65 protein-coding genes (2 of these 65 cut by a window edge) are annotated in these 56,648 nt (G+C 44.4%); 10 read left to right on the top strand and 55 right to left on the bottom strand.

What is annotated here, in order from left to right; translation table 11 throughout:
* Window positions 1-338 carry the beginning of an ABC transporter substrate-binding protein gene (locus G4407_RS06330; protein WP_173688187.1) on the bottom strand. 1,279 nt of this gene lie to the left of the window's left edge, so only the first 338 of its 1,617 coding nucleotides appear in the window; it begins with the start codon at window positions 336-338; its stop codon lies beyond the left edge, outside the window.
* A 324-nt stretch (window positions 339-662) separates the two neighbouring features.
* Here G4407_RS06330 and G4407_RS06325 point away from each other — a divergent pair, with 324 nt between their 5' ends.
* The gene (locus G4407_RS06325; RefSeq protein WP_173688186.1) at window positions 663-1,544 is read left to right on the top strand and encodes an AraC family transcriptional regulator; all 882 of its coding nucleotides are present in this window, start codon (window positions 663-665) and stop codon (window positions 1,542-1,544) included.
* A gap of 138 nt (window positions 1,545-1,682) precedes the next feature.
* Here the strand turns inward: G4407_RS06325 and G4407_RS06320 are convergent, their stop codons facing one another.
* The 18 genes from G4407_RS06320 to G4407_RS06230 form a co-directional block, all read right to left on the bottom strand.
* On the bottom strand, window positions 1,683-4,004 hold the full coding sequence (locus G4407_RS06320) for a C40 family peptidase (protein WP_173688185.1): 2,322 nt from the start codon (window positions 4,002-4,004) through the stop codon (window positions 1,683-1,685).
* Between the two features lie 452 nt (window positions 4,005-4,456).
* A complete protein-coding gene (locus tag G4407_RS06315) occupies window positions 4,457-7,057 on the bottom strand; it encodes a C40 family peptidase (RefSeq protein WP_243259108.1) in 2,601 nt (866 codons plus the stop codon).
* Window positions 7,058-7,587: 530 nt separating this feature from the next.
* On the bottom strand, window positions 7,588-8,313 hold the full coding sequence (locus G4407_RS06305; protein WP_420314997.1) for an RpnC/YadD family protein: 726 nt from the start codon (window positions 8,311-8,313) through the stop codon (window positions 7,588-7,590).
* 100 nt (window positions 8,314-8,413) lie between these two features.
* A complete protein-coding gene (locus G4407_RS06300; protein ID WP_173688183.1) occupies window positions 8,414-8,713 on the bottom strand; it encodes a hypothetical protein in 300 nt (99 codons plus the stop codon).
* 228 nt (window positions 8,714-8,941) lie between these two features.
* Window positions 8,942-10,225 (bottom strand): bifunctional phosphoribosyl-AMP cyclohydrolase/phosphoribosyl-ATP diphosphatase HisIE, encoded by a 1,284-nt coding sequence (gene hisIE, locus G4407_RS06295; RefSeq protein ID WP_173688182.1) that lies wholly within the window; start codon window positions 10,223-10,225, stop codon window positions 8,942-8,944.
* Between the two features lie 22 nt (window positions 10,226-10,247).
* Window positions 10,248-10,838, bottom strand: coding sequence for an imidazoleglycerol-phosphate dehydratase HisB (hisB, locus tag G4407_RS06290; protein WP_022220612.1), 591 nt, complete (start codon window positions 10,836-10,838; stop codon window positions 10,248-10,250).
* A 3-nt stretch (window positions 10,839-10,841) separates the two neighbouring features.
* On the bottom strand, window positions 10,842-12,140 hold the full coding sequence (gene hisD / locus G4407_RS06285) for a histidinol dehydrogenase (protein ID WP_173688181.1): 1,299 nt from the start codon (window positions 12,138-12,140) through the stop codon (window positions 10,842-10,844).
* Between the two features lie 5 nt (window positions 12,141-12,145).
* A complete protein-coding gene (gene hisG / locus G4407_RS06280) occupies window positions 12,146-12,802 on the bottom strand; it encodes an ATP phosphoribosyltransferase (protein ID WP_173688180.1) in 657 nt (218 codons plus the stop codon).
* A gap of 10 nt (window positions 12,803-12,812) precedes the next feature.
* A complete protein-coding gene (hisZ, locus tag G4407_RS06275) occupies window positions 12,813-14,051 on the bottom strand; it encodes an ATP phosphoribosyltransferase regulatory subunit (protein ID WP_173688179.1) in 1,239 nt (412 codons plus the stop codon).
* Window positions 14,052-14,197: 146 nt separating this feature from the next.
* Window positions 14,198-14,737 (bottom strand): Holliday junction resolvase RecU, encoded by a 540-nt coding sequence (locus G4407_RS06270; protein WP_173688178.1) that lies wholly within the window; start codon window positions 14,735-14,737, stop codon window positions 14,198-14,200.
* Window positions 14,710-15,735 (bottom strand): RluA family pseudouridine synthase, encoded by a 1,026-nt coding sequence (locus G4407_RS06265; protein ID WP_173688177.1) that lies wholly within the window; start codon window positions 15,733-15,735, stop codon window positions 14,710-14,712. Before G4407_RS06265 ends, G4407_RS06270 begins: the two co-directional genes overlap by 28 nt.
* A 21-nt stretch (window positions 15,736-15,756) precedes the next feature.
* Entirely contained in the window at window positions 15,757-16,332 is a 576-nt protein-coding gene (locus G4407_RS06260) for a hypothetical protein (RefSeq protein WP_008370567.1), read from the bottom strand.
* Between the two features lie 12 nt (window positions 16,333-16,344).
* Window positions 16,345-17,124: an SDR family NAD(P)-dependent oxidoreductase gene (locus G4407_RS06255; protein WP_173688176.1), complete on the bottom strand. Its 780-nt coding sequence runs from the start codon at window positions 17,122-17,124 to the stop codon at window positions 16,345-16,347.
* A gap of 24 nt (window positions 17,125-17,148) precedes the next feature.
* Window positions 17,149-19,080 carry a YgiQ family radical SAM protein gene (locus G4407_RS06250; protein WP_173688175.1) on the bottom strand — a complete coding sequence of 644 codons (1,932 nt, stop codon included), beginning with the start codon at window positions 19,078-19,080 and terminating at the stop codon, window positions 17,149-17,151.
* Window positions 19,080-19,748 carry an HAD family hydrolase gene (locus tag G4407_RS06245; protein ID WP_173688174.1) on the bottom strand — a complete coding sequence of 223 codons (669 nt, stop codon included), beginning with the start codon at window positions 19,746-19,748 and terminating at the stop codon, window positions 19,080-19,082. The genes G4407_RS06250 and G4407_RS06245 overlap by 1 nt, the downstream gene beginning before the upstream one ends.
* Window positions 19,742-20,446 (bottom strand): pseudouridine synthase, encoded by a 705-nt coding sequence (locus G4407_RS06240; RefSeq protein ID WP_173688173.1) that lies wholly within the window; start codon window positions 20,444-20,446, stop codon window positions 19,742-19,744. The genes G4407_RS06245 and G4407_RS06240 overlap by 7 nt, the downstream gene beginning before the upstream one ends.
* Entirely contained in the window at window positions 20,443-21,828 is a 1,386-nt protein-coding gene (locus G4407_RS06235; RefSeq protein WP_173688200.1) for an RsmF rRNA methyltransferase first C-terminal domain-containing protein, read from the bottom strand. Before G4407_RS06235 ends, G4407_RS06240 begins: the two co-directional genes overlap by 4 nt.
* 38 nt (window positions 21,829-21,866) lie before the next feature.
* Window positions 21,867-22,685 (bottom strand): M23 family metallopeptidase, encoded by an 819-nt coding sequence (locus G4407_RS06230; protein WP_179963112.1) that lies wholly within the window; start codon window positions 22,683-22,685, stop codon window positions 21,867-21,869.
* Window positions 22,686-22,804: 119 nt separating this feature from the next.
* Between G4407_RS06230 and G4407_RS06225 the strand changes: the two genes are divergently transcribed.
* On the top strand, window positions 22,805-23,743 hold the full coding sequence (locus G4407_RS06225) for a nucleoside recognition domain-containing protein (RefSeq protein ID WP_173688172.1): 939 nt from the start codon (window positions 22,805-22,807) through the stop codon (window positions 23,741-23,743).
* A 5-nt stretch (window positions 23,744-23,748) separates the two neighbouring features.
* Here the strand turns inward: G4407_RS06225 and G4407_RS06220 are convergent, their stop codons facing one another.
* The 18 genes from G4407_RS06220 to G4407_RS06135 all read right to left on the bottom strand — a co-directional run bounded on the left by G4407_RS06220 (window position 23,749) and on the right by G4407_RS06135 (window position 35,872).
* Window positions 23,749-24,360, bottom strand: coding sequence for an ATP synthase subunit B family protein (locus G4407_RS06220; RefSeq protein ID WP_173688171.1), 612 nt, complete (start codon window positions 24,358-24,360; stop codon window positions 23,749-23,751).
* Window positions 24,357-24,869, bottom strand: coding sequence for a pantetheine-phosphate adenylyltransferase (coaD, locus tag G4407_RS06215; protein ID WP_173688170.1), 513 nt, complete (start codon window positions 24,867-24,869; stop codon window positions 24,357-24,359). The genes G4407_RS06220 and coaD overlap by 4 nt, the downstream gene beginning before the upstream one ends.
* A gap of 4 nt (window positions 24,870-24,873) precedes the next feature.
* On the bottom strand, window positions 24,874-25,482 hold the full coding sequence (rsmD, locus tag G4407_RS06210; protein ID WP_173688169.1) for a 16S rRNA (guanine(966)-N(2))-methyltransferase RsmD: 609 nt from the start codon (window positions 25,480-25,482) through the stop codon (window positions 24,874-24,876).
* Window positions 25,483-25,603: 121 nt separating this feature from the next.
* On the bottom strand, window positions 25,604-26,503 hold the full coding sequence (locus tag G4407_RS06205) for a mechanosensitive ion channel family protein (RefSeq protein WP_173688168.1): 900 nt from the start codon (window positions 26,501-26,503) through the stop codon (window positions 25,604-25,606).
* Window positions 26,504-26,506: 3 nt separating this feature from the next.
* Window positions 26,507-27,364: a peptidoglycan editing factor PgeF gene (pgeF, locus tag G4407_RS06200; RefSeq protein WP_173688167.1), complete on the bottom strand. Its 858-nt coding sequence runs from the start codon at window positions 27,362-27,364 to the stop codon at window positions 26,507-26,509.
* Between the two features lie 63 nt (window positions 27,365-27,427).
* Window positions 27,428-27,805: a YraN family protein gene (locus tag G4407_RS06195; protein WP_173688166.1), complete on the bottom strand. Its 378-nt coding sequence runs from the start codon at window positions 27,803-27,805 to the stop codon at window positions 27,428-27,430.
* A 41-nt stretch (window positions 27,806-27,846) separates the two neighbouring features.
* On the bottom strand, window positions 27,847-28,608 hold the full coding sequence (locus tag G4407_RS06190) for a ribonuclease HII (RefSeq protein WP_173688165.1): 762 nt from the start codon (window positions 28,606-28,608) through the stop codon (window positions 27,847-27,849).
* Window positions 28,601-29,176 (bottom strand): signal peptidase I, encoded by a 576-nt coding sequence (gene lepB, locus G4407_RS06185; protein WP_173688164.1) that lies wholly within the window; start codon window positions 29,174-29,176, stop codon window positions 28,601-28,603. Before lepB (G4407_RS06185) ends, G4407_RS06190 begins: the two co-directional genes overlap by 8 nt.
* A complete protein-coding gene (ylqF, locus tag G4407_RS06180) occupies window positions 29,169-30,026 on the bottom strand; it encodes a ribosome biogenesis GTPase YlqF (RefSeq protein WP_173688163.1) in 858 nt (285 codons plus the stop codon). The genes lepB (G4407_RS06185) and ylqF overlap by 8 nt, the downstream gene beginning before the upstream one ends.
* A gap of 14 nt (window positions 30,027-30,040) precedes the next feature.
* Window positions 30,041-30,634, bottom strand: a complete 594-nt coding sequence (gene lepB / locus G4407_RS06175; protein WP_173688162.1) for a signal peptidase I — start codon at window positions 30,632-30,634, stop codon at window positions 30,041-30,043.
* A 68-nt stretch (window positions 30,635-30,702) separates the two neighbouring features.
* On the bottom strand, window positions 30,703-31,050 hold the full coding sequence (gene rplS, locus G4407_RS06170; RefSeq protein ID WP_008370594.1) for a 50S ribosomal protein L19: 348 nt from the start codon (window positions 31,048-31,050) through the stop codon (window positions 30,703-30,705).
* Window positions 31,051-31,149: 99 nt separating this feature from the next.
* On the bottom strand, window positions 31,150-31,920 hold the full coding sequence (gene trmD, locus G4407_RS06165) for a tRNA (guanosine(37)-N1)-methyltransferase TrmD (protein ID WP_173688161.1): 771 nt from the start codon (window positions 31,918-31,920) through the stop codon (window positions 31,150-31,152).
* Between the two features lie 24 nt (window positions 31,921-31,944).
* Complete coding sequence (gene rimM, locus G4407_RS06160) at window positions 31,945-32,457, bottom strand: ribosome maturation factor RimM (RefSeq protein ID WP_173688160.1); 513 nt, start codon at window positions 32,455-32,457, stop codon at window positions 31,945-31,947.
* 181 nt (window positions 32,458-32,638) lie between these two features.
* The gene (locus G4407_RS06155; RefSeq protein WP_008370600.1) at window positions 32,639-32,869 is read right to left on the bottom strand and encodes a KH domain-containing protein; all 231 of its coding nucleotides are present in this window, start codon (window positions 32,867-32,869) and stop codon (window positions 32,639-32,641) included.
* Between the two features lie 23 nt (window positions 32,870-32,892).
* Entirely contained in the window at window positions 32,893-33,138 is a 246-nt protein-coding gene (gene rpsP / locus G4407_RS06150; protein WP_022220623.1) for a 30S ribosomal protein S16, read from the bottom strand.
* A gap of 79 nt (window positions 33,139-33,217) precedes the next feature.
* Window positions 33,218-34,582, bottom strand: a complete 1,365-nt coding sequence (gene ffh / locus G4407_RS06145; RefSeq protein WP_173688159.1) for a signal recognition particle protein — start codon at window positions 34,580-34,582, stop codon at window positions 33,218-33,220.
* Between the two features lies 1 nt (window position 34,583).
* Window positions 34,584-34,928: a YlxM family DNA-binding protein gene (gene ylxM, locus G4407_RS06140; RefSeq protein ID WP_173688158.1), complete on the bottom strand. Its 345-nt coding sequence runs from the start codon at window positions 34,926-34,928 to the stop codon at window positions 34,584-34,586.
* Complete coding sequence (locus tag G4407_RS06135) at window positions 34,928-35,872, bottom strand: S8 family peptidase (protein ID WP_173688157.1); 945 nt, start codon at window positions 35,870-35,872, stop codon at window positions 34,928-34,930. The genes ylxM and G4407_RS06135 overlap by 1 nt, the downstream gene beginning before the upstream one ends.
* Window positions 35,873-36,008: 136 nt before the next feature.
* Here G4407_RS06135 and G4407_RS06130 point away from each other — a divergent pair, with 136 nt between their 5' ends.
* On the top strand, window positions 36,009-36,299 hold the full coding sequence (locus tag G4407_RS06130; RefSeq protein WP_173688156.1) for a chorion class high-cysteine HCB protein 13: 291 nt from the start codon (window positions 36,009-36,011) through the stop codon (window positions 36,297-36,299).
* Window positions 36,300-36,365: 66 nt separating this feature from the next.
* On the opposite strand, the gene G4407_RS16715 is transcribed toward G4407_RS06130, so the two are convergent.
* Together G4407_RS16715 and G4407_RS06125 are read right to left on the bottom strand one after the other, a co-directional pair.
* Complete coding sequence (locus G4407_RS16715; protein ID WP_274597644.1) at window positions 36,366-36,497, bottom strand: hypothetical protein; 132 nt, start codon at window positions 36,495-36,497, stop codon at window positions 36,366-36,368.
* Window positions 36,498-36,534: 37 nt separating this feature from the next.
* Window positions 36,535-36,771 carry a hypothetical protein gene (locus G4407_RS06125; protein WP_173688155.1) on the bottom strand — a complete coding sequence of 79 codons (237 nt, stop codon included), beginning with the start codon at window positions 36,769-36,771 and terminating at the stop codon, window positions 36,535-36,537.
* Window positions 36,772-36,899: 128 nt separating this feature from the next.
* Between G4407_RS06125 and G4407_RS06120 the strand changes: the two genes are divergently transcribed.
* The 3 genes from G4407_RS06120 to G4407_RS06110 all read left to right on the top strand — a co-directional run bounded on the left by G4407_RS06120 (window position 36,900) and on the right by G4407_RS06110 (window position 38,176).
* Window positions 36,900-37,049 carry a hypothetical protein gene (locus G4407_RS06120; protein WP_173688154.1) on the top strand — a complete coding sequence of 50 codons (150 nt, stop codon included), beginning with the start codon at window positions 36,900-36,902 and terminating at the stop codon, window positions 37,047-37,049.
* A 26-nt stretch (window positions 37,050-37,075) separates the two neighbouring features.
* Complete coding sequence (locus tag G4407_RS06115) at window positions 37,076-37,378, top strand: hypothetical protein (RefSeq protein ID WP_173688153.1); 303 nt, start codon at window positions 37,076-37,078, stop codon at window positions 37,376-37,378.
* Between the two features lie 63 nt (window positions 37,379-37,441).
* Window positions 37,442-38,176 (top strand): tRNA pseudouridine synthase A, encoded by a 735-nt coding sequence (locus G4407_RS06110; protein WP_173688152.1) that lies wholly within the window; start codon window positions 37,442-37,444, stop codon window positions 38,174-38,176.
* 1 nt (window position 38,177) lies between these two features.
* Here G4407_RS06110 and G4407_RS06105 read toward each other — a convergent pair whose 3' ends face one another.
* Both G4407_RS06105 and G4407_RS06100 read right to left on the bottom strand, forming a co-directional pair.
* Window positions 38,178-38,582 (bottom strand): secondary thiamine-phosphate synthase enzyme YjbQ, encoded by a 405-nt coding sequence (locus G4407_RS06105; protein ID WP_173688151.1) that lies wholly within the window; start codon window positions 38,580-38,582, stop codon window positions 38,178-38,180.
* Window positions 38,583-38,594: 12 nt separating this feature from the next.
* Window positions 38,595-39,452 carry a patatin-like phospholipase family protein gene (locus G4407_RS06100; protein WP_173688150.1) on the bottom strand — a complete coding sequence of 286 codons (858 nt, stop codon included), beginning with the start codon at window positions 39,450-39,452 and terminating at the stop codon, window positions 38,595-38,597.
* Between the two features lie 177 nt (window positions 39,453-39,629).
* Here G4407_RS06100 and G4407_RS06095 point away from each other — a divergent pair, with 177 nt between their 5' ends.
* Window positions 39,630-41,270 (top strand): ABC-F family ATP-binding cassette domain-containing protein, encoded by a 1,641-nt coding sequence (locus G4407_RS06095; protein ID WP_022220629.1) that lies wholly within the window; start codon window positions 39,630-39,632, stop codon window positions 41,268-41,270.
* Between the two features lie 143 nt (window positions 41,271-41,413).
* Here G4407_RS06095 and galT read toward each other — a convergent pair whose 3' ends face one another.
* Window positions 41,414-42,904, bottom strand: coding sequence for a UDP-glucose--hexose-1-phosphate uridylyltransferase (gene galT, locus G4407_RS06090; RefSeq protein ID WP_173688149.1), 1,491 nt, complete (start codon window positions 42,902-42,904; stop codon window positions 41,414-41,416).
* Between the two features lie 144 nt (window positions 42,905-43,048).
* Window positions 43,049-44,332, bottom strand: a complete 1,284-nt coding sequence (locus G4407_RS06085) for a galactokinase (protein ID WP_022220631.1) — start codon at window positions 44,330-44,332, stop codon at window positions 43,049-43,051.
* A gap of 208 nt (window positions 44,333-44,540) precedes the next feature.
* On the opposite strand from G4407_RS06085, the gene G4407_RS06080 reads away from it, so the two are divergent.
* Window positions 44,541-45,542, top strand: coding sequence for a LacI family DNA-binding transcriptional regulator (locus G4407_RS06080; RefSeq protein ID WP_173688148.1), 1,002 nt, complete (start codon window positions 44,541-44,543; stop codon window positions 45,540-45,542).
* Between the two features lie 156 nt (window positions 45,543-45,698).
* On the opposite strand, the gene G4407_RS06075 is transcribed toward G4407_RS06080, so the two are convergent.
* The gene (locus tag G4407_RS06075; protein ID WP_173688147.1) at window positions 45,699-46,331 is read right to left on the bottom strand and encodes a histidine phosphatase family protein; all 633 of its coding nucleotides are present in this window, start codon (window positions 46,329-46,331) and stop codon (window positions 45,699-45,701) included.
* Between the two features lie 397 nt (window positions 46,332-46,728).
* Between G4407_RS06075 and G4407_RS06070 the strand changes: the two genes are divergently transcribed.
* Window positions 46,729-47,208 carry an S-ribosylhomocysteine lyase gene (locus tag G4407_RS06070; RefSeq protein WP_008370792.1) on the top strand — a complete coding sequence of 160 codons (480 nt, stop codon included), beginning with the start codon at window positions 46,729-46,731 and terminating at the stop codon, window positions 47,206-47,208.
* 134 nt (window positions 47,209-47,342) lie between these two features.
* Here G4407_RS06070 and G4407_RS06065 read toward each other — a convergent pair whose 3' ends face one another.
* The 10 genes from G4407_RS06065 to G4407_RS06020 form a co-directional block, all read right to left on the bottom strand.
* Window positions 47,343-47,900: a 5-formyltetrahydrofolate cyclo-ligase gene (locus G4407_RS06065; RefSeq protein WP_173688146.1), complete on the bottom strand. Its 558-nt coding sequence runs from the start codon at window positions 47,898-47,900 to the stop codon at window positions 47,343-47,345.
* Window positions 47,878-48,099, bottom strand: coding sequence for a DUF896 domain-containing protein (locus G4407_RS06060; protein ID WP_173688145.1), 222 nt, complete (start codon window positions 48,097-48,099; stop codon window positions 47,878-47,880). Before G4407_RS06060 ends, G4407_RS06065 begins: the two co-directional genes overlap by 23 nt.
* 52 nt (window positions 48,100-48,151) lie before the next feature.
* Complete coding sequence (locus G4407_RS06055; protein WP_173688144.1) at window positions 48,152-48,514, bottom strand: hypothetical protein; 363 nt, start codon at window positions 48,512-48,514, stop codon at window positions 48,152-48,154.
* Window positions 48,515-48,610: 96 nt separating this feature from the next.
* Complete coding sequence (locus G4407_RS06050; protein ID WP_173688143.1) at window positions 48,611-50,281, bottom strand: putative polysaccharide biosynthesis protein; 1,671 nt, start codon at window positions 50,279-50,281, stop codon at window positions 48,611-48,613.
* 23 nt (window positions 50,282-50,304) lie between these two features.
* Window positions 50,305-50,799 carry an rRNA maturation RNase YbeY gene (ybeY, locus tag G4407_RS06045; RefSeq protein WP_008370797.1) on the bottom strand — a complete coding sequence of 165 codons (495 nt, stop codon included), beginning with the start codon at window positions 50,797-50,799 and terminating at the stop codon, window positions 50,305-50,307.
* Window positions 50,796-51,803, bottom strand: a complete 1,008-nt coding sequence (locus G4407_RS06040) for a PhoH family protein (protein ID WP_173688142.1) — start codon at window positions 51,801-51,803, stop codon at window positions 50,796-50,798. The genes ybeY and G4407_RS06040 overlap by 4 nt, the downstream gene beginning before the upstream one ends.
* A 3-nt stretch (window positions 51,804-51,806) precedes the next feature.
* Window positions 51,807-53,066 carry a sporulation protein YqfD gene (locus tag G4407_RS06035; RefSeq protein WP_173688141.1) on the bottom strand — a complete coding sequence of 420 codons (1,260 nt, stop codon included), beginning with the start codon at window positions 53,064-53,066 and terminating at the stop codon, window positions 51,807-51,809.
* A 6-nt stretch (window positions 53,067-53,072) separates the two neighbouring features.
* Window positions 53,073-53,315: a sporulation protein YqfC gene (yqfC, locus tag G4407_RS06030; RefSeq protein ID WP_022219963.1), complete on the bottom strand. Its 243-nt coding sequence runs from the start codon at window positions 53,313-53,315 to the stop codon at window positions 53,073-53,075.
* Window positions 53,316-53,415: 100 nt separating this feature from the next.
* Window positions 53,416-54,261: a hypothetical protein gene (locus G4407_RS06025; RefSeq protein ID WP_173688140.1), complete on the bottom strand. Its 846-nt coding sequence runs from the start codon at window positions 54,259-54,261 to the stop codon at window positions 53,416-53,418.
* A 188-nt stretch (window positions 54,262-54,449) separates the two neighbouring features.
* Entirely contained in the window at window positions 54,450-54,665 is a 216-nt protein-coding gene (locus tag G4407_RS06020) for a ferrous iron transport protein A (protein ID WP_173688139.1), read from the bottom strand.
* A gap of 390 nt (window positions 54,666-55,055) precedes the next feature.
* Here G4407_RS06020 and G4407_RS06015 point away from each other — a divergent pair, with 390 nt between their 5' ends.
* Window positions 55,056-56,474, top strand: coding sequence for an aspartate ammonia-lyase (locus G4407_RS06015; RefSeq protein WP_173688138.1), 1,419 nt, complete (start codon window positions 55,056-55,058; stop codon window positions 56,472-56,474).
* Window positions 56,475-56,537: 63 nt separating this feature from the next.
* Here the strand turns inward: G4407_RS06015 and G4407_RS06010 are convergent, their stop codons facing one another.
* Window positions 56,538-56,648 carry the 3' portion of an MBL fold metallo-hydrolase gene (locus tag G4407_RS06010; RefSeq protein ID WP_173688137.1) on the bottom strand. The gene runs 726 nt beyond the window's last position, so the window shows 111 of its 837 coding nt (coding positions 727-837); its start codon lies beyond the right edge, outside the window; it ends in the stop codon at window positions 56,538-56,540.

Raw genomic sequence — 56,648 nt, 5'->3', positions numbered from 1 at the left:
TTAATATGAAGTGTGTAGGTAAGACCATCTTCTGAAATGTCAAGCTTATCAGCCAGATAATATTCCAGACCGTCTTTTGTCTCAGCGAATAAAGGTTCATAGATTGGGCGGATTGCACTTACCAGGTCATCACTGCTCTGTGCACTTGGCTGAAGTGAATTTGGCATGTATCCCATTGCTACTGTAAATGTTGAATCACCGCTCTTCTTTGTTGTCTCTGTTTTGCTTTCTTCTGTTTTCGCGCTGCTGTCTTTGCTGTCAGAACTTCCACCACATCCGGCAAGCATACCGACTGCTAAAATTCCTGCACACAGTAATGCGAGTGCTCTTCTTTTCATTTTCCTTTTTCCTCCATTGTATTTTCCTTGAGTTGTTCTGTCTGTATATCCCCCCGTTAACAACTCTTCAAAAATACTACCAAAATGTTTTTTTCTTTGCAAATAGCTTTTTTCTATCAATTTTTATGCTTATTGCTATTATTTATCAATAATTCCAGAAAACGTTGATTTTTCGTTATTTTTGTAACTTTTAACAATTTATTGTTTTTATCTATAGCAAAAAACATAACTTTTTTACAATTTCTTTTACCTTTTTTGCAATGTGTATTGTATAATGATTACAAAAGATTTGTTAAATTATTATTCATCATGAAAGGTTTATAAATGAAAAAATTATATGAGCAAAACCCTGAAATGCATCTGTCCGGCAAACGCCAGCCGCGCCATGTAAAATGCACGCACCACAAAGGATATCTGATGGAAGATCTTTCCATGATCAAAAGCGGATTTTATGAAATCAGCTTTTGCAAAAGCGGAGATTTTCTGTTCCGCATCGGTCAGAAACGGCATTTTATTACAAATGGCGATATTCTGGTTATTCCACCGGATATTCCACACTACTTCACCTCCAGTGATCTCGTTGTAAACTATTATGATTTTATCACTGTATGGCTGGAAAAATCATATATTTCCAATCTGAAAAGCCAGCTTCCGGCCCTTGGGGAATCTGTTTTCAATATTGACACACCTCATCTTCTGCATACTACCAATAAGCTATGTAATTTTGAGGAAGAATTTGAAACCTTTTACAGGGAATATGCTTCTTATGGGGAGCTTTCCGAAACTTATGCCTGTGGTGCATCCACCTGTCTTCTGGTAAAAATCATCAATTATGCCCTGAAATATTCCAATGAATTTATTGAGATTGAATCCGATCAGACCAATCAGATCGTCCGCTATCTGGATCAGCATTTTCTGAAAGAAATCGGCGTGGAAGATCTGGCGCGTACTTTCCACATGAGCAAGAGCAGTCTGAACAAATTTTTTCAGAAACAACTGAATACGACCTGTCATCAGTATATTTTAAAGAAACGGCTGGCACTTGCGGTCTCGCTGATCCGGCAGGATGTTCCGCTTAAAACAGTTGCTGTCCAGTCCGGTTTTGGAGACTATTCTTCATTTTTTCGTGCTTTTAAGAAAATGTATCATATTTCTCCGACCGAATGTCAGGCAGAGAATGAAAAACTGAAAAAGATCAAACATTAGCCGGGAGAATGACTTGCCTGAATAATGATGACATACAATATTCCAACATTTCCCGGTATACAAAAAACTTCGGATATTCTGGATTTTCGCCAGTGATCCGAAGTTTTTTGGATTAAATATTTCATTTTTTGATTGTCTTTATTTCACCAGATGCACTTCTGCCTTCTTCTCATTCAGCTTCTGTGCAGTCTCATGATCATTGACATAGATACTGATATGCTTTTCTTTACCGGAAGTATCATAATCTTCAGCAGTAAATACATGTCCGTCAATGATCACCTTTGTTCCATACGGAATCTCATCCGGGTCAACCGCAATGGTCTGCCCTTCAACAATCGGAGTTCCGGTTGCTTTGACTTTGCTTGCCTTCGCACGGCAAGTCTCGCAGGAACAATAATAATCAATGGTATACTCTCCGATACTGTCTCCATACTGTTCGGCTGTAGCGTTCTGTTCGTTCACATCCGTGCCTTCCAGATTATAATTATCTTCCAGGATTCTGGTTGCCCAGACAGCTTCCGGAATGTATACCGTTCCAGAAATGATTCCCTGGTCTTCATTTGCAGCTTCGATGGTCTTTCCGTCTCCTGCATACATCACAACATGATGGACATAACCGTCTTTTGCATAGAAAATCAGATCCCCCGGTTGTGCGTCTTCAACCGGAATCTTGGTTCCATACTGGCTCTGATCTTCGGCTACTCTTGGCAGATTATAGCCAAAATTCTTATAAATCTGCTGTACAAATCCGGAACAGTCTGCCCCGTCTGTCAGGCTTGTACCGCCCCATACATAAGGATTGCCAATGAACTGTGCGGCGAAATCCAACATTGCCTGGCGGATCGCATTCCCCGGTGTTCCCGGCTTTACAGAAGCATAGCTATAATAAAGTGCCTGATTATCTTCCGGTACGATCAGTTCTGTAGCTGTCTGGTAAGCACCTTCGCCTGTTGCTTCTACCTGCGCTTTTACTTCATCTCCAGTCTGAACAGCCTCTTTAGGGACAAACCCTCGGACATCCCCGGATTCCACATAGATCCAGTCTTTCCCTGCATCCGCTAGGATATAACACAGATTACCCTGGAACATGGTTCCGATCACACGTGACTGTCCATTTGCCTCTTCCTGGATCGCTACAGTTCCATCCGACTTTGATGCATCTGCCAGTGCGTATTTTTTCGTAGCCAGTGTCTGATTTACGGTTGCACGTACATGGGTAAATGCCTGATTTTCATTTGCCGGAACCGTTTCTTTTGCAAGGGATGCTGTTCCTTCGATCCCAGTGTATGCAGTCTTGGCTTTTTTTGCAGCTTTTTTTGCCTGCTTCTGGTATCCACTCAGCAGTATCTCTGCGGCATCTCCGGTATAAAGCTCGGATTCTTTTACAAATCCTCTGACCTTTCCGGATTCTACATACAGCCATCCATTCTTTTCTTCTTTCAGAATGTAGAGAAGTCCATCCTGTGAAATTTCTCCGACAGAACGTACCTTTTCAGTCAACTGCTGAGATGCAAAGGATGCATTTAAAGTATCATCCTGCAATGCTGCGGCAGCGTCCGAGTTTAAGGATGACTTCTTTCCCGAAGTGTCTGCTGTGTTTTTTAATGTCCCGGCAGAAAATGTATTAAGCTGTACTTTCTTTTCCGTTTTCGTCTTTTTCGCAGAAGATTTCGTCTTTGATTTCTTCGCCTTTACAGAAGTTTCCTTTTGAAACAGTTTTTTAGCATCGGCTGTCGCTTCCTGAATATCATTTTCTGTCCGATCAGTATCAACGGCTCCACTGATATCTTCCGGAATTGCCTCCCGTATGCTGATCTTTGTCTTTGCAAATGCATATTTTCTCGCAACTGTCCAGAAGCGGAAATCTTCTTCGTATTCCGGAAGCCTGACGATCTGCTGTCTCTTGACCAGTTCTTCATTGGTCATCTTGTGTTCGCTATCCTGCGCATTTTTTTCCTGCTCCTGCGCTTTGTTTTCTTCTGAGCCATCTGTCTGGTCTTCCGAAGGCTGCTGTTCATTGTTCACATTGCCATCTGAAGGCTGCTGTGGTGTATCCGGATTAGCCGGTTCTGTCGGTTGCTCCGGCGTAACCGGCACATCCGGGTTAGCCGGGATTACTTCTACTTCATCCCCCGTTATCGGATCAACCTTCCATCCTGTTTTCGCTGCATCACGCAGGCCGGTATCTTCCAGATATCCTGTCTCTTCATTGTATCTGATTTCTTCATTCTGAATCATCTCCAGGACAAGATCCGATACTTCTGTAAGTGTATCACGCCCATCAATGGATTTTGCCTGTAATTTTTCTCCATTTTCTGTTCCATTAGAAGTGCTCTCTGTAAGACCACCCTCTGCCGCCCAAGCTGTTGCCGGAGCACTGAAAGTAAGTCCGAAAACAAGTAATCCTGCTAGAATTTTTGTTCCTGTCATTTTTGCCACTTTTATATTTCTAAATTTCAAAGCCTGTTGCTCCTTCCTGCAAATTCTGTAAAATGCAGTTCTTTTAGTCGAAACGCGACATTTTTATTCTACTACTCTTTGACAAAACCGTCCATATTTCATTAAAAATATTTCTGATAAAATTTTTCAAACTCAGAGAGTAATTTCTTTCGAAAAATGTTCTGGGTAAGAAAGAATGTGCCTCGGCACATTCTCGCGCCGAGCGCGTTGCTGAGCGCCAGTGGCGCTCGTTAAGCAACGACCGAAGCGGAGCGTAGACCGCTTGCGACATTCTTCATCTTCGTGCGAGTGCGCATCTCCGGCACGCAGTGCCTTTTATTTCATAGGAAGTTCCTTCGAAATTTCCTATGAAACAAAAAGAAAATGCCCTGACATATTTTACGTCAGGACATTTCCCTGTTTTTATGGCTTTAGATAAACTCCGGAAGAACAAATTATCCTTCGCTTAATTTTTATTTAACCAGATAAACTTCTGCATTCGTCACGCCAAGAGCAAGTGCTTCTTCATGGCTGTTTACATAGACATCAATGTGGTTTTTCTTGATCGCACCACCACAGTCTTCAGCAGTAAATACATGTCCGCCGATGATGACTTTTGTTCCGTAAGGGATCACACTCGGATCCACCGCAATGGTCTGTCCTTCAATGACCGGAGTTCCGGTTGCTGTGATCCCGTCTGCTTTGTTACAGCAGATTTCACATGCACAGTAATAGGTAATCGTAAAATTGCCAAGATCTGCGCCGTACATCTCTTCTGTCGCATTGACTGTTCCGATTCCGCCACCTGCGACAGTATAATGATCGTCCAGAATCCGGGTTGCCCATACTGCATCTTTGTTATAAACAGTTCCGTAAATGATTCCTGCATCTTCATTTGCAGCTTCGATCGTCTTTCCATCTCCGGCATACATCACAACATGATATACATAACCGTTCTTTGCATAGAAGATCAGGTCTCCCGGCTGTGCGTCTTCTACTGGAATCTTGGTTCCATACTGGCTCTGATCCTCGGCAACACGCGGAAGATCATATCCGTAAGCCTTGTAGATCTGCTGTACAAATCCGGAACAGTCTGCCCCGTTTGTCAGACTGGTTCCGCCCCACACATAAGGATTACCGACAAACTGGGATGCATATTCAATCATTGACTGGCGAATCTCACCACTCGGCGTTCCTTCTTTTGCAGAAGTCAGCGTATAATAAAGAGCCTGATTATCTTCCGGATCCATGTTTTCATCTGCTACCGAATAGGCATCAGCTCCTCTTGTTTTCACCTGTGCTTTGGTTTCAGCATCTGATTTCAAATACTTCTTTTCCGCAAAACCTCTGACATCTCCGGATTCTACATAAACCCAGTCTGAATCTTCATCTGCAAGAATGTAGCAGAGTTCTCCTGCTGTCATTGTTCCGACAACTCTGGAATCCGCATTCTTCTCTTCCTGAATATCCAGGATCCCTCTTTTATCGGTATCTACCTGATCGCTTACCAGTGCCGGTTCTTTATCTGCAACCGTCTGGTTCACCGTCGCACGGAGATAGGTATATGCCTGATTATCTTTTGCATCTACCAGTGCCTGTGCCGTCTTTGCGGTTCCTTCGATTCCGGTATAGTCTTTGTTCTCTTTGGATGCTTTAAACCTTGCCTGTGTCTGATAGACATCCAGAAGTTCCTGCGCCGCATCTTCCATATAAACTTCAGACGCCTTTACAAATCCTCTGACATTACCGGATTCCACATACAGCCAGCCATTGTCCTCTTCTTTCAAAATATAAAGAAGCCCGTCCTGCGAAATCGTTCCGACCGAGCGGACCTTTTCTTCCATCTGCTGTGCTGCCAGATCAGCAGTCACTTTTGCAGCCTGTTCTTCTTTCTGCTTCTGCAGATCCTTCTCAGCCTGTCTTGCTGCTTCGGCTCTTTTTCCAGCTTTCAGATTGGTCTGATTCGGTGCCTCTGTCTTTAATTTCGCTGATGAAAAAATGTTGAGTCCGTTCAGTTTGATCTGCGTAGATTTCTTTATGCTTTTTGCCGTTTTTGTACGTTTCACTTTTTTCGTGTTGTATTTTTGATTCTCTATATCGAATCCGGCTTTCAGCTCTTTTGCATCTTTTTTTGCCGCTTCAAGCTCTGCTTCTTTGGCTTCTTCGGAAGTATCTGCCCTGCCATCTGCATCTTCCGGAATTTCCTCCCGTATATTGATCGCTGTTCTGGCAAATGCATATTTTCTTGCCACAGTCCAGAAACGGAAATCCTCTACCATCTCCGGCTGCTTCACGATCTGCTGACGGCTGATTAGTTCTGAATTACTGACTGCAGTTTTTGATTCGGTCTGACCGGCTGCTTCTTCTGCTTTGCTGATCTCCTGTGTATGGTCGATCTCACTTCCCGGAATCGGATCGGTCTTCGTATCTTTCCTGTCATCGGAAGTATCTGCCTTATCGGTATCCGGTGTCTGAACCGGATCAGTGGAATCGGATTTGCCGGAATCCGGGCTATCCGGACTTTCCGGTTTGTCTGTATCTCCCGGTACATCCGGTGTCTCTGGATTTTCCGGAGTATCTGGTTTTTCTGGAGTCCCTGGATTTTCCGGAGTGTCTGGTTTTTCTGGTGTCTCTGGATTTTCCGGAGTATCCGGTTTTTCTGGAGCCTCTGGAGTGTCTGGATTTTCCGGGGTTCCCGGTGTCTCTGGATTTTCTTCATTTCCAGGGTTGTCCGGCATGGCTGGTGTCTCCGGAACATCCGGTGTCTCTGCCAGGCGTTCGCCTGTCTCCGGATCCACTTTCTGACCAGTCGAGGTATCTTCCAGATAGCCGGTTTCATCATTCAGCCTGACTGCTCCGCTTTCCATCATTCCCCGTACATAATCAGATACACTCACAAATACTTCCGATCCATCTGTCTTTTTTGCCTGCACTGTATTCTCTGCTACAACGGCCGTTTCTCCATCATCGGCAAATACCGCCATTGGCGAACCAAGAGCCATTCCAAATGCCAGAAGACTTGCCAGTGTCTTTGTCCCGATCCTTTTTGCTACAAATTTGTTCCTAAACTTCAATAATTGATCCTCCTCTCGTAAATAGACTATAAGTTGTAAGTTAATTTTTGAAGTTACAAAAAGTCTTCATTGCATTAACAATTACATTAATAAAACACAATAAACATTAAATTTCTATGTTTCATATGTTTTTGATCTAATTATTTTTAATTATATCACAAATTTAACCATATGTGGTGAATTTTTTACCAGAAATATACAATTTCTACATTTATGGTTCCTGTTCATATTACTTTGTCAATATGTTAACTTGTCATGATCTGGATGATCGTCTTATCCGTTTCACGCATTCCCTTCTTTGCATGCTCTCCGATATTGCGGATTGTATTTTCTAAACCTTTTTCTATGAGTCTGTCTTCGCCTTAGAACTGCTTTCCATTTTTCTGCATCTGAAGTCCCAGAAGCCCTGCTTCTAGCTTTGCTGGACACACGGCATAAAAAAAGATAAGCTCTGTTTCAAACTTACCTTTACATCTGTATAAATAACGAAAGGCTCCCACGGGAGCCTTTCGGACTATAGATTCCTGCATTTAATGGCTAGCATTCTTTTTGATGTTTTCAATGATTTCTTCAACGACTGGAATTTCTGTCTCTAACTCATCTGCTATCACGTCTGGGGTTTTGTTTTTGGCTAATTTCTTTTCTATTTGCTCGGTAAGTGTTTTTAATCTGCCTTCTTCAATTCCAGCAATTCTGCCAGCGATCTTTCCTTTTTCAATCCCAGATTCTACCAATTCTTCCAATGCTCTACACATATTAAACTGACCTCCTCCTATTTCCATTTCTGCCGCGTAATTTATCAATTGCTGTGATTCTGTAATCGCTCCGATCACAATTCCAAGCTCACTTGTTATTTCCTTGCTCTTGTAGATACTTGTAATTTTGCCATATTTTTTCTGATAAATCAACCGGCTTAGCTCAAATATTGTCTGGACATCTTTATTTTTGAAATGCAATCCTTCGCTGTCCTTCAACTGTATTAGGTTCATCTTATAATCCGGCACAAGATGTTCCATGTAATCCGGAAGTTCCAACATTTCTTTCAGGCTGACTGCTCCATCCCATTCTTTTTCTCCATAGTAGATACAAAGTGTAATTACTGGGTGCAGTTTTTGTTCCCCGTCAAACAAAACCGCATTGAACAAATCCGCAAAACGGGCGTTGTCTTTCCAGAAATTTTTCAGAACCGCATCCGCTTTTGCTACATTTCTTACTGACATACCTTTTTTCCTCCTTCGTTTTTCTGTGTTTAGTATATAAGTATAAGTTCTGATTTGTTTGAAAACAATCTCGAAGGATCTCGTTTTTTGGGGAATTTCTTCGTCAAGTCATTTATTCTTGTTTTCCTATCTCCTCTTACCAGTTCCCACCCATAATATCCGGCTGATACTCAATCTGTGACACGATCTGCGAGGGCGTATATTTCCAGATCTTCTCCCCTGTATAATCTGCCGCCACAAACATCCCAAAGATTAGAAAACTGATAAACATCCGCGCAAAGAAACTGCTTCCGCCATTTCCTTCTGAAGAATGTTCTCCATATAATCCCCTGTATACATGCTGATATCTTGGATGCACCGCCGGGATGCTGCCTTTTCCCCACTTTTGACGTGACATCCTAAGCAACTCCTCGCGGCGTTCCTGTGATTCGTTCATTCCAATCTCTCCCTTCTATGATAGAACGTCCAATTACAATAAATATGCCTCGACACATTCTACGCCGAACGCAGTCGCTTGCGACATTCTTCTTCTTTGCGCGAGTGCGCATCTTTGGCAGGTAGTTCCTTTCATTTACCAGAAAGTTCTTTCCCAATTTCTGACAAACAAAAAGGACATATACCTCTACCTCAGTATATGTCCCACATCTTTTCACATATGCTATTTTTACCGTTTTGCCATCTCTTCCATGATGTCATCCCAGGTGATCCCGCGTTCTGCCATCAGCACCATCATATGATACAGGAAATCACACATTTCATATTTGACTTCTTCCTGGTTCGGATTCTTCGCCGCAATGATGATCTCGGCAGCCTCTTCTCCAACCTTCTTCAGAATTTTGTCAATACCTTTTTCAAACAGATAGTTCGTGTAAGAGCCTTCCTTTGGATGCTCTTTGCGGTCCATGATCGTATGATACACGCTCTCAAACACTTGCTGCGTATTGATTTCTTCATATTGATCCCCTACGATTGGCTGGAAGAAGCAAGTCGGATTGCCGGTATGACATGCCGCTCCTACCTGATCGACTTTTGCAAGCAGGGTATCTTTGTCACAGTCGATGGTCAGGGATTTGACATACTGAAAATGTCCGGATGTCTCGCCTTTTGTCCAGAGACTCTGTCTGCTCCGGCTGAAATAAGTCATCCGTCCGGTTTTCACCGTTTTTTCAAATGCTTCCTGATTCATGTATGCCACCATCAGCACTTCGGACGTCTTATAATGCTGTGTGACAACCGGAAGCAGTCCGTCGGAATTCAATTTAAATTCGGAAAAATCCATCAGACTCTCAAAGGAAGTCATACGGATCCCTTTCTGGCTGCACTCTTCTTTGAAATCAGCACAATTGATTTCTCTCTGACTCACATACATTCCGGAAAGACCTTTCACGCCCGGGCATTCCAGGATTTTAAAAAGCTCTTCCTTTTCCAGAGTATCCGTCACAACCACACATGGAATATCCGTAATATTTACAACGGAATTCAGATCCAGACGGTGCATAAATACGATCTGGCTGCTGTAAGTCTGGATCAGATGCTGCTGCTTAAATAATGCATCAAAGTCATTCAGTGACACCGCGATTTTCTCTTTTCCAAACCGCTTTGCCACCTCTTCGATCAGTTTCTGTGAATCCGGTTTTGAAAAATTCAGCATGGCACGCTTTGCACCGGTGTAGAGGATTTTCTTCACATCCTCCTGCCGCTTTACATTTCCTCCGGCAACCATCGGGATCCGGATCACGCGATTGATCTTTTTCATCAGTTCAATGGACTCTTCATGATCCTGATCCGTGCTTGACAGGTCAAATACCAGAAGTTCATCCGCCCCGTTATCGCGGTACTCTTTTGCCAGCGCGATCACATCTTCAGATACAACTGTCGGGTCATCAAACCATTTTACCGCCTTCCCTCCAAGGATAAAAATGCAGGGAATCAATCTTTTATAACTCATACGAGAAACTCCTTTTATCTTTTTACAGACTGCCTTTTGTAGACCACACTTCTTTCATCCGTGGTTCTTCGGATACAGCCATATCAAGCGCTTTTCCAAATGCTTTAAATAACGCTTCTGCCATATGATGATTGTTGCCGCCATCCAAGACTTTCAGGTGCAGGTTCATCGCACCGCTATAGGAAACAGCATAGAAAAATTCTTTTACCATCTCCGTATCCAGTTCTCCTAATTTGTCACAGGTAAATGTAGCGTCAAAATTCAGATATGGTCTTCCGGAAAGGTCGATTGCCGAAAGCACCAGCACCTCATCCATTGGAAGCATAAAATGTCCATACCGCTTGATTCCTTTTTTATCTCCCAGTGCTTTTGCAATGGTCTGCCCCAGCACGATTCCGGTATCCTCGATCGTGTGGTGGCTGTCTACCTCCAGATCTCCGGTAACTTTGACAGTCAGATCAAAAAGTCCATGTCTTGCAAAACCGGAAAGCATATGGTCAAAGAAACCGATGCCGGTAGAAATGTCGGTCTTTCCCGTTCCGTCCAGATTCAGTGTCATCTCGATCTGTGTCTCTTTTGTAACACGACTGCAGGATGCAACTCTGCTCTCCATCTTTTAGTCCTCCTCTTCAAAACGTACATGCATCGAATTGGCATGTGCGGTCAGCTGTTCCGCTTTTGCAAAGCTTTCGATATCCTTATGTACCTTCTGCAGTGCTTCTCTTGAATAAGAGATGATGCTGGATTTTTTGATGAAATCGTCTACAGAAAGTGGTGAGAAGAATTTAGCGGTTCCGTTGGTCGGAAGGATATGGTTTGGTCCGGCGAAATAATCGCCCAGCGGCTCGCTTGCATATTCTCCGATAAAGATGGCACCTGCATTGCGAATCTTTGTCATCACTTCAAACGGATTCTTTGTCTGGATCTCCAGATGCTCGGATGCGATCTCATTTGCCACGTCGATCACATCTTCCATAGTATCTGCAAGCAGGATATATCCGTAATTATCCAGAGATTTGGAAATGATATCTGCTCTTGAAAGTTCTTTTAAGAAACCATCTACCTGATCGGATACCTCATGTGCCAGCTTTTCACTTGTCGTAACAAGAATTGCGGAAGCAAGCTCATCATGCTCTGCCTGGGAAAGCAGGTCTGCCGCAACATATCTCGGATTGGCTGTCTCATCTGCCACAACCAGGATTTCACTTGGCCCTGCAATGGAATCAATGCTGACATGACCGTAAACTGCTTTCTTCGCAAGTGCTACATAGATATTTCCAGGTCCTACGATCTTATCGACTTTTGGGATACTCTCTGTTCCGTAAGCAAGAGCTGCAATTGCCTGTGCACCACCGACCTTATAGATCTTATCCACACCGGCTTCTTTGGCTGCAACCAGTGTGTTCGGACTTACTTTTCCATTTTTTCCAGGAGGCGTTACCATAATGATCTCATCCACACCGGCAACCTTTGCCGGCATCACATTCATCAGTACCGAAGACGGATAAACTGCCTTTCCACCCGGCACATACACACCGACTCTGTGAAGCGGAGTGATCTTCTGCCCAAGAATGGTTCCGTCCGGTTTACTGTCAAACCAGCTGTTCTGACGCTGTTTTGCATGATAACTTTCGATATTGTCTTTTGCTTTGCGGATGACTGTAAGAAGTGTATCATCAACCTGCGCATATGCTTCTTCAATTTCTGCTTCTGTGACTTCTATCGTATCGGCAGTAAGCTCTGCCCCGTCAAATTTGGCAGTGTATGCAAAAACTGCCGCATCTTTTTCTTCTTTTACTTTATCTAAGATTTCTTTTACGCTTGCCTCATACTGTCCGTAATTGTTCGGACTTCTTTTCAGCAGATCTTCCAGCAGATTTTTCTTTGTATCGCTGTTCAGCTTTTGTATTCTCATGTGCATTAAGCCTCCCTTTTTAATATACTTCTGAGTTTATAAAGAAGTTCCTTGATCCGGTCATTTTCCAGACGCATGCTGACCGGGTTTACGATCATACGCGCTGATAACGGGCAAACCTCATCGAGAACTACAAGTCCGTTCTCCTTCAAGGTGGATCCGGTTTCCACGATATCCACGATCACCTCTGAAAGACCAATGATCGGTGCAAGTTCAATCGAACCGTTCAATTTGATAATCTCTACCGTCTGGTGTCTGGTATTATAAAAATAATCCTTTGCAATATTCGGATATTTTGTCGCCACGCGGATAAGTTCGTGATTCTCCAGATATTTTTTCGCATCTGCCGGTCCGCATACGCACATCCTGCATTTACCAAAACCAAGATCCAGTACCTCATGTACCTTCTTTCCAGCTTCCAGGATCGTATCTTTTCCGACCACGCCGATGTCAGCCGCACCATATTCTACATAGGTCGGTACATCCGGTCCCTTCGATAAGAAAAATTTGAGTTTTAATTCTTCATTTACAAAAATCAGCTTTCTGGAATCTTTATCTTTCATTTCCTCACAGGTGATCCCCAGTTCTTCCAGAAGCTCCAGTGTCTGTTTTGCGAGCCGCCCCTTACAGAGCGCAAATGTCAAATATCTTGTGTCTTTCATCGTCTCACCCCTACTCTACTATTTTCTCTTCGCCGGTCATCAGGTTCACCATCTGCACATCTCCTTTGCTGCGAAGATACAGCATGCTTCCTGCAAGACTGCGTTTTCCATAATCCACATAGAATTCCAGCGACTTATCCGATGCTTTCTGAAGGATCTGGGTATTCTTGTCCTTCCCTCTGAATTCCATGGCAAGCTGGATCGCATCCTTCAACCGTTCTTTATCATATAAGATCAGGGTACTCTTCTCGCCACTTGAGATCTGGATCCTCTGGCGGGAAAGCGCGCTCATCAGTTCATCTACTACGATTGCAAAACCGATCGCCGGCTCTGCTTTTCCAAACTTTTCAACCAGATGGTCATAACGTCCGCCTTTTACAATGGCATCCCCGGTTCCAAAAGTATATCCCCGGAAGATAATACCGGTATAATATCCGTAAATTCCGCTCATGCTCAGATCAAACGTAATGTACTGCTCCATTTTGTAGACAGATAAGATCGCGTAGATTTTTTCGAGACGACGGATTGCTTTCAGCGCTTTTTTGCTTGGCGCTACCTTTTTCGCCTCTTCCAAGATCTCCACACCGCCGACCATCTCGGAAAGTGCGGAAAATGCTTTTCTTGACACCGGTTTTGCATCGGCCTCTTCTAATAGTTCGTCTGCGCCGAAAAAGTTCCGGTTATTGATCAGCTCACGCAGACGTTCTTCTGTCTCATCATCAATCTCGGATTCCTCGATCAGGCTCTGGAAAAAGTCTACATTTCCTACGCTGATCTGAAATTCTTCCAGTCCGGCATTCTTCAGACAGTCAATGACAAGTGCCAGCATCTCCGCATCAGCGTCTGCCGCATCCAGTCCGATCATCTCCGCACCCATCTGGGTACTTTCCTTTAATCGTCCCTGATAACTGGAATGATTGATAAATGTGTTCCCCACATAGCAAAGCCTTGCCGGGAACTCATCATCCTTAAATAAAGTTGCCGACGCACGCGCGATCTGCGGAGTGATATCCGGTCTTAACACCAGTGTGTTGCCGTCTCTGTCGAAAAATTTATATAATTCCCTTGAAGGAATGGTTCCGATCTCTTTTCTGAATACATCAAAATATTCATACATAGGAGTCTGGATATCATGATATCCATACAAATGCAGAGTCTTATGAAGTCGGTTCTGAAGTGCCAGCTTTTTGGCGCATTCTTCATGATAAATGTCTCGGACCCCTTCGGGTGTATGTAATAACTGCTCCATAGATTGTAACTCCTCTTTTTGTTTATTTGCCACTTTAGTATGCTACCATATTAAAACGTGACCTTGTTGTATTATACGAACTTTGGCGCGGCTTGTCAAGCCTGCATACTCAGAAGTTCTATCCTGTTAATCTCTTTCCCTGCTTCTTATCTCTCTTCCCGCTGCTCCAGATCCTTCTGGAGCAACTCCAGATACGGAACGAACACGCCCTGCCTTAGCTGCATAAAATATTCCTTATCCAATTCTTCAAAGCGTACGCTTTTCCGTCCGCCCTGCTTCATCCGATCCCAGAACACTTCTATTTCTTCAAAACGCATGTAATAAAGCAGGTTTTTTGTACTGTAATAGATAAGAAAAAAGGAAATTCCATCCTGTTTTTCAAAATCCCGCATAAAATTCATCTGGTGTTCATGGATATTGTGCAGTGGAAAGGTATCCATACTGCACTCTTTTGCGTCAAAACATACGGGAATTCCCTGTACTGCTCCAATATAATCGACCGTACTGCGCTGGTCAAAATAAGCCAGCGTGATCTGACGGTGATCTTTGTCCATTCGCACCGGAGTGATCGGTGTCGGGATTTTCTGAATGAGTGCCAGTCCCTGCCGCTGATAGCGTTCATTCGTCCGGTTAATAAAATCCTCCAGGGTTGAACCTCTTAGCCCTCTTGAATTCCAGGTTCCCATTCTAATCCTTCTCCTTTTATGATGGTTGTAAATCCTTCCGGAAGAGGTGCGGTAAGCTCCTTTTCCGATACCTTTGCAAGCGCATCCTCTCTTTTCGGAAACTGCATTTTCCACGCATGTAAAAGCTGATACTTTAACGCATATTTTTTCCGGAAAATAGAATTGACCTTTGGATTACCATACTTGGTATCCCCGATGATCGGATGACCGGTCGAAGACAGATGTGCACGGATCTGATGGGTCCGTCCCGTGATCAGATGCACCTTCAGAATCGTCTGCTGACCATTATCCGCAAGCGGAATATATTCTGTGGCGATCGGCTTTGCCTCGCCTTTTGCTTCTTTCAGAATTTTCACCTGATTTGTCGTCTCATTTTTCAGAAGATATCCTTCAATCTTCTGACGGTCTTTTATTACACCATCCACGATCGTGAGATAATATTTTTTCACGGTCCTGTCTCTTAAAATCTCGCTGAGCTGCTGCAATCCCGCAAGGCTTTTTCCTGCGGTAACCAGACCACTGGTATTCCGGTCCAGGCGGTTACAGACCGATGGACGGAAAGTAGCAAGCTCAGCTGGTTTCAGATCGTCTTTTTCCAGCAGATAAGCGATCATATATTCATTCAGGGAAAGGTCAGACGGTGCTGCTTTCTGGGAAAGCATGCCTGATGGTTTGTTCAGGATCAGAATATCCGAATCCTCATAGATTACCGACAGCCGGATGCTGCTTCCCATTGCCCGTGCAAGATCTGCCGGAAGCTTCTTTTCTGCTCCCGGTGCCCCTGCGAATTTCTGCCAGGTATCATCTGAGAGAAATACTTCAACCTGATCTCCTTTTATCAGTTTTTCATTTCCCTGCGCTTTTTTCCCGTTTAACTTGATGTTCTTTTTCCGCAGCATCTTGTAAACAAAGCTCATCGGCGCTTTACTTAAATATTTCCCAAGAAGCTTGTCCAGACGCTGTCCTGCTTCATTTGCCGAAACGGTTATTTTCTGCATGCTTTTAATTCCTCCTGCCTTTTACAGTGAAATGTCCAGAAGGAGTCCTTTGATCATCTCTTCGTGTTTTCTGGTATCCTGCTGCTCTACAGAAGCAATGTTGTTCATTCCCTCGGCGCGAGTCAGAAATGCTTTGTAATCATGGAAAAGCTTGACCACCACCTTGTCGAACTGGTTCTGCTTCATAATGGATTTGATATGCTTTGCGGCATAGTCCACATCCACTTTTTTCACCGGCACATAGCCACAGATCGTATTGTTGTAAATTGCAACAGCTGCTACCGGCATTGCCTTTTTCTCACTGGTGATCACAAGATCGTATGCAACGGTAAGTTCTTCGGTGACAGCCGAGATTTCAAGCTCAGTTGCCTCATCGATGGAATCATGCGGCATGACCATGATCAGATTGACCAGGATCCGGCTTGCCGGAAGACATCCGAGTACCGCTACCACAGTGAGCAGATTGAGCTTTGTCTTTGTTGTCACATAACCGGCGATCACCAGTGCGGCAACCAGTCCAAAAGAGACAACAGCTTCCAGTATCAATAATCGTTTTCTTCTGCGCAGATAACCTGCATCTCCTTTTTGTATCTTCATCTTGTCTTTCGCTTACTCCTTCGTTATTTTCTCCATCACTGACATGGCTTTTAAGATCATTCCGTGCGGAAGTACTTTGGCAGCAGCTTCTGCTCCTTTCATTGCCGTGCCATATACAGAAACTTCTTTTTTGTATTTGGCATCAATGAGCGCCTGCTTTACAACCTGTACCGGATCTGCCATCACAGCCTCTTTCATGCCACCGGGCAGCTTCCCTGACACTTCAAAAAACGGAGTATCCACAGGTCCCGGGCAGACCGCTGTGACGAAGATTCCTTTTTCCTTCAGTTCAGCTGCAAGACTCCTTGAAAAGCTCAGTACATACGACTTTGTCGCTGCATAAACTGCAAATTTTGCCTGCGGGCAAAAAGCTGCTGCGCTTGCCAGGTTGATGATCCTGGTCCCTTTATGCATCCAGGGCAGACAGGTACAGGTCATCTCGGTCAGTCCCCGGCAGTTCAGGTCGATCATGCGGAGCTGAAGCTTCTTATCTTCCTTTGCAATCTCCTCTACTGTCCCGGTCTTTCCGAATCCTGCCGCATTGACCAGCATACGGATATCAGGATTCTGATTCTCCAGCCGGTTTTTCACCTGCTTGTATACCAGATCCTCTTCCATGTCGCCTGCAAAGATCCGGATATAGGTCTTGTGGCTTTTCTTGATCTCTTCCAGCTTCTTTTCACTGCGGGCGATCACCCAGATTTCATCCAGTTCCCTGTAAAAACGTTCAATCTGTCTGACAAATTCTTTTCCCATGCCGGAGGATGCCCCGGTAACAATCGCAATCTTCATAAGCGGTTCTCCTTTCTCCTGTGACTACTTCCGTTTGTGTACATTACGGATGGATTTCTTTTTCTGCGGTCTTGACGAGGACTCACCTCTGCCATTTCCTGTTCCGCCATGGTTTCTTCCGCTGTATCCATTCTTCTCCTGCATTTTTTCCGAATGCAGCTTTCTCGGACGGATCAGACATTTTTCATCGAATCCTACCAGATCCATACGGTCTGCGATTCGCAGTGCCTCCATGACCAGATCATAATTCTTCGGATTCCGGTACTGGATCAGTGCTCTCTGCATCGCTTTTTCATGCGGATTCTTCGGCACATACACCGGCTTCATCGTCCGCGGATCTACACCGGTATAATACATACAAGTGGAAATCGTAGACGGTGTCGGGTAGAAATCCTGTACCTGCTCCGGCATATAACCAAGATCCCGCAAGTATTCGGCAAGCTTTACCGCTTCTTTCATAGTAGAACCCGGATGGGACGACATCAGATACGGAACCAGATACTGTTTAAGTCCTAACCTTTTATTGATCTCTTCGTATTTGTGGGTAAAACGTTCATAAACTGCATTTTCCGGCTTGCCCATCATCTGCAGAACCGGATCTGCTACATGCTCCGGTGCAACTTTCAACTGACCGCTGACATGATACTGACACAATTCTTTGAAAAACGTGTCATCCGGATCCGCCAGCAGATAGTCAAAACGGATACCGGAACGGATGAATACTTTTTTGACTCCCGGTATCTTTCTGAGATCCCGGAGAATGCTTAAGTATTCTTTATGATCTGCGATCATATTTTTACACGGCTTTGGAAAAAGGCACTGTTTGTTCGTACATGCCCCGTATTTTAACTGTTTCTTACATGCCGGTGCACGGAAGTTCGCGGTCGGTCCGCCCACATCATGAATATATCCTTTGAATTCCGGATCCTCCGGAAATGTCTTTGCTTCAGCGATCAGTGATTCCTTACTTCGTGTCTGAATGATCCTTCCCTGATGGAATGTCAGTGCACAAAAACTGCAGCCTCCAAAACATCCCCTATTGCTGATAAGACTGAATTTGATCTCCCGAATCGCCGGCACTCCACCTGTCGCCTCATAAGATGGATGGTAGGTCCGCATGTAAGGAAGTGCGTAGACATCATCCATCTCCTGCTGGGTCAGCGGTTTTGCCGGAGGGTTCTGTACCACATACAGATGATCCGAATAGGGCTCAACCAGCCTCTTTCCGGAAAATGGATCTGTGTTGCAGTACTGTCTGTAAAAGCTTTTGGCGTACAGAAGCTTATCTTTTTTCATCTCTTCATACGGTTCCAGAATCTCTGCATCATACACACTGTCCAGATTCTTGACCTTGCATACCGTTCCGTCGATATAGGTAATGTCCTTGATATCCAGTCCGGCATCCAATGCCTCTGCAATCTCAATGATCGAGCGTTCGCCCATTCCATAAGAAACCAGGTCTGCACCCGAATCCAGAAGAATGGAACGCTTAAGCTGGTTGGACCAGTAATCGTAATGTGCAAGTCTTCTAAGACTCGCCTCGATACCACCCAGAATGATTGGTGTCTTCTTATATGTCTGACGGATCAGATTGCCGTACACAACTGCTGCATAATCCGGTCTCTTTCCCATCACTCCGCCCGGTGTATAAGAGTCCTGCTGCCGTCTTTTCTTTGATACAGAATAATGGTTGACCATGGAATCCATATTTCCCGCCGACACCATAAATCCAAGCCGCGGCTCTCCAAATTCTGTAATACTTTCTTTATCCTTCCAGTCAGGCTGTGCAATGATCCCCACGCGGAAGCCATGTGCCTCTAAAAGGCGGGTGATGATCGCATGTCCAAAAGACGGGTGGTCTACATAGGCATCTCCGCTTACATAGACAAAGTCTACATGGTCCCACCCCCGCTCTTCCATCTCTTTCCTGCTGATCGGTAAAAATCCATGATTCATTATAATACCTCGTATGTCTGATTGGTAATGTCTTCATAGCTGTGAATAAAATAATCGGCAAACTCCCGCTTTTTCGCATCCTGTGGGCGTGAAAACCAGTCGTCTACCGCGCACACACGCATTCCTGCATTTTTCCCGGCAAGGATTCCCATCGGAACATCTTCAAATACCAGACAGGCGGAAGGCTCTGCACCGAGCTGCTCGGCTGCCTTCAGATAAACATCCGGTGCCGGTTTTCCTTTATTCACTTCGCAGCTTGTACAGATTGTACTGAAAAGATTGGTGATCTGCCTTGCCTTTAAAAATTCTTCCACCAGCTTCCGGTCATTGCTGGTTGCGATTCCTGTCCGGATGCCTTTCTCTTTCAGCATCTCCAGAAATGCCTTTACCCCTGGTTTCAGCGTGACCTCTTTTGTATATTTATCCACAGACATATCATACCATTCTTTTTTGATCTCCTCCACCGTATGCGGAAGCTCCGGAAAAATCTTCAAAAAGTACTGCGCTGTCTCGGTATAGCTCATCCCTTCCATTGCCTCATGAAAATCTTCCGGTGGATTCAGATGATATTTTCTGATATAATCTTCATCTATCGCTGTCCACACCCACATGGAATCTACCAGGGTCCCATCCAGATCAAAAATGACAGCTTTGGTATCCTCTAACATAATTTTCTTATCTCCTCTTCGGTCAGTGACCGGTATTCTCCTTTTGCAAGTGTCTTATCCAGTATAAGACTTCCCATAGAAAGCCGCTTCAGATAGACTACCTCTTTTCCGACTGCGTGAAACATCCGCTTCACCTGATGGAAACGTCCTTCCGTGATCGTAAGCTCGATTTCCGACTCTTCCCCACTTTTCAGGATCCGGAGATCCGCGCTTTTAGCCGGCGTATCGTCTCCGATATCCACTCCGTCTGCAAATGCTTTCACATCAGATTCGTCTACCTTTCCCTGTATTTTCGCATAATATATCTTATCCACATGCTTTTTCGGAGAAAGCAGGCGGTGTGCCAGTTCTCCGTCATTGGTGATCAGAAGAAGTCCTTCCGTGTCCTTATCCAGACGTCCTACCGGGAACAGATCATTTCTTTTTTTATCTGCAATCAGATCCAGAACTGTCTTGTCACGGTCATCTTTTGTTGCGGAAATGACACCTGCCGGTTTATGGAGCATATAATACTCTTTTTTAGCGTATCCAATCTGTTTTCCGTCAAGACTTACTTTCTGTGTGGTCTCATCGATTTTAAGTTCCGGTTTTTTCACCGCCTCTCCATCAACCATGACACGTCCGCTGCGGATCAGCTTTTTGATTTCACTTCTGGTTCCCTGCCCCATCTCGGCAAGATATTTGTCTATGCGCATCATGCGGACTGATTCCTCCATCCAGGCAGATATTTGTTCTTCAAAGTTCCGTTCGTGACTTTTCCCCATCCAAGCGGGAAACCGTCTGTGCAGACCAGATGCCAGCCTTTTGCCTTAGCCGGAACCAGATCCTCCACATCGATTGTCTCACCTTTCAGATAACGCATCAGTCGGTCATCATCAGAAGACAGGTTCAATGTATGCGCGTACTCTTCCATTTTCAGGTTCATCGCCAGTGCCTGGCTCGGCTCAAAACGCTTTTTCTTCAGTTCGCCAAGGAGCAGTCCGCTTCTTAAAAATCTTGCGCCTTTCAGTTCCGGAAGATTCTCCGGCATATAGTACACACGCTCTCCATGGATATCCAGTCTCCACGATTTCAGCTCCCACTTGACATCACGGAAGAATTCTTCCAGCTCTGCCGGGATCTTCTTTGCTTTCTGCTCTGCGACCGGGGAAGATAGGCAGATTGCATCCGCACTCTTTTTCAGCAGTGCGAGGTAATGTCCCTCCCCTTTCATATGATGTGGAAAAATACGGACAGTCTTAGCAAAATCCGGATCCTTTGACTTGGTTACTTCCGGCATGCCCGGTGCAAATCCTTCATATCCTGCAATTTCCTGAATCTCGAATTCCGGATATTCACCGAGCAGATATTCGATCGTTCCCTCATTCTCCAGTGGATCAAACGTACAGGTTGAATACAGCATCATGCCACCCGGCTTTAACATTCTCGCCGCCTGGGTGATAATGCTTCTCTGCAGCTTCGAGAAAAATTCAGGTCCATGTTCTTCCCAGGCACGTACCATCTTCTTATCCTTACGGAACATCCCTTCCCCCGAACACGGCGCATCGATCAGGATCTTGTCAAAATAACCGCTGAAATAGCGTTCCAGTCGTCCGGGTTCTTCACTCATGACCAGCATATTGCCGATCCCGAAAACTTCCAGATTCTTTAAGAGTCCTCTTGCTCTGGAGCTGCTGATATCATTTGCTACCAGAACACCTTCGTTCTGAAGCTTCGCCCCAAGCTCGGTTGCCTTTCCCCCAGGTGCGGCACAAACATCCAGTACCCGGTCCCCCGGTTCTACCGGAAGACGGTTCGCCGGTGTCATCGCACTCGGCTCCTGCAGGTAGTAAAGTCCTGCAAAATAATACGGATGCTTCGCAGGAGATATCTTTTCTCCGTCATAGTAAAAACCGTTGTCGATCCACGGGATCGGTGTGATCTCAAACGGACAGATCTTCACAAAATCCTCCACAGAAATCTTCTCTGTATTCACACGAAGTCCGTAATATCTCGGCTCATCATAACATTTTATATAATCCTCAAATTCATCTCCGAGGAGTGCCTTCATCTTCTCTTCAAATTCATTTGGTAAATTTATCATTCTTTCGTCCTCCATATCATTTAAGTATAGCATAGTTAGAAAGAACAGGAAAGTTTTTTCTCCCCGGCAAGTCTTAAAATCCAATAGGGATTGTAGCTGGTTTCTTCGCCATCCGGATACAGATAAATCCCCAGATGCAGATGCGTGGCAAACATCCCTTTCGTCCCCTCCGGACCATATCCGGTATTTCCCATAAATCCAATGATATCCCCTGCCTTCACCTCGTCCCCTTCCTGATAACTTCCATAAGAGTCCAGATGTGCATAATAGAAATATGCACCGGACGGTGCGGTAATCCCGATCCGGTATCCTCCCTTTTCCAGCCAGCCTTTTGCCGATACTACCCCATCCGTCATACTCACAACCGGATAGAGCCCGGGGATATCTTTCGATGCCATCAGATCACAGCCTTCATGTCCCCTTTTTCCTCCGTAGGTGCGCTCTCCCATCCAGCTGTCCACAAAAGATACCTGATACTGTGGATGTTTCGGTGATTCCGGAACAGGAAAATAGCGGATATCATTCCAAAGAGCTGTACAGATCTTTTCAAAAGTTTTCCACTCTTCTTTTTCCGACCATTTTTCAAACAACTCTTTTTCGTTATCCTGTGAAAACAGGCTGTTTTCCAGAAAATAAATGGCATAAAGTCTTCCTCTTTTTTCATGATATGTCTTCGCAAGAACCTGGAAAAACGCCTCCTCCATCCCAAGCTTTCTGAATTCTTCTGTACTTCCTGTTTTCAGGTTCAATCGGCTTTTTTTAGCTTTCTCGTTAAGCTGTATGCTTGCTGCCACACAAAAAATCAGCAATAAAAAAAGGAGCAGAAGCAATCTGCGTTCCAGTCTTTTTTTCAAGATTTCTCCATTTTTCTTTTATTCTATTCGCACTGAATCTCTTCTATGCACATGTGCCCCGGTATATCTGTCTGTGTTTTTTCATAAACTGTTGCAAAAGAATACGGCAGGTATACACGATGAAAACCAAAAAGCTGTCGGTGTTTTTTCTGATCGGACTTTTCCTTCTGATGCTTTTTTCCCCGGAAACCGTTGCCACAGGTGCCGCAAACGGACTGCTGCTCTGGTACCGGCAGGTGCTTCCGGTGCTCTTTCCTTTTCTTCTTATAACCGGTCTTATGATCCGCACAGGTAGCATTTCCCTGATCAATCAGATCCTTTCTCCGATTCTGAAGCCTTTTCTTGGCATTTCCGAAAATGCTTCTTTTTCGGTAGTCTGTGGATTTCTCTGTGGCTTTCCGGTAGGGGCAAAATCCTGCTCTGACCTGACTGATAAGGGAGAAATTTCTTCTGCTGAAGGAGAATATCTTCTCTCTTTCTGTAACAATGTCAGTCCTGCGTTTCTGACCGGGTATGTGGCAGTAAAAAGTCTCAAGCAGCCTGAAATGACGCAGATCTGTCTGCTTTTTCCTATCCTTTCCGCACTGTGCTGTTCCTTTTTGTTCCGCAGATGGTATCTGCCGCAGAAACCTTTTGCGACTGCAGGAGAACAGGCTGATTCCAGGCAATCTCTTCCTTTTTCCAGGGCTCTTGACGAAAGTATTCTGTCAGCATGTGATTCCATCACGAAAATCGGCGGATATATGATCGTTTTCTCAGTGCTCCTTTCTTTTATGGCAAAACTTTCCTTTCAAAATTTCTTCTGGAAGTTGTTGCTTCTTCCCGGAGTGGAACTGACCGGAGGAATCCGCATGCTCTGTCAACTGGACCTTACTTCTGAACTGCGGTTTCTTCTCGTCATGGCGCACTGTTCTTTCGGAGGAGTCTGCGCGCTTTTCCAGACCAAATGCATGATCCGGTCCCAGAACTGGTCTTTTTCTCGCTATATAACAGAAAAGCTGATTACCGCAATGGTAACCAGCCTGTTCGCTTTTTGCTATCTGAAATTGTTCGGATAAAGAACTTATTCCATCTGTCCCTGTTCTGTCTGTCCGGCTTCTCCGCCGAATTCTGCTTCCAGTCCGCGTGATGACTTATCCGGAACTTCCAGTTCTGCACGGTTGTTACGGACAACATCATAACATTCCTGAAGGGATGTTACCAGACTGTCATACTTGCTTGTGTAACTGTTCAGTGTATGACCGATGATGCTTTCGGCATTGGCAAGAAGGTCATCTGTATACTGCACTGCCCCGATACGGATATCGTTGGCATCATTGGTTGCATTATCCAGGATCTGCTGTGCCTGATCTGTTGCTGCCATAACGATCTCGTTTGCCTGTGCGTATGCCTGCTGCATGATCTCATGCTCGCTTACCAGTTCGCTTGTCTGTGCATGTGCTTCTTCAATCATGCTCTCTGCTTTCTGCTGTGCATCTGCAAGGATTGCATCCTTGTTCGCGATGATCTTCTGATAACGCTTGATCTCATCCGGAGTCTTCATACGAAGTTCACGGAGAAGTTCGTCGATCTGGTCTTTATTCACGATAATCTTTGTAGTTGATAATGGCTGAAACTTACAGCTGTCAATATACTCTTCAATTTCTTCAATAATCTGCTCAATACGGCTGCTCATAATTTTACACTCTCCTTCTTGTCACAGACCTGCTGTGACATCTTTTCTTTTATACTTTTGGCGACAGTCTCCGGCACGAACTGGGAAATATCCCCTCCGAAAGCTGCGACTTCTCTTACGATTGTAGAGCTAAGGTAAGAATACTTGAGATTGGTTGTAAGGAACATGGTTTCTACTTCCGGCTCAAGCTTATGATTCGTCTGTGACATCTGGATCTCATACTCAAAATCTGTGATCGCACGCAGTCCGCGAATCACTAGACGCGCCTTCTGCTGTCTTGCGAATTCCACAAGCAGCCCGTCGAAAGGTACTACTTTCACGTTGCCGAGATCTTTTGTCACTTCCTCTAACATTTTAACACGTTCTTCTACAGAAAACAACGGGGTTTTTGCTTTATTCATCAATACTCCGATTATAAGTTCGTCTACAATTTTGCTGCTCCGGGTAATAATATCCAGATGTCCGAAAGTTACCGGGTCAAAGCTTCCCGGATAAATCGCTCTTATCATGAGTCTACTCCTCCACAGATATAAATACATGCATATTGGTCTTGTATTTCTTTTGTTTGATCATTGAAAAACCAAGTTCCTCCAGATAAGAAAAATCAGTTGCCAAAGATGCTTCCACGATGATCAGTGCATCCTTTTCCAGCAAGTCTGATTTTGCAAGATAAGTAAGCACCTCTTTTTCCAGCATATGGTTGTACGGTGGATCCATAAACACATAATCGAATTTTTCTCTTCCATCCAGTCTGCGAAGTGCCGAAAACACATCCTCCCGGATTACTTCCGCCTGGTCTGCAAGCTGTGTCTTTTTCAGATTCTCCATAATGCACTGGATCGCATCCGGATTGTTTTCCACAAAAACCGCCTTTTTTACACCTCGGCTGATCGCCTCAATCCCGATTGCCCCGCTTCCTGAAAAAAGATCCAGAAATGTACAGTCGCAAAGTCCATGTGCGATCATATTGAATAAGGTTTCTTTGGTTCTGTCGGTTGTCGGACGTGTCTCCATTCCTTTTACCGTCACAAGTGGTATTCTTCTGGCTTTCCCTGCTATGACTCTCATCTTATCGTTCTCCTGATCTATGATGTCAGAAACTACTCCATCATTCCAAAACATAGGGTGTTTTGTCTTTTAACCCTGACAACATATTATACTTATTTGTGATTATTTTGTCAATTTTCCCGCTTGTATTTTACCAGATACATTTTTTTATCTGTCTTTTTTCAGATACAAAGCTCTACTTTTCCGACTCCATCTGTACCTGATGGACAGTGATCTGCTGATATGGAATATCAATATGATTTTCATCCAGTGTCAACTTGATGTTTTCCAGCATCCGCCATCTTGTCGGCCAATACTCTTCACTTTTTACCCAGGCACGGACACCTATCACAACCGAACTGCTCCCAAGCTCATGGACAAAAACATTATGTTCCATAGTCTGGATGACGGACGGATCATTTTTTACAAGTTCCTGCAACAGTTTCTTGGCAAGGCGCAGATCCGCTTCATATGCAATATCCACCTTCAGATCCAGCTGGCGGTAATCTTTGTCCGTCACATTGGTAAGGCTTGTGTTGGCAAGTGTTCCATTCGGCACAACGATCGTCTTGTTGTCAATGGTGGCAAGCTTGGTGTAGAAGATCTGGATCTCTTTGACCGTTCCTTCATTGCCATGGCTGTCTTCTATAATATAATCCCCGACAACAAAAGGCTTCAAAAATAAGATCAGCATCCCACCGGCAAGGTTGGAAAGACTTCCCTGCAGAGCAAGACCAACCGCCACACCTGCTGATGCAACCGCTGCTGCAATCGATGCAGATTCTACACCGAGCGAATTGATAATTGCCAGAAACAGCAGTATATGAAGTCCGTATTTCAACAGAGAATCCACAAACTGTCTCGCACCGGTATCCGAATTGGCGCGTTCCATGGATGCCCTCGTAATCTTGCGGATCCAGTTGATCATCTTATGGCAGATGATGAATACGAGCAGTGCCATCAGGATCCGGATTCCAAACGAAATCAGGTCAGGACCTTTTTCCTGAATGAATTTATTAAATCCGGTGATTGTATCCACCGTGTCCTGTACGGTCGCCTCTACCTCATTTCCTGCGGCTTTCTGTGTCAAAAGCATGTTTTATCCCTCCTTCAGTGCAATGAATGCTGCAAGATTTCCCCTCTTTCCTTTGGATGCACGATGGGAAAATAAAAGTTTCGGGTTACAACAGGTACACACATTAGTAACTGCCAGGTGTTCCGGTCTGATCCCTGCATCTGTGAGAACCAGTTCATTTGCCTTCCAGAGATCCAGCTGGAACTTTCCATTCTCCTTGGCATAGAACAGACGGTCATATTCAGACTCTCTGAAATTTGCACGGAACATGTCGATCACATCTTCACTGACTTCATAGCAGTCCTGACAGATGGACGGTCCCACACAGGCAATGATATTCTTTGGATCACAGCCGAATTCTTTCTGCATCTTTTCAACCGTCACCTGTCCCATCCGGTTCACGGTGCCTCGCCAGCCGGAATGGCTGGATGCTACCACCTTTTTCACCGGATCCAGAAACAGAAGCGGTACACAGTCCGCGTAAAATGTCACCAGACAGATCCCCGGTACATTTGTGATCAATCCGTCTACATCTGTGTAATCCTTTTCTCTTGTAACACCTTTGCCGGCATCTTCTCTTGTCACGATCCGTACGTTCGTCGTATGGGTCTGATGCGTGCAGACCATATGTTCCGGCTTCACGCCGATTGCAGCTGCCATTCTTCTGTAGTTCTCGTCCACATGCGTGGGATCATCCCCTCTGGTATAGCTCAGGTTCATGCTTCCCAGGAAACCTTCACTCACTCCTCCAAGCCTGGTCGAAATTCCATGTTCTACAAGTCCTTCCTTTTCAAGGATCGGATACTTGAGAAATGGTACGCCGGCACTTATGCATTCGTCAAAGATATGCTCCTCATTTTTATATTTTAATCCTATTTTCATCTGTACTCTCCCGTATTGTGATATCTGCAGACAGCCATCTGGCTTTTTCCCTGGTATAATAAATCATACAATTCCAAAGTCTCCGCAGTACTCAAATGCATTTTTCCGCAAAGAAATTTTATTTCCCGCGATTCCTACTACATCGAAACGGCATGGTATCTCTGTGCAGCCGTTCTTCATCAGATAATAAACGGCCGCTCCGGACAGGCGCATCTGTTTGGACACAGATACCGCCTCCAGAGCAGCCGAAAGCCCTCCTGTTTTGCGAAATTTCACCTCACAAAAGACCAGATATTCTCCGTCTTTTGCAACAATGTCAATCTCCGCATAACGGCAGCGGAAATTATACTCCAGTATCTGATATCCTTGCTTTTCCAGAAATTCACCTGCTATTTTTTCATATTTTGTACCGGTCCTTCGCCGGTTTTTTTCATTCTCCAATTGCCTTTTGGATCTGATCTTCTACCTGTTCTGACGGATTTTTATACGAAGTGTCCGATAAAACTTCTTCTGTGGATCGGTGTCGGTCCAAGCGTCTGAAGCGCTTTGATATGTTCTGCTGATCCATAACCTTTGTTAGATGCAAATCCATATCCCGGAAGTAGCTTATCATACTCTTCCATCAGACGGTCTCTTGTTACCTTTGCCACAATACTTGCTGCAGCGATGGACACGCTTTTTGCATCTCCCTTGATGATCGGAACCTGTGGAATCACAACCTCCGGAATGGTAACTGCATCATTTAAAAGCAGATCCGGCGAGACTTTCAAATTGCCAATCGCCTGACGCATGGCTTCGTAGGTTGCCTGCAAAATATTGATCTCGTCAATCCTTGCAGGGGAAGCCATCCCGAGACCTACTGCAACTGCTTTGTCCATGATCTCATCATAAAGCTCATCTCTTTTTGCTGCGGAAAGCTTCTTGGAATCATTTATATAAAGGATCTCGCACTCTTTTGGCAGGATCACAGCCCCTGCAACTACCGGACCTGCAAGTGGTCCCCTTCCCACCTCGTCAATTCCACAGATAAACGCATGGTCAGCATATTTTTCTTCGTACTGACGCATTTTCGCAAGGCGATCTTTTTCGGCAAGCAGCTTTTCCTTCTGCTTTCTGTACTTTTCCAGAAGCTTTTGCACACCGGCTCTGTCATCCGGCGCATAGACCTTCATCAGCTGCTCCCTTTCGGCATCCTCTGCCGCTTTTAAACGGCTGTCGATCTCTTTGATACTTTCTTTACTCATGCTTTATCACTCCGATTTTGTTGAACGGATAAATTCTTACCCAGGCACGCCCGATCAGCATATCACGGGTAAGTACACCCACACTTGCCACACGGCTGTCCGAGCTGTGATTCCGGTTATCTCCCAGGACAAAATATTCATCATCTCCCAGTTTGATCGGCTCTGCTGCAATTCCCGGATCTTCCATCACCTCTGCACCATAATGTTCATCCAGCTTTTTGCCATTAATATACACATACCCATCGATCACCTGCACAGTATCACCGGGCAGTCCGATGATACGTTTGATATAATAGGTATTCTCTGCATGCTGGTAAGGGAATACAATAATATCATATCTTTCCGGCTCGCGGAAACGGTAGCTGAGCTTATCCACGATCAGGTTGTCTCCGTCTGAAAGTGTCGGTTCCATTGAATGACCGTCTACTTTAGTGCGCTGTCCGACAAAGGTGACGATCACCCATGTCAGCAGAACAATGACCAGAAGATACAGAAGTGTTCCTCCCAGTGATCTCCATATGCTCTGCTCCTGCTCCGGAGCTTCTTCCTTGTTGTCTTCCTTATTCATTTGTATACTCCTTTACAAATTCAAGTGTGATCCTTCCGAGTCTTCCATTTCGGAAATCATCCAGCAGCATACCAGCTGCTTTTGCGGTATCTAATTCATTTCCGCGTACCAGACAATGGCGGCTCTCAGCAATTGCTTCCAATACACTGTAGCTGTTCTGCTTTTCGTTGATCGTATATTTCTCAGCAAGAACACCCGGATAAGCATCCTGCATATAGCTGATCAGCTCCGCCGCAAGCTCTTCCAGATTCATGATCTCATCCTTGATCGACCCGATAAATGCAAGGCGCAGTCCCACTTGCTGATCCTCAAACTTCGGCCAGAGAATTCCCGGTGTATCGAGAAGCTCTACGTTCTTGTTTAGACGGATCCATTGCTTTCCTTTGGTCACACCCGGTTTGTTACCGGTCTTTGCACAGGCTTTTCCGGCAAGTGCATTGATAAAAGTAGACTTTCCGACGTTCGGGATTCCGACTACCATCGCACGGACCGGACGGTTCAGAATCCCTCTCTTACGGTCACGCTCTGTCTTTTCTTTACACGCTTCCTGGATCACTCCCTGAATAGACTTGATCCCGCCGCCTTTACGGGAATTAACCTTAACTGCCGAATATCCTTTTCCACGGAAATAGCCGATCCACTCTTCTGTCTGTTTCTCATCTGCAAGATCTGCCTTATTGAGCAGGATCAGTCTTGCTTTATTCTTTCCAAGTTCATCGATGTCCGGATTCCGGCTGCTCATCGGAACTCTTGCATCAACCAGTTCGATCACAAGATCGATCAGTTTGATATTCTCCTGCATCATCCTTTTGGCCTTTGTCATATGCCCCGGATACCATTGAAAATTCATCCAGTTTCCTCCTTCTATTTACCAAGCAGTCCGAAACGGTCTTTCGGGGAAAGGATAAACCATACTTTCCCTTCAATCTCGGAACGCTTTACATTTCCAATATCAGCCATCCGGCTGTCTTCACTGCTCTCCCGGTTGTCACCAAGGACAAAATACTCATCTCCACCGAGAACGATCTTCTCACTGGCAATACCTGCATCTGCAATTGCAGTAGTCTCATACTTTTCAACCAGCTTTCTGTTGTTGACATAAATCTCTCCATCCCTGATCTCAACGCTTTCGCCCGGAAGTCCGATAATCCTTTTAATATAGGAATGAAGATTCTCATTCCCTTTTGGTTTGAACACGATAATATCTCCGCGCTTCGGTGTACTGGCATCATATACGATCCGGTTTACTAAAACCACATCCCCATTCCGAATCACCGGGTTCATGGACTCTCCGATATTACTGATCTGATGCCCGAAATACCACACAAACACAAATGCACACAGGCAGACGAGCACAATTTGGAATACCCATCCAAATACTTCGGGAATCCATTTCAAATTGATATGTTTTCTATGCTTTCTGTCAAATCTGAGTTCTTTTCTTTTTCTACGTCTCATCTGTTATCATATCCTATATTAGCAAAAGGGACAAGTACCTGTCGTATTTGTCCCTCTTTAAGCATTTACTATTTTACTAATTCTTTAACTTTTGCTCTCTTACCTACACGATCTCTTAAGTAGTTAAGTTTTGCACGTCTTACTTTACCTTTACGAACAACTTCTACTTTTTCAACGTTTGGTGAGTGAAGCGGCCATGTCTTCTCTACGCCGATTCCGTTAGAGCTTTTTCTTACTGTAAATGTTTCTCTTGCTCCGCCGCCCTGTCTCTTTAATACAGTACCTTCAAATACCTGAATTCTCTCACGGTTTCCTTCTTTGATCTTACCGTAAACTTTTACAGTATCTCCAACGTGGAATTCCGGAGCATTTTCTTTTAACTGAGCTGCTTCAATGTTCTTAATAATTTCGTTCATGTGTGAACCTCCTTCATATTTTGACGTTCTTAATACGCTTTTTCTATCGTATCAGAGGACCATCTCTGTTTTCATCACAACGTGCTATATATTAACACATTATTCTTCATTTTTCAAGTCTTTTTCTCGATTTTCTATAATCTCTTCTGCAAGTTCTCTTTCTTTCATGGTAAGCTCTGCGCCTTCCAGAAGATCCGGACGCCATTTTGCAGTACGGATCACTGACTGCTCTCTGCGCCATTTCTCTACATTGGCATGATGGCCGGATAAAAGGATCGGCGGAACCTGCCTGTCGTGCCAGATCTCCGGTCTGGAATACTGCGGATATTCCAGGAGATTGTCCTGAAAACTCTCAAATTCAGCAGATACATCATTATGCAGAACACCCGGGATCAGGCGGGATACCGCATCCACGATCATCATTGCCGGAAGTTCACCGCCTGTCAATACATAATCGCCGGCTGACACATAATCCGTTACGATCTCCTCCAGCACACGTTCATCGATTCCTTCGTAATGTCCGCACAAAAGCACCAGTTCATCTTCTTTCGCAAAATCTTCTGCCATCTTCTGGTTAAACGGCTTCCCCTGAGGGGAAAGATAAATCACACGCGGTCTCTTTCCTTCCGGGAGGGCTGCTTTTTCCCGAATGGCAAGATAAGTCTGGTAAACCGGCTCTGCCTGCATCAACATTCCTGCGCCACCGCCATACGGATAATCATCCACACTGCTATGCTTGTTAAATGCATAGTCCCTGATATTCCAGGCTTCAATCTCAAGAATTTCATTCTTCACAGCTCTTCCTATAATACTGGTTTCCAGACCGTTCATCACCATCTCCGGAAAGAGCGTCATGATATCAAATCTCATATTGTTCTCCTACTATTCTGTCACTTAAATCAGTCCGTCCATCAGATGAACAGTCATTTTCCTATTCTCGGTATCTACATCCAGAATACAGTCATGGATTGCCGGAAGAAGTACCTCGCCGTGCGCCTCTGTCGATACCACATAGACATCATTCGCACCGGTTTCCATAATATCTTCCAGGACACCGAATTTTTCACCGTCCTCAGTATAGACATCCATACCGATAATATCTGCCATGTAGTACTCATCCTCTTCCAGTTCCACGGCATCCTCACGAGATACAAGAAGTGGCAGCTTTCTGTATTTTTCAATATCATTTATGTTATCGATCCCTTTGAACTTCAGAATCACATACTGTTTAAAAAATTTTACGCCTTCAATTTCAAGGGGAATCTGTTCTTTTCCTGTATCAAGAACCACATCTTTCAGATCACGGAAACGGTTTGGATCATCGGTTGTCGGAAATACTTTGACTTCGCCTTTGATTCCGTGGGTAGATGTGATCACACCAACTTGCAGGTAATCATTTTGTTGCATACTTTGTCCTTTCTTAGCATAAAATAAACTTTACACCGAAAAAGTCTGCTTTTAGTCTTTTGAAGTGACTTTTTCTCCATCCCCCAGATACAGTGAATCTGTCATTGGCAGCTTCTCTTGCATACTAAGGCATGATAAAAAACGCAGATAAAAATAAATTTACCTGCGTTTTATTTTTATGCTATTGCATAATTTCAACCACGACTTTTTTGTCTTCTTTGGCCGCGGCTGCCTTTACAACGGAACGGATTGCTTTCGCAATTCGGCCTTGCTTACCGATCACCTTTCCCATATCATTATCTGCGACATGTACTTCGATCACGGTAGTCTTGCCTTCCTGTTTTTCCGTAACCACGACGCCTTCAGGATTGTCCACAAGTGCTTTCGTAATTACTTCTACTAAATTTTTCATCACTCGCACCTCCGCGAAGCAACCTATTTTTCAATACCTGCTGCCTTAAAGATTTTTCCAACTACTTCTGTAGGCTGAGCACCGTTGTTTAACCATTTCTTAGCTGCTTCTTCATCTACTTTGAATACGCTAGGATCCTGAGTTGGATCGTATGTTCCGATTTCTTCGATGAATTTTCCGTCTCTTGGTGATCTAGAATCAGAAACAACGATTCTATAGAAAGGAGCTTTCTTCTGTCCCATTCTTCTTAATCTGATTTTTACTGCCATTTTACTTTCCTCCATAAAACAATTTGTATTTATAATAGTTTATCTATATATCACGCATGATCTGCGGAATATATCTTCTTTAGAAAGGCATCCTGAACTTGCCTTTTTTTCCTTTCCCGCCCATCATTCCCGGGAAGGACTTCATCATCTTGCGCATCTGCTCGAACTGCTTCATCATCTTGTTGACCTCTGAAATGTCAACCCCGGCTCCTGCTGCGATTCTTCGCTTTCTCTGCGGAGTGATGATGTCCGGATTCTGACGTTCCTTGATCGTCATGGAATAGATGATTGCTTCGACTCTTGCCATCTTCTGTTCCGCATCATCTGCATCGATATCCGGCATCTTGCCTTTGCCAAGACCACCCATACCGCCAAGTCCAGGGAGCATATTCATAATACTTCCAAGACCGCCCATCTTGCGCATCTGTTTCATACTTTCCAGATAGTCCTCAAAATCAAACTGCGACTTTTTGAGCTTTTCTGTCATCTTACGTGCCTGTTCTTCGTCGATCTCTTCGCCGGCTTTCTCGATCAGGCTGAGTACATCCCCCATACCGAGGATTCTGGAAGCCATACGGTCCGGATAAAACTGCTCCAGATCTGATAACTTCTCGCCCATACCTACATAAAGGATCGGGCATCCGGTGACTGCCTTGATTGAAAGTGCCGCACCACCTCTGGTATCGCCGTCAAGCTTTGTGACGATTACTCCATCTATACCAATCTTCTCATTAAAGTTCTCTGCAACATTCACGGCGTCCTGACCGGTCATTGCATCGACAACGAGAATACTCTGATGAACCTCGACCGTGTTCTTGATCTCCTGCAGTTCTTCCATCATCTCTTCATCAATATGAAGACGACCTGCTGTATCCAGAATAATCACGTTATTACCATTCTTTTCAGCATGCTCCAGTGCTGCTTTAGCGATATTCGCCGGCTTCTGGTTATCTCCCATGGAGAACACTTCCACACCCTGCTTCTCTCCGTTGATCTGCAACTGTTTAATAGCTGCAGGTCTGTAGACATCACATGCTACCAGAAGAGGCTTCTTACCTTTCAGTTTGAACTTTCCTGCAAGCTTTGCTGTGGTTGTTGTCTTACCTGCTCCCTGAAGACCCATCATCATAATGACCGTCTTCTGGCTTCCCGGCTGGAATTTAATCTCCGTTGTCTCAGAGCCCATCAGATTCACCAGTTCGTCATTCACGATCTTGATCACCATCTGTCCCGGATTCAGTCCGCTCATCACATCCTGTCCGACTGCACGCTCCTGCACACTTTTTACAAAATTTTTGACAACTTTGAAGTTAACATCTGCCTCCAGAAGAGCCATCTTAACTTCACGCAGAGCCGCTTTTACATCATCTTCTGTAAGTCGCCCCTTGCTTCTTAAATTCTTGAATACGTTCTGAAGTTTTTCTGTCAAACTGTCAAATGCCATGTTATAACTCCTCTATGATCTCTCCCGAAAGCTTTTTCACTTTCTTTATCAGTTCTTTTTCGTCCTGCTCTTCATAATTCTCAAGGAGCAGATCGATCTCATGGACTTTTTCTTTCACAGACATAAACTTCTCCACCAGATGCAGCTTCGCTTCATAATCCTCCAGACTCTTGTTGCAGCGCCGGATCATATCATGAACACCCTGTCTGCTGATCCCCGCATCTCTTGCGATCTCGCTGAGCGAATAATCTTCAAGTACTGCCTGTTCATAAATCTCTTTCTGATGTTTTGTCAGAAGCTCACCATAAAAATCATATAATAATGTCTGCTTTAAAATCTCGTCCATCACTTATCACCTGTGCTATCATATAACAGATTTTCATTGGTGTCAAGTATTTTTTCTTGACATTCGAGAAGTTTTTCTACATGCAGGTTCCCATGTCCCTGTCTCTGGTCATAATACCTTCCCTTTTCACAGGAATTCCACAGTCTGTATTTAAGTTCCAGATTACACATATCCGGGTATTTCTGCAAAACCAGAGCCGCTGCCCCAGACACCGCCGGAGTTGCCATAGAAGTCCCGCTTTTCGGAATATAGGCGTAAGGACTCCTCACCGGATACAGGTAATTGCAGGAATAAATCCGGTTTCCCGGCACGGTAAGATCCGGTTTTTTGATACAATCTCCGGTCGGCCCGCAGCCGGAATACTTCTTTCCCATTTCTTCATCCGCCCCAACTGTGATCACCTTCCGGCTGTTTCCCGGGATCGTGATGCTCCCTTCCTTCGGTCCTTTGTTTCCTGCCGCCGTCACAACCACCAGGCCGGCATCCCAGAGCCGTTCTACCCAGAACAGGAGCAATTCATCTTCCGGATCTTTCTTATGAGGAAGAGTTCCAATCGAAATATTGACGATCCGGATCTTCATTTCCTTTTGTTTTAACAGCACGTACCGGATCCCGTTTATCACATCCCGGATTTTTCCACCTCCCCTCTGATTCAGCACCTTGACTGCAAAGATCTGCGCCTCCGGTGCCATTCCGCTGTACAGGCCTCTTCCGCTTTTTCCATTTCCGGCAAGAATCCCTGCCACATGGGTTCCGTGTCCGTTGTCATCATATATGGTTTTCTTTCCCTGTACACAGTCCTTCCATCCCACGATGCGACCGGCAAGATCCGGGTGCTGTGTGATCCCTGTGTCAAGAACGGCGCAAACGACACCCTTTCCAGTGATTTTGTTTTGCATTGTATCCGAACACCAGTAGTGGATTTTCCGTTTTAAATCTTTCATATTTAAAAATATCCTTTTTCTATTAGAATATTCTTTCTGAAACCAGATGCCAATTTCTTTGGAACTTTTTTGAAACACTGACATGCCTCCTTACATATGATGAAGTGTAAAGAAACCTTACTGGAGGCTATCAAATATGAGTGAATTAAGTGCAACAAACTGCGGATGTGGAAATTCTATGGATAACTGTGGATGTGGCTGCGGAATGTCTTCCTGCGTATGGATCATTCTTCTCCTCTGCTGCTGTGGCGGATGGGGACGCAATGGCGACGGCTGTGGCTGCGGAAATGACAGCTGCCTGTGGATCATCCTTCTTCTCTGCTGCTGTGGTGGATTCGGAAACGGATTCGGAACTGGATGCGGTAATGGATGCGGTAATGGATGCGGATGTGGAAACGGCTGTGGCAACGGCGGATGCGGCTGCTAATTACGAAACTCAGATTCTATTTATTCAGACAGACCAGAGGCGGGGCAAATTATACCCCCGCCTTTCTTATGTTTTATTTTTGTGCTTCTCCTGTTGCTTTTCGTGCGCCTCTTCCTGCTCCTTTTCCTTTTTCTTTCGCAAACATTCTTCATCCACTTCATAGATTGCATTTCCATCAATGATAATCCGGCTGCTCATTTAACAAAATCCTTCCATTATTTCTTCCTTTGCTTTATTATATGTGGATCTCATATTTTCCGTCTTCTTTACATATATATTTATAACGCTGAACCGTGGAGGACATATGGAAAAGAAACCGCCCCTTGTCATGACGCCATTTGACGAGTCTCTCACGAATGATTTTCTTCAGCTTGTCAAAATCATTCTTCCCTATCTGCCCGATCACGTTCAGCGTATAGCTGGCATTTATGTGAAACTTGCGGAACTTATGAATGCCTTTTACTGTTTCCAACCTCCTTATTATCATAACCGCAGAGGGCGGCTGCGAAAGCAGGAGAAAGATCCGGGCAGCATGTTTGAAGCAGTTGTACCCTATCTTTCTCCTGAAAAAAGAGAAATATTCGATTCATTTTCCGGAATATGGCAGATGATGGAAATGATGAAAGAGATGGACTTTGGAGATCCTGCAAATATGGCAGATATGATGAATGGATTTCAGGCAGCCCGGGATATGCCGGATATGATGAGTGGATTTCAGGGATCCCAGGATATGCCGGATATGATGAATAGATTTCAGACAGAAAGGATGGATGAAAATGAACGAATGGATGGAGCATCCGGATCTTGCGAATCTGGATCCGCTGAAACAGGAGCTGATCCGGACAGCGGCGATGAAAGCCGGTGGCAAGAACGGGAAAGCGCTGGTACCGGTGATGATGTCGCTGATCACCGGCGCGAATAAACGGGGAATCCGGTTTACCCCTGATGAAATTTCGCTGATCCTTTCAGTGATCAAAGAAGGGAAAAGCAAAGAGGAGCAGGCACAGATTGACCAGATGGTGCAGATGATCCGGGCAATACAGGCAGGAAAACAGCCACCGGGTACCGGAAGGCGATAAAAATTGCCTTGCCTGTCAATCAATGCTATAATGAACGGCAGAAATGCACTTCAGGAGGAGCTTATGACAACGATCAAACTTACCATAGAATACGACGGAACCCGCTATCCGGGCTTTTCCACAAAGAAAAAAAGCGCCAGCATCGAATCAAAGCTTACACTGGCGATCAGGGATGTAACCGGACAGTCCACACAGCTTTTTGCTGCCGTAAAGACAGAACCGGGTGTTCACGCAGCACATCAGATTGTAAGTTTTCAATTAGAAAAAGAATCTTTTTCAGGCAATACAGAACTGTTAAAAATGAAATTAAACGCAGCTCTTCCGGCAGATATCGCAGTCACTTCACTGGAAATCGCAGATGAACGTTTTGTGGCTTCTCTCGCGGCAAAAAGCTGCACCTATACCTGCCGGATCGCCACAGATCCTGCCATAGCATTATTTTCCCGTCCGTACACCTGTGTTGTAACCGAGTCTCTTGACCTGGAAGCCATGCGGCAGGCAGCGCAGCTTCTTACCGGTACGCATGACTTTGCCGCATTTTCAAACGGACGTACTAAAAAAAGTACAGTGCGCACTGTAGAAACGATCAAAATTAACCGCGAAGGCCAACTGATACAGATTCAGCTGACTGCAAATAGTTTTCTCAGGCATATGCCACAGCTTCTTGCCGGCAGCATTCTCACTGCAGGAAAAGAAAAAAAGACAGACGGAACTACGCTGACTCTTGCTGGTGTAGAATCAGCAGCTCCCGCCTGTCCTTCGCATGCATTCACCCTGACAGATGTACAGCTCCGTTGATCTATCCTTCGATGATCTTCACATAAAAGGTACGGTTTCTTGGTCCGTCAAACTCGCAGAAATACAGATCCTGCCAGATACCAAAGACGATCTCTCCATCATGGATGATCAGCGTCTGTGACGGTCCGACCATCGTCGTCTTCATATGTGCATGCGAATTTCCTTCTGCATGCTGGTAGAAGAACTGTTCTGTCGGAAATACTTTTTCAAAACCACACAACATATCATGTACCACATCCGGATCCGCATTTTCATTGATCGTAAATCCGGCTGTCGTATGTGGTGAGAAGATCACAGCAATCCCTTCTCTTACACCGCTTTTTTCGATGTCTTCCCTTACCATTCCTGTTACCTTTGTCATTTGCTGTGATGCGTTTGTCGCAATCTGATGTTCGTACAGATGCATATGCACACCTCCTTATTTTTCCAGATAAGCCTCAAGTCTCGAAAGCTCTCTTTTCATCAGTTCATATCCATGATCGTAGAAAGCCATCAGCTTATCATAATCTTTCTCCAGTCTGGATACCGGCTTCATTTCCGGGCGAAGGACGAAGATCTTCCCTTCTTTTTCCAGCTTTTCTATATACTCTTCTGTCCGGTTATACATCGCTGGTCTACGGATACAGGTACGGACAAGTTCCGGATATTTACTGTACATCTTCCGGTATAACTTACCGACCGCTTTGGAAGTCGGTTTTTTGCGGTAGCCCTCCGGTCTCGTCAAAATAAGGACTATTTTTTTTATTCCCTTTTCCTGCACATGCTTTACCGGAATGGAATCGGCAAGTCCACCATCCAGATACGGAATCCCGTCTACATTTACGATCGGACATACAAGTGGCATACTGCTGCTGGCGCGGCAGATCTTCATCAGCCGGTCTCTGTCGCTCTCTTCGGTCATATATTCGGCATTTCCCGTAAGACAATTGGTTGTCACGATCTCACAGGTCATATCATTTGAAAAATAAGTATCAAAATCAAACGGAAAGAGTTCATTCGGATATTTATTGAATACCATATCCATATCCAGAAGACTTCTTTCTTTTACAAAATCTTTAAGTCCGTAATAATAGCTGTATTCCTTTCCTCTGTGGATCATACAGTCCCTTGTCCTGCCGATCTGCTTTGAAACATAGTCGACCGCATTACAGGAACCTGCCGATACGCCGACCACATAAGAAAAATACAGATCCTTTTCCATCAAATAATCCAGTGCGCCGGAAGTGAATACACCTCTTGTTGCGCCGCCTTCCAGTACCAGTCCTGCTTCTGTCAAAACACTCGCTCCTTTCGTCCTGCCATGATGTATATTTCGTGTATGATTTATAAGTATACCACAAATTCTTCCTTATGTTAATGCTTATTCTCTTGCGAAAATTGTGCAGTCATGTTACCATAGTGAACGTAATGCAAAAATTGAAACGATGATTCTATTTGAATAAGGAGAATTTTTATGATTAGTACAAGTAATATCACCCTCCGCGTAGGGAAGAAAGCCTTGTTTGAAGATGTAAATATTAAATTTACAGAGGGCAACTGCTACGGTCTGATCGGAGCAAACGGAGCCGGAAAATCTACATTTCTTAAGATACTTTCCGGACAGCTTGAGCCGACCAGCGGAGAAGTTATCCTCACACCAGGCGAACGTCTTTCCTTCTTACAGCAGGACCACTTCAAATACGACCAGTATCCGGTTCTTGATACCGTAATCATGGGAAATGCCCGTCTTTACGAGATCATGAAAGAAAAAGAAGTAATCTACGCCAAGGAAGATTTCACAGACGAGGATGGGATCAAGGCAAGTGAACTGGAAGCAGAATTTGCAACCCTGAACGGATGGGAAGCAGAATCTGATGCCGCTTCTCTTTTGAACGGACTTGGAATTGAGACAGAACTTCACTACAATATGATGAGCGAGCTGACCGGTGCACAGAAGGTCAAAGTCCTTCTTGCACAGGCACTTTTCGGTAATCCGGATATTCTTCTTCTGGATGAGCCTACCAACCACCTGGATCTGGATGCGATCGCATGGCTGGAAGAATTCCTGATCAACTTCGATAATACCGTTATTGTTGTTTCCCATGACCGTTATTTCCTGAATAAGGTCTGCACACAGATCGCCGATATCGATTACGGCAAGATCCAGCTCTACGCCGGTAACTACGACTTCTGGTACGAATCCAGCCAGCTGCTGATCCGTCAGATGAAAGAAGCCAACAAGAAGAAAGAAGAAAAGATCAAGGAGTTACAGGACTTTATTTCACGATTCAGTGCCAATGCGTCCAAGTCCCGTCAGGCAACTTCCCGTAAGCGCGCCCTGGAAAAGATCCAGCTTGATGAGATCCGCCCATCCAGCCGTAAATACCCTTACATTGATTTCAAACCGAACCGCGAGATCGGTAATGAAGTCCTGATGGTCGAAGGCTTATCCAAAACCATCAATGGGGAAAAGATTCTGGACAATCTTTCCTTCACGCTGAACCGGGATGACAAAGTTGCATTTGTCGGTGGAAATGAATTTGCCAAAACTGTTCTCTTCCAGATCCTGATCGGAGAAATGGAGCCGGATGAAGGTACTTATAAATGGGGAATCACCACTACACAGGCATATTTCCCGAAGGACAGTGGAAAAGAATTTGACAATGACGATACCATCGTAGAATGGCTGACTCAGTATTCGGAAGAAAAGGATGTTACCTATGTACGTGGCTTCCTTGGAAGAATGCTTTTCGCCGGTGACGACGGTGTGAAGAAGGTTAAAGTTCTTTCCGGTGGGGAAAAGGTACGCTGTCTGTTATCCAAGATGATGATCTCCGGTGCCAACGTACTGATCCTCGACGAGCCTACTGACCACCTGGATATGGAATCCATCACTGCACTCAACAATGGAATGAAGAAGTTCCCTGGCGTACTTCTGTTCTCTTCAAGAGACCACCAGATCGTTGAAACGACAGCAAACCGTATTATGGAAATTCTTCCGGGTGGAAAGATGATCGACAAGATCACAACTTACGATGAATACCTTGCGTCTGACGCAACTGCTGCAAAGAGACAGGCAATTCTGGATCTGAATACAGAAGAACAAGATGACTAAATATTTATCTTGGTATTACATTTAGACTAATGTATAATAAATCAGGACTAAAACTCAGGTAGTTCCCCCGAACAATTGAAGTTCGGCCCGACACCCGAGTTTTAGTCCTTTTTTTATCCTTGTATATTCTTTTTTTCTCTATATTACAGGCTTCCAATAAACCGTTCAAATGCTGCCCTGCCTTCTTCTGTCTGCTTATAAACACCGGCATCTTCCAGCACCTGGTTAAATACCTGTCCGATTTCCTCATGGAGAATGTCCATGATATTTTCTTTCGTAATGTCTGTATATTTTGGAAGGAATTCTTCTACCCAGTCTGCATGCTTTTCAAGCACTTCATTGCTGCGGATATCCTTTCCTTCAAGGATTGCATCTGCAAGCTGTTCCATCTCACTTTTCAGTCTTGACGGCAGCACTGCAAGTCCCATTACCTCGATCAGACCAATATTCTCTTTCTTGATGTGATGTAATTTTGCATGAGGATGGTAAACGCCAAGCGGATGTTCTTCTGTCGTAATATTGTTTCTGAGAACAAGATCCAGTTCAAAATACCCATCCCTGATCCTGGCGATCGGAGTGATCGTGTTGTGCGGTTCTCCGTCCGTCTCAGCAAAGATAAATGCTGCTTCGTCTGTATAAGATCTCCAGCACGTCAAAATATGGTCAGCCGCGCTGATCAGACGTTCTTTTTCTTTGCACTGCAGACGGATAACAGACATTGGCCATTTTACCATTCCGGCGCGCACATCTTCATACCCCGGAATCACATATTCTTTAATAACCGGAGCTTTTGCCATTGCAAATTCATGATTTCCGCCCTGGAAATGATCATGGCTTAAAATTGATCCGCCTACGATCGGAAGATCTGCATTGGAGCCAACAAAATAGTGTGGAAACTGGCTGACAAAATCCAACAGCTTTGCAAAGGTTGCACGCTCAATTTTCATCGGCACATGCTCTCCGTTGAAAACGATGCAGTGTTCATTGTAATACACATACGGTGAATACTGGAATCCCCAGTCTTTTCCATCAATCCTGACTGGAATGATCCGGTGATTCTGTCTTGCCGGATGATTGACGCGACCGGCGTAGCCTTCATTTTCCTTACACAGCTGGCATTTCGGATAACCGCTCTGCGCGGCATTTTTTGCTGCCGCGATCGCTTTCGGATCTTTTTCCGGTTTGGACAGATTGATGGTGATCTCCATTTCCCCATATGGTGTCTCTGTGATCCATTTCTGATCCTTTTTAATCCGGTATCTGCGGATATAGTCGCTGTCCTGACTGAGTTTATAAAAATAATCGGTCGCTTTTTTCGGTCCTTCCTGATACAGTTCATAGAATTTATGGCTTACCATGCTCGGCAGCGGGACCAGTTTTCCCATGATTTTTGTATCAAACAGATCCCGGTACACAATCGAATCACTAATCAATCCTTTTTCCACCGCATAATCTGTAATCTCCTTCAGAATCTGTTCCAGCTCCTCTGCACCCCTGCTTCCTGGTGTCTCCTCGTAAGACTCCAGCCCAAGTGCCTCTAAAATCTGATTGGTAACAAATATTTTATCTTCCGGTGCTACAAGCCCCGTATCTAATCCATACTGTACCAGTTCTGTAATTGCCTGATCGATCATTTTTCTTCCTCCAAATCTTTCTGCTCGTCTTATATCCATCCATTTTCAATGCAGCACATTTTTCAGCACCGCATCCTCTATTTATGCAGATAGCAAACTAAAATCTGTATTTATGTCTAACCTTGACAGCTAGCATATTTTCGTTTACGCGATTACTTTCATTCCACCATATTTACGAACCTTTAATACGTGGCAGGAACCTTCTCCAAATACTGCATCCAATGCTTTTCTGTACTCTTCTACAAAATCATTCTTCACAAATGCCTGAATGGTTCCGGCAAATCCGCCTCCATGCACACGGCATACTCCATGGTTTCCAAGTACATTTTCGCTGACTGCAAGGGCAATGGATACTGCCTGGTTCTGCACGTCACGGTTGGTATATACATTCTGAAGATATTTGAAAGAGGAATCTCCGGATGCTTTGATCATATTAAGGAAATCTTCAAATCTTCCTTCGCGAAGGGATGCAACCTGTGCTGCAACTCTCGCATTATCACCGAAGAAATGCATAGCCCGAAGCACCGGACGGTCTCCAAGCTTCTCACGGAGTGCCGGGATCGCTGCGAAAAATTCTTTTTCATCTACGTCGCGGAGAACTTCTTTTCCAAAATATGTTGCAATAGCTTTCATATCCGCCGGAATCTGTGCATAATCCGGTGTCAGATCCTGATGAGAACCTTTGGTATCTACGATGCACAGACTGCATGCATGATTTTCAAAATCTACATCTACTTTTTCTACAACCGGAGCCTTTGGATCTTTGAAATCAATGTGGATCAGTCCACCAACCGCGCAGGCTGTCTGGTCCATCAGACCACTTGGCTTTCCAAAGTAAACATTTTCAGAATACTGACCAATCTGTGCAATCTCTACCATGCTGATCTGCATATCGTTGTAAAGTCCGGAAACGATGGTTCCGATGATTGTTTCAAATGCTGCAGATGAGGAAAGTCCTGCTCCGATCAGCACATCACTTGTCACATAAGCATTGAATCCACCAATCTTGTATCCGCGTTCTTTCAGTCCTGCAAGTACGCCACGGATCAGTCCGATCGATGTCCCTTCTTCTTTGTCAACCTTTTCTACATCATTTGCATCGATAACGATCATATCATATCCTTCAGATACCACACGGACGGTCATATCTTCATTTTTATTTACAATTGCGATCGCATCCAGATTAATAGAAGTTGCAAGCACCATTCCGTGCTGATGATCTGTATGATTTCCACCAACTTCACTTCGTCCCGGTGCGCTGTATACTTCTACTTCTCTGTCCCCATACAATTTCTGATACTCTGCCATCGCTTTTACATAGCGTTCTTCCTGATGTGCAATCACACTTTCATCAATATAAATATCTTTTAATGTATCACGGTACACGCCCTGTTTCATTTCTTCCATAAGTTTTGTAAGCTGTTTCATCTTCATTTCCTCCAAATACATTTTCGATTCTGCTTTGATAATTGTATTATAAAATATATTTAGTAAATTTGCAATATATATTTACTAAATATTTCGATAAATTTACTAGTGAATTTTTGTACAGTTCTACATAATTCTTTCACTTTCCATTTTTTTACTCCTCTGTTATAATAGAAGAATCAGAAATTTTTTAACAAGGGGGCCGCTTATGGCAACAATCAAAGATATTGCTTCTGCTGCCGGTGTTTCTGCCGCAGCAGTTTCACGTATACTGAATAATGACGAGACACTCAATGTTTCACCGGAAACCCGACAGAAAGTACTGGATACTGCAAGAGAGCTGCATTATGTAAAGCGCGGACGTCCTTCTGTCAAATCACTTTTTACCCTTGGGATCGTTCAATGGTTCTCTTCCCAGCAGGAACTGGAGGATAATTATTATCTTCTGATCCGTCAGGGAATTGAAGATTACTGCCTCTCACACAATATCCAGATTGTACGCACCTACAAAAGCGACATCAATTACATGAACGTTCTGAAGGATGTAGACTGTCTGATCTGTATCGGCAAATTCAGCCAGGAGGAAATTTCTTATCTGTATGAGATGAATTCGTGCATCCTGTTCCTGGATATGCCGGTAAACGATGACCGGATTTCCACGATCATTCCGGATTTCGGTGAGGCAGTTACAGAGGCTCTGGATTATCTGACCGGGATTGGGCATCGGGAAATCGGTTTCTTTACCGGAAAAGAATATATCGGCGAAAATCATCTCTATCCGGATTACCGGAAAAAAGTCTTTATTGATTACTGTGATGCACACGATCTGATTTATGAGCCTTATATCCAGGAGGGTGTCTTCCAGATTTCTTCTGGTTATGAGATGGCATGCAATCTGATCAACGGCGGCAAACTGCCGACGGCGATCTTTGCAGCAAGTGATCCGATCGCTTTTGGTGCGATCAAAGCCTTTACCGAACACGGGATTCGTGTTCCGGAGGATATTTCCATCGTAGGCTTTGATGATATCAATATGGCACAGTTTTCTGCTCCACCGCTGACAACGGTCAGTGCGCCGGCTTATCATATGGGAATGTACGGTGCTTCTATTCTGCAGCATCTCCTGAGGGAGCATCCGGGACCTGCACTTAAGATCAAACTGCCGTGTAAGCTGGTTGTCCGGAATTCGTGTAAAGCGATTAAAAAATAGATTCTTATCTGCCTAAATATACCGATGAATTTTATCTGACATCAAAAACTCCCATCCGGAGAAAAAATGAGTTTTAATTGACTCACTTTTCTCCGGATGGGAGTTTTTCTTAGTTAAGCAATTCATCAGAAAGCCTTTAGGACATCAAATAACTTTCTACCAGTCCTGCACTGACTCTTTATAATAAGTCACATTTTCCTGCAAAATTTGTATTTTTCCATCTTTCACTTCCGCGATTGATACCGCACAGTTCTTATGTACCCCCTGCTGCCAGTACCCGGAAATCGGCAGACCTTTCATCAGGCTCAGAATCCCGCAAAGTGCTGCACCATGTGTGGATAAAAGTACATTTTTATCCTGAAGCTCTTCTTTCTGATAAAGCTCTTCCAGAAAATTATTCAGACGTGACCGCACTTCTTCGAAGGATTCCCCTCCTTTTGGCGGCTGATACACTTCCGGTGCATTAAAAAAGTTGCGAAATCCAGGATCCGGAATATTCCATCCCTCTTCTCTGCAGCAAAGACCCTCAAACTCTCCAAAGCTCATCTCCTGGATCCGCTTATCCGGAACAATCGGAACCTCTCTGTCCCCCAGGACGAGCCGTGCCGTCTCTGCTGCCCTTTTCAGCGGGCTTGTGTAGCAGACCGCAAACGGTACATCTGCGAGTGCCGGAGCCGTTTCTTTTGCAAGTAGTTTTCCAAATTCATTCAGCGGAATATCCACCTGTCCCTGTAATTTTCTTTTTTTATTCCAGTCCGTCTCTCCATGACGGATCATATATATTTTCATCTCTTAGCTTCCTCCTGCTATCATAAAAAACACACGCATCCTCCGTGCCAGTCAGCATAGCGATTGACACGGGAGTTAACAGTAACGATTATAGCACATTTTTCACCTTTCTTCCACCAAAAGGCTTGTTATTAAACTTTATGACAGTTATAATGATGTTGGGGTCAAAAGGAATTTTGACCCCCTTTGATACCAGATTGCTACGTGCTTTGCACTCTCGCAATCCTCAAAAACATTCGTAATCCGCTCATTTTTCTTTGAAAAATGGCTACTTACTCATGTTTTTGGCGGGTCAAGAGGTCAAAAAACCTCTTGCAAGCAAGCTTGCAACGGCTTTCTGACCTTTTGACCCTGGTATTTCATAATAAACATAGTACAAAAAAGGAGATACTTGATTATGGAGAAAATTACCAGTTTCACAATAGACCATTTGAAGCTTGTTCCTGGACTTTACGTCTCACGTAAGGATTTTGCCGGCGAACAGGTCATCACAACCTTTGATATCCGCATGACCAATCCGAATGAAGAACCGGTTATGAATACTGCAGAGGTTCACACCATCGAACATCTTGGTGCAACCTTCCTTCGTAACCACAGGGACTACGCATCAAAAACACTTTACTTTGGACCAATGGGATGCCGTACCGGCTTCTACCTTCTTCTTGTAGGTGATTATGAATCAAAAGATATCGTTCCTCTGATGAAAGAAATGTTTGCTTTTATCGCAGACTTCAATGGGGACGTACCGGGAGCTGCTGCAAAAGACTGCGGAAACTATCTGGACATGAACCTTCCGATGGCAAATTATATGGCAAAAAGATATCTGACTGAGGTTCTGGAAAATATTACAGAAAAACAGCTGGTTTATCCTGAATAAGCCTTACTATATGAATCTGAAAATGGGAGCCGAACATACTATCCATTGATTTTCTTCAAATGTTCCTGTATGTTTGCTCCCATTTCTGTTTTCAACCAAGCTCTCTATGATACACTTTCGGAATTTCGGAATTGCTACCAGAACCTCTCTTCCGTTGCAACATAATCTGCCGGAAGATCAAATTCTTCGGTCTCAATTTCTTCTACGATCTGCATTTCATAAGCAACTGCGATCCGGCAGATATCTTTCCGTTTTTCAAAATAACGATCATAAAATCCACCGCCATAACCGACCCGGTTCTTTTTTTTATCAAAAACACTTCCCGGCAGGATTGCCAGTGTAGTCTGTCCTTCTCCGGCTTCATAAACAGGACATTCTTTTTTCGGCTCCAGGATGCCATAAGCCCCCTTTTCCAGATCCCCAAAAGAATGTATCCGATAAAACTCCATCTCTTTTCCCGCTACCCGTGGCACATAGACCTTTTTTCCAAGCTCCCATGCCTTCTCGATCAGTGTTCCGGTTGCCACCTCTCCACGAAAATCAATATACGCAAGAAGGTTGTCTGCATTTTTAAATGTCTCTGTCTCTTCAATGCGTCTCATGATCCGCAGGCTCTTCTCCTGAACCTCTTCTTTTGGAAGTGCCTGTCTCATTTTCAGAATTTTTGTCCTAATTTCCTTTTTTCTGTCCATATTTCTCACCCAGATTTGTAATGGATCCATCCTTTTCCTTGATTGAAATGTTATTAAGCTGTCCACGAAGATTTCTTTTGAACGCATCTACATATTCCCGTCTGAGAATCTGCTGTTCTTTTTTCTCTGCCTCTGTCAGTCCTTCTGCTTTTGATTTTCTATATAACTCATTAATGCGTTCAATTTTTGTTGTCTCCATTTTTCTTTTGTCCCTTCTTTGTTTTTCTATATAATAATGTTATCTTTTTTAATCAGCTGGAATAATTTTCCAGGAACCCATAAAGCTTGTCTTTTCCCTCTAACCGCTTTCCCTCCCGGATCTCTTTCTGCAGCTCTTCCGGAAGCTCTTCGACACGGATATTCGTATATTCATAAATGCTTGTCTGGTCGTCCAGATAAACGATCACATATCCGTTGCGGTTTTTCAGATAATACACCCCTTCTTTGTGTGCACCACCCTGAGTGCTGACTGTCTGTTCTGTTTCCTGCTGCTCCGTCTGTTCTGTCCTTGCAAGTTCTTTCCTGTAATTATAATCCGCGTAATATGCATAAGACAGGATCGCAAGAATCAGAAGAGTCCCCGTCAAAAGACCAATATGATATCTTGTTTCCATAAGGAACACTCCTTTTTCTACAAGTATTGGTCTGCTTGGAGGATTTTATTCATTGTGGGGAAATCTTTTAGGTTGTGATACCAAATCATCCACAGCTTAGTAATATCTGCGTTCTTTTAACAAATGGCATTTTTTGCAGACTATTACAATCTGGTGGCCTTTCGGGAGACCGAGGAGTTCTTTTTCGGACATACCACCCATTTTGAGGAGAACGACTGCGTATACCGCTACTGCCACGATGAGGGCGATCAGGGTTGCGATTCTTCCTCCGATGAAGGTGTCAAGTACGAAATGAACTGCCCATGCCAAAATTGCCATAACAGCTCCGGCGATAGACGGAATGGCAAAAGTCTTACGGCTCTCCTGAAGATATCCACATGCTTCACGGATATCATGTGCATTCATGATACACATGCATAAAGAGAACACAATCTTACTTCCAATCAGTGCATAAATGCCCCATTTGAACATAACAAGCATAATAAACAGAGATACAATATGTAGTATCAGGGATACCGTTGCATTTTTTACCGGTTCCATCATACGGTCCAGACCCTGAAGCACTGTATTCGTAACGGTTGAAAGTGAATAAAATACCAGAGAAATCGCTCCAACCTTCAGCATAATTCCCTGTGTTACATTATCTACATTCGGCCACAGGAAATCCATGATCGGCTGACCAAGTGCAAAGAATCCGAACGCGCTTGGAATCGCGATCAGCATCGTATAACGGATAACCATGTAAATCCGGTTATGTAACAGTCTTCTGTCATGATTCTCTGCCGCGCTTACAAGCCCCGGGATCACAGATGATCCCAATGCACTCGCAACGGCAAGCGGTACGTTGAACAGGGTATAATACTGTCCTAATTTACCAAGAAGCTCTGCACAGACCGCCTCACTGGTTCCCTGTGCACCCATGATCTTATTGAACATAGCACTGTCAATAACATTTGCACTGTTATAAATCGTTGTACTTAAAATGATCGGTGCGATCGTCAGAATCAGGATCTTGAAAATCGCATGGTAATCATCCAGTTCTGTCGAGGTATCCCGCTTCATCTGCCGCATCATCGGCTTGCGGAATGCCACATAGCAGAACAGTAAGAACAACAGACCGATCAGCGCACCGGCTACTGTACCAAGTGTCCCTCCTGCTGCGGAATAGGCTGGTCCTAAAAGGTTATTCCCCTGCACCTTAGCCATCTGTTTTCCATTTTCCAGAAGAACGGCTGCACCTACAACGCTGACAATCGCATTGAGAAGCTGTTCAATGATCTGCGAAATTGCAGTCGGGATCATCGTTCCCATTCCCTGAAAATAGCCACGAAAAACTGCCATAATCGCACAGATCAGAAGTCCGGGAGCAAGCACCTTCAAAGAATAGCAGCTCATTTTGGCTCCCATCAGATATTCTGCGATCGCCTCTGCTCCAAAAAATACGATCACCATGATCGTGACACCAGACAGCGTAGCTATAATCAGCGATGTCTTCAATACCCTGAATGCATTTTTCCGCTCTCCTGCCGCCATTTTGAGAGACACCAGCTTTGATACCGCAACCGGCAGACTGTAAGACGAAATGATCAGAGCAATAGAATACACCTGAAATGCCATATCATAATAGCCCTGTCCTTTAAGCCCCATAATATTGAGCATCGGGATCCGGTATACTGCCCCGATGATCTTTGTGATAATACCGGCTGCCGCAAGGATGCTTCCCTGCATCAGAAAGCTGCCGCCCTTTGATTTTTTCTTTTTACCCATACGTTATAACCTCATACTTTTATCTATCTTGTAATTCCCAGCATCTCCAGAACTTCCCGCTGTTTCTTTTCCATCACGAGCCGTTCTTCATCTTCCATATGGTCATAACCTAACAAGTGCAACATACTGTGCGCAATAAGGAAAGCAAATTCACGTTCTACCGAATGGCCATATTCTTCTGCCTGCTCTTTTGCACGCTCTTTGGAAATCACAATATTGCCGAGCATCAGTTCTCCGGTCTCCGGATCAAATGAACTGTCATCTGTATCCAGATATGCATAATCAGCCGGTGACGGGAATTCCGTCATCGGAAATGACAGGACATCGGTTGCACGGTCGATTCCGCGAAATTCCAGGTTCATCTGCCGGATCTCTTCGTTCATCGTAAGAAGAAGTTCTACCTGCGCCTCATACGGACACTTCTCATAATCCAGGACTGCATCTGCTACTTTTGTCGCCAGTTCTTCATAAGGCAGCTTTAAATCCAATGCTCCCTCATCCTCTAAAAATAGTCTCATCTTGTTCCTCGTTTCTTTCTGTCCCTAGTGTGGGATTTTTTCTGTTCCTGCTTCTGCTCATATTCCTCGTACGCTTTAACAATTCGCTGTACCAGCGGATGTCTGACAACATCCCGGCTGGTCAGACGGCAAATCGAAATATCTTCCAGATTCTTTACTACATTCACTGCCACATCAAGTCCGGATGTCTGTCCTGCCGGAAGGTCTTTCTGTGTAGAGTCTCCGGTGATCACGACTTTGGATCCAAAACCAATACGTGTCAGGAACATCTTCATCTGCGCCGGTGTGGTATTCTGTGCTTCATCCAGAATAATAAACGCGTTGTCAAGGGTTCTGCCTCGCATATAGGCAAGAGGTGCAACCTCGATCAGCCCTTTTTCTGAATTCTTGATAAAGCTTTCTGCTCCCATGATCTGATAAAGTGCATCATAAAGTGGTCTTAAATATGGATCGATCTTGCTCTGCAGATCTCCCGGCAAAAAGCCAAGCTTTTCTCCTGCTTCAATTGCCGGACGTGTCAGAATGATACGCCCCACTTCATTGCGTTTGAATGCCGTGATCGCCATTGCCATCGCCAGATAAGTTTTACCGGTTCCGGCAGGGCCAAGACCAAAGGTGATCATCTTTTCCCGGATCGCATCCACATATTTCTTCTGTCCGAGCGTCTTTGGTTTGATTGGTTTTCCCTGAAGTGTATGACAGATCAGGTCTTTATCAATTGTCAGAATATCTTCCGTACTGTCTTCCATCGTAAGGGACAGGGCATAGTCTACATTCTGCTCCTGGATCGTGTTCCCGCGTCTGGAAAGCTCGGTAAGCTGCGACAATACCTGCTGCGCCCTCTCAACATTCTTTTCTTCCCCAAGAACTTTCACCTTTCCATCCCGCGCGATCAGTGTAACATGTAAGGCTCTCTCAATTTTTTTTGCAAATATATCAAACTGGCCAAACACATTTTTTTCATGGTCAGCCGGTATGTCTATCATGGTCTCAAGAATTCCCATAAATCAGTTTCCTTCCTGCTGTATATTTTCTTCATCTGCCTTCGGCAGTTCATGTACCGTTCCTTTTTGTAAAGTTCCGAACGGTCCGGATAAAACCAGTTCCCCCTTTGCCGAATACTGGTTCGTCTCCCTGTATATTTTAACATCATTCTCTGAAATTTGAACCCCTTTTTTCTCTAATCGGGCGCAAAACTTCTCAAAATTATAAGACAGAATTTCTCTTGCTTCCCTGTCTGTATAAGAAATCTCCTCTTTCCTGCTCTCTTTGCTCTGTTCAACCCTTACCGAGACCGGAAACGGAAAATGTCTCTCCAGATATAGGGTATATCTGCAGGTCAGTGCATTATATTCCGGGTAAGGCAGCTCCCGTCTGCCAAAAAGATACAGCCTCCCCGGTGTTTCTATCCAGAGCCTCAAGCTCTTCTTGCCGGTATCTTTCCATATCGGATGCAGCCTGTCAAGAATATCTGTATACGCAACCGTTGTCTGTGCTATTATGTCTGCATCCGATACCTGGTACCGGTATCCTGCCACCTCATCTGAATCATTCTTTACTTCCACACTCCCACTCACAAGGATCTCTCCTTTTTTTACCTCACTGCCTTCCCGGACAAGCGGAGCCCCTTTTCGTGTAATGATCTTCTGAATGATTCCATCCGCTTCTGCCACAATATCCATCGGTGCTTCCGCCTCAGATTCTGTCTGCAGTTCCTTCCGGTCAGGATTCTCCCTGACTTTAATCTTCAGACAACTCCCATGAACATAAGCTGAAACCCAGATAATATCATCGTATTCCATACGGATATCTTTTTCAATCCGGTCACAGTCTACATTCTTTTTTGCCATTCCGCAGGCAATTCCCTTTTCTGCCAGAAAAGAAAGCAAAACCTCATCTGTCCTTGCAAGGTTTCCATCAATCTGAATCTTCCATATAAAAGAAGAAAGCAGAAAGATCAGACAGATTGCGATGACCGCTCCTGTAAAAAAAAGCTTCCGTCCACGGTATTTATGTATAAAAAACGGGACTCCTCTTTTCTGGGTGATTCGTACCTTTGCCCTGCTCTTCCTTACCAGTGGTCGCAGTCTGCGAAAATCCCGGACGCGGATATTCATCTCATATGCCCCTTTTGCCGGTCTCAGATTCCAGAGAAAAATCCCATGATAACAGCAAAGATTTAAAAAACGTTCCGGTGAATATCCTTCGACTCTGATGCGCAGGTATCCGGCAAGATTATTCAGAATATATCGCAGCATCTTCGTCATCCCTTCCTAAGAATACTCAATTTTCTCTACCTTTCCGGTAATCTTCATATCGGTTGTCGTATAGTAGTTGATCTCAAGTGATTTCCCTGTGATGCGAATCTGCCCACTACGTACGTTTATGCGGATCAGCTGTTCGGTATATTCCAGAATTCCACGGTAATTCTCTATATTCACTTCATAATGCCCTGTAAGAGTCAGAATCGGGACACCCAGCACCACATCCTTCGGCAAATTTGCTGCATCTGCCATGCGATACCTTCGTGTCCCGTCTTCTTGTTCGGATCTCTGTCTCATATTGCCGCATATACCGTTTTGTTGACAGTGTATGCTCCAGAACCACATAATATTCCTATGCTGTATAATTGCTGAATTTTCCCGGGATCAGTCTTCCCGCACATGCATGAATTTCAATCTGACCTTTTTCTCCGGCGATAAACTTTAATACTGTTGTCTCATCTGACGGTTCCGGTGTCGGTCTGCCAATCGTAAGCACATTTTTCTTTGCGTAAGTTATAAAGGTATATTCACTGCCCGGCCGCAGAGAACAGATAGGCCTGCCATTTAAGAAAAATGCATCCTGTCCGCCGGTATAACCGCCCTCTTCTTCGATAATACGGATCGTTGCCGGAGCAAAAAGACAATCCGGTTCCTGCTGTGGCTGTCCCCAGACATTCTGTTGATTATTCCAGCTGTTCTGATTCTGATTCCATCCATTCTGTTGATTGTTCCAGCCGTTCTGATTCTGGCTCCAGCCATTTTGCTGATTATCCCAGCCGTTCTGATTCTGGTTCCAGCCATTCTGTTGATTATCCCTGCCGTTCTGATTCTGGTTCCAGCCATTTTGCTGATTATCCCAGCCGTTCTGGTTCTGATTCCATCCACCTGACTGATTATTCCATCCATCTGGCTGGTCTTCTGGTCTGTAATTTCCCATCGGTGCTTTTTTTGCAACCCAGTAAGAAGTGAAACCGCCAATTGCAGCTCCGATAATTCCAAAAACATATGCCCCGTAAAATGCATTATCACCTGCATTTAAAAGCTGCATCAGCCAGACCCCGACAAAAGTACCGGTAAATTCAAGGCCAAACCACAATCCCAGTGTCAATGCACGATATTTTTTTGGATTCTGTCCTCTTTCTATCGCGTGCTTTCCATTCACACGCCAAAGCCATATAAGACAAATAATTTCTAACATTTGTTTTCCCTCTTTCGCGCTTGTATTTTGTTACATAAAGGTATTATATCGTCAATCGCAACCGAAAACAATCCGTTATTCTGTGAAAACTTTATAAAATCGAACAGACTGGCTCATCCATGATCCGGATATACAAAAAATCGATCCTACTTTTCCTGTGATTGTAAGATCGATTTTTTATTTCTTTGTTATACTTGAATTCTCGCTGCGGCGTCCTGGCTGATAGCGAACCGCTTCTGGTCAGATGCTATGATCATCATACCACTGGCATCATTCTGGATCACATGGATTTCGCTGCCCTCTTTGATTTTGAATTCCTTTAATTTTTCCAGCACCTCCGGCACTCCGAACATCCATTTGATCGTGTACCGTTTTCCCGGAACAGCTGTTGATAATGCCTGCATTTTTACACCTTCTTTTTTTCTCCTTTGACTTTCCTACAGTATACCCGCTTTCATATTAGTTAGTCAACAGCAATGTTTTTTAGTTATTATATACACAATTCTATTGAATTAGCCGCATTTAACAATTATTTTCAGAATTCAACTTCTGTTTTAAACCCCCACTATAAGTTTGCAACTATATTATCCGTGCATCTCAAAAACTTAATTTATAAAACATATGAGAAAACAAATTTACATTTTTTAAGCAGTTTTGTCTGAAAAATTGAAAAACAACGGAACTTTCCACCTTGTATTTACAAGAAATTTTGAACGTGCTATCCTCCCACTATCGACAACGTCGAAAATATGAAATGACAACAGCAGCACAGACATGCAGAAAGAGGAATCATTATGAATTTAGAAAAAATGAGAATGGAATCAGATTCAATTGGAGAAATGGAGGTCCCTGTAGATGCATACTACGGTGTCCAGTCCCTGCGCGCAAAGCAGAATTTTCCGATCACAGGAAACAAGTTACATCCACTTTTCATTCAGAACCTGGCAAAAATAAAAAAAGCCGCCGCACTGACCAACCGGAGTGCTCTCAGACTTCCTGTTACCAAAGCATCCGCCATCATCAAAGCCTGCGATGAAATTGTAGAAGGCAAATTTCGTGACGAATTTATTGTTGATGCAATTCAGGGCGGTGCCGGAACCAGTGCAAATATGAATATAAATGAAGTGATCGCAAATCGTGCCGAAGAAATTCTCGGTGGGAAAAAGGGCGCATATCTGCTGGTCCACCCTAACGATCATGTCAATATGGCTCAGTCAACCAATGATGTGATTCCGACAGCAGGAAAGCTGACTGTTCTCGATCTGTTAAAGCCTCTCACAAAGGAACTTGACCGGCTTGCCGTCTGCCTCACAGAAAAGAGCGAAGAATTTGATGATGTTCTGAAAATGGGAAGAACACAGCTGCAGGATGCCGTTCCGATGCGTCTTGGTCAGACATTTCACAGCTATTCCTCTATGGTACGACGGGATGTAGAACGTATCCGCAGCATCTCTCATGAAATGTATACCGTAAATCTTGGCGGAACTGCGATTGGAAGTGCCATCAACGTCTCTGAAATCTACCTTCATAACATTGTCCCGAAACTCAAAAAAGTAACCGGCTATCCTCTGAAACAGGCAGATGATCTGTTTGATGCCACAGAGAATCTGGACGGATTCGTTGCCATATCCGGTGCCGTAAAGACCTGTGCCATAGATCTCTCCAAAATGTGCAACGATCTCCGGCTTCTCTCTTCCGGTCCAAAAACAGGACTTGGCGAGATCAACCTTCCTGCACGTCAGAATGGCTCCTCCATCATGCCCGGAAAGGTCAATCCGGTCATTCCGGAGGTCGTCACACAGGTCGCTTTCCATATCGTAGGTCACGATACAACCATCACAATGGCTGCTGAAGCAGGTCAGATGGAACTCAATGCTTTTGAGCCTGTCGTATTCTATAACCTGTTCGAATCGATCAGCACCCTTCAGGAGGCTGTCTCTACTCTGATCGACAATTGCATCAGCGGAATCACGGCAAACCGCGAAAGATGCCTGTCTCTGATGGAAAGCAGTGCAGGAATTGCAACCGCCCTCTGCCCGTATCTGGGATATAAAACCTCCGCAAGAATCGCGAAAACATCTCTGAAAACCGGAAAAACTGTACGGGAGCTGGTTCTGGAAGAAAATCTGATCAAGGCAGACGAGCTGGATGAAGTTCTGGATGCTTATGCAATGACCGAGCCTGAAGTCGTACTTATAAAAAAAGCAATGTAACAAGACAATAGCCCCAGGATTTATCAACTCATTACCCGTGATAAATCTTGGGGCTTCCTTCATTTAAAATACCACCGTTTCTCCTGTTCCAAGTGCATGTACCATTTCACCAAGTTCTTTTTTCAGGATCCCGAATGCAATATTTCCGGTACAGTGACCGGTATAGATTTCCTC

Source organism: Allocoprococcus comes (assembly GCF_013300725.1).
In the GTDB taxonomy this organism is placed as follows: domain Bacteria; phylum Bacillota; class Clostridia; order Lachnospirales; family Lachnospiraceae; genus Allocoprococcus; species Allocoprococcus comes_A.
The sequence above is the reverse complement of the archived record's forward strand: the minus strand, read 5'-3'. Positions and strand labels throughout refer to the sequence as shown.

Bases quoted from the DNA above. Each gene is read 5' to 3' on its own strand.
- G4407_RS06325 (WP_173688186.1), top strand. From the start codon at position 663: ATGAAAAAATTATATGAGCAAAACCCTGAAATGCATCTGTCCGGCAAA.
- G4407_RS06300 (WP_173688183.1), bottom strand. From the start codon at position 8,713: ATGAACGAATCACAGGAACGCCGCGAGGAGTTGCTTAGGATGTCACGT.
- hisIE (WP_173688182.1), bottom strand. From the start codon at position 10,225: ATGAGTTATAAAAGATTGATTCCCTGCATTTTTATCCTTGGAGGGAAG.
- hisB (WP_022220612.1), bottom strand. From the start codon at position 10,838: ATGGAGAGCAGAGTTGCATCCTGCAGTCGTGTTACAAAAGAGACACAG.
- hisD (WP_173688181.1), bottom strand. From the start codon at position 12,140: ATGAGAATACAAAAGCTGAACAGCGATACAAAGAAAAATCTGCTGGAA.
- hisG (WP_173688180.1), bottom strand. From the start codon at position 12,802: ATGAAAGACACAAGATATTTGACATTTGCGCTCTGTAAGGGGCGGCTC.
- hisZ (WP_173688179.1), bottom strand. From the start codon at position 14,051: ATGGAGCAGTTATTACATACACCCGAAGGGGTCCGAGACATTTATCAT.
- G4407_RS06270 (WP_173688178.1), bottom strand. From the start codon at position 14,737: ATGGGAACCTGGAATTCAAGAGGGCTAAGAGGTTCAACCCTGGAGGAT.
- G4407_RS06265 (WP_173688177.1), bottom strand. From the start codon at position 15,735: ATGCAGAAAATAACCGTTTCGGCAAATGAAGCAGGACAGCGTCTGGAC.
- G4407_RS06260 (WP_008370567.1), bottom strand. From the start codon at position 16,332: ATGAAGATACAAAAAGGAGATGCAGGTTATCTGCGCAGAAGAAAACGA.
- G4407_RS06255 (WP_173688176.1), bottom strand. From the start codon at position 17,124: ATGAAGATTGCGATTGTTACCGGGGCATCCTCCGGCATGGGAAAAGAA.
- G4407_RS06250 (WP_173688175.1), bottom strand. From the start codon at position 19,080: ATGAATCATGGATTTTTACCGATCAGCAGGAAAGAGATGGAAGAGCGG.
- G4407_RS06245 (WP_173688174.1), bottom strand. From the start codon at position 19,748: ATGTTAGAGGATACCAAAGCTGTCATTTTTGATCTGGATGGGACCCTG.
- G4407_RS06240 (WP_173688173.1), bottom strand. From the start codon at position 20,446: ATGATGCGCATAGACAAATATCTTGCCGAGATGGGGCAGGGAACCAGA.
- G4407_RS06225 (WP_173688172.1), top strand. From the start codon at position 22,805: ATGAAAACCAAAAAGCTGTCGGTGTTTTTTCTGATCGGACTTTTCCTT.
- G4407_RS06220 (WP_173688171.1), bottom strand. From the start codon at position 24,360: ATGAGCAGCCGTATTGAGCAGATTATTGAAGAAATTGAAGAGTATATT.
- coaD (WP_173688170.1), bottom strand. From the start codon at position 24,869: ATGATAAGAGCGATTTATCCGGGAAGCTTTGACCCGGTAACTTTCGGA.
- rsmD (WP_173688169.1), bottom strand. From the start codon at position 25,482: ATGTTTTGGAATGATGGAGTAGTTTCTGACATCATAGATCAGGAGAAC.
- G4407_RS06205 (WP_173688168.1), bottom strand. From the start codon at position 26,503: ATGCTTTTGACACAGAAAGCCGCAGGAAATGAGGTAGAGGCGACCGTA.
- pgeF (WP_173688167.1), bottom strand. From the start codon at position 27,364: ATGAAAATAGGATTAAAATATAAAAATGAGGAGCATATCTTTGACGAA.
- G4407_RS06190 (WP_173688165.1), bottom strand. From the start codon at position 28,608: ATGAGTAAAGAAAGTATCAAAGAGATCGACAGCCGTTTAAAAGCGGCA.
- lepB (WP_173688164.1), bottom strand. From the start codon at position 29,176: ATGAATAAGGAAGACAACAAGGAAGAAGCTCCGGAGCAGGAGCAGAGC.
- ylqF (WP_173688163.1), bottom strand. From the start codon at position 30,026: ATGAATTTTCAATGGTATCCGGGGCATATGACAAAGGCCAAAAGGATG.
- lepB (WP_173688162.1), bottom strand. From the start codon at position 30,634: ATGAGACGTAGAAAAAGAAAAGAACTCAGATTTGACAGAAAGCATAGA.
- rplS (WP_008370594.1), bottom strand. From the start codon at position 31,050: ATGAACGAAATTATTAAGAACATTGAAGCAGCTCAGTTAAAAGAAAAT.
- trmD (WP_173688161.1), bottom strand. From the start codon at position 31,920: ATGAGATTTGATATCATGACGCTCTTTCCGGAGATGGTGATGAACGGT.
- rimM (WP_173688160.1), bottom strand. From the start codon at position 32,457: ATGCAACAAAATGATTACCTGCAAGTTGGTGTGATCACATCTACCCAC.
- G4407_RS06155 (WP_008370600.1), bottom strand. From the start codon at position 32,869: ATGAAAAATTTAGTAGAAGTAATTACGAAAGCACTTGTGGACAATCCT.
- rpsP (WP_022220623.1), bottom strand. From the start codon at position 33,138: ATGGCAGTAAAAATCAGATTAAGAAGAATGGGACAGAAGAAAGCTCCT.
- ffh (WP_173688159.1), bottom strand. From the start codon at position 34,582: ATGGCATTTGACAGTTTGACAGAAAAACTTCAGAACGTATTCAAGAAT.
- ylxM (WP_173688158.1), bottom strand. From the start codon at position 34,928: ATGGACGAGATTTTAAAGCAGACATTATTATATGATTTTTATGGTGAG.
- G4407_RS06135 (WP_173688157.1), bottom strand. From the start codon at position 35,872: ATGAAAGATTTAAAACGGAAAATCCACTACTGGTGTTCGGATACAATG.
- G4407_RS06130 (WP_173688156.1), top strand. From the start codon at position 36,009: ATGAGTGAATTAAGTGCAACAAACTGCGGATGTGGAAATTCTATGGAT.
- G4407_RS16715 (WP_274597644.1), bottom strand. From the start codon at position 36,497: ATGAGCAGCCGGATTATCATTGATGGAAATGCAATCTATGAAGTGGAT.
- G4407_RS06120 (WP_173688154.1), top strand. From the start codon at position 36,900: ATGGCAGATGATGGAAATGATGAAAGAGATGGACTTTGGAGATCCTGC.
- G4407_RS06115 (WP_173688153.1), top strand. From the start codon at position 37,076: ATGAACGAATGGATGGAGCATCCGGATCTTGCGAATCTGGATCCGCTG.
- G4407_RS06110 (WP_173688152.1), top strand. From the start codon at position 37,442: ATGACAACGATCAAACTTACCATAGAATACGACGGAACCCGCTATCCG.
- G4407_RS06105 (WP_173688151.1), bottom strand. From the start codon at position 38,582: ATGCATCTGTACGAACATCAGATTGCGACAAACGCATCACAGCAAATG.
- G4407_RS06095 (WP_022220629.1), top strand. From the start codon at position 39,630: ATGATTAGTACAAGTAATATCACCCTCCGCGTAGGGAAGAAAGCCTTG.
- galT (WP_173688149.1), bottom strand. From the start codon at position 42,904: ATGATCGATCAGGCAATTACAGAACTGGTACAGTATGGATTAGATACG.
- G4407_RS06085 (WP_022220631.1), bottom strand. From the start codon at position 44,332: ATGAAACAGCTTACAAAACTTATGGAAGAAATGAAACAGGGCGTGTAC.
- G4407_RS06080 (WP_173688148.1), top strand. From the start codon at position 44,541: ATGGCAACAATCAAAGATATTGCTTCTGCTGCCGGTGTTTCTGCCGCA.
- G4407_RS06075 (WP_173688147.1), bottom strand. From the start codon at position 46,331: ATGAAAATATATATGATCCGTCATGGAGAGACGGACTGGAATAAAAAA.
- G4407_RS06070 (WP_008370792.1), top strand. From the start codon at position 46,729: ATGGAGAAAATTACCAGTTTCACAATAGACCATTTGAAGCTTGTTCCT.
- G4407_RS06065 (WP_173688146.1), bottom strand. From the start codon at position 47,900: ATGGACAGAAAAAAGGAAATTAGGACAAAAATTCTGAAAATGAGACAG.
- G4407_RS06060 (WP_173688145.1), bottom strand. From the start codon at position 48,099: ATGGAGACAACAAAAATTGAACGCATTAATGAGTTATATAGAAAATCA.
- G4407_RS06055 (WP_173688144.1), bottom strand. From the start codon at position 48,514: ATGGAAACAAGATATCATATTGGTCTTTTGACGGGGACTCTTCTGATT.
- G4407_RS06050 (WP_173688143.1), bottom strand. From the start codon at position 50,281: ATGGGTAAAAAGAAAAAATCAAAGGGCGGCAGCTTTCTGATGCAGGGA.
- ybeY (WP_008370797.1), bottom strand. From the start codon at position 50,799: ATGAGACTATTTTTAGAGGATGAGGGAGCATTGGATTTAAAGCTGCCT.
- G4407_RS06040 (WP_173688142.1), bottom strand. From the start codon at position 51,803: ATGGGAATTCTTGAGACCATGATAGACATACCGGCTGACCATGAAAAA.
- G4407_RS06035 (WP_173688141.1), bottom strand. From the start codon at position 53,066: ATGACGAAGATGCTGCGATATATTCTGAATAATCTTGCCGGATACCTG.
- yqfC (WP_022219963.1), bottom strand. From the start codon at position 53,315: ATGGCAGATGCAGCAAATTTGCCGAAGGATGTGGTGCTGGGTGTCCCG.
- G4407_RS06025 (WP_173688140.1), bottom strand. From the start codon at position 54,261: ATGTTAGAAATTATTTGTCTTATATGGCTTTGGCGTGTGAATGGAAAG.
- G4407_RS06020 (WP_173688139.1), bottom strand. From the start codon at position 54,665: ATGCAGGCATTATCAACAGCTGTTCCGGGAAAACGGTACACGATCAAA.
- G4407_RS06015 (WP_173688138.1), top strand. From the start codon at position 55,056: ATGAATTTAGAAAAAATGAGAATGGAATCAGATTCAATTGGAGAAATG.